48 protein-coding genes (1 of these 48 running past the window's edge) are annotated in these 57,671 nt (G+C 54.2%); 20 read left to right on the forward strand and 28 right to left on the reverse strand.

Annotation, left to right across the window (positions count from 1 at the left end):
• Both BL249_RS07615 and rimO read left to right on the forward strand, forming a co-directional pair.
• The coding region (locus tag BL249_RS07615; RefSeq protein ID WP_241898819.1) for an IS1 family transposase at positions 1–164 on the forward strand (164 nt) is incomplete at its 5' end.
• Positions 165–383: 219 nt separating this feature from the next.
• The gene (rimO, locus tag BL249_RS07620) at positions 384–1,691 is read left to right on the forward strand and encodes a 30S ribosomal protein S12 methylthiotransferase RimO (RefSeq protein WP_099707116.1); all 1,308 of its coding nucleotides are present in this window, start codon (positions 384–386) and stop codon (positions 1,689–1,691) included.
• Between the two features lie 119 nt (positions 1,692–1,810).
• Here the strand turns inward: rimO and gsiD are convergent, their stop codons facing one another.
• Genes gsiD through gsiA form a run of 4 tightly spaced genes read right to left on the reverse strand, consistent with a single transcriptional unit; the run spans position 1,811 to position 7,144 of the window.
• Entirely contained in the window at positions 1,811–2,716 is a 906-nt protein-coding gene (gsiD, locus tag BL249_RS07625) for a glutathione ABC transporter permease GsiD (RefSeq protein WP_099706946.1), read from the reverse strand.
• A gap of 9 nt (positions 2,717–2,725) precedes the next feature.
• The gene (gene gsiC / locus BL249_RS07630; protein ID WP_099706947.1) at positions 2,726–3,646 is read right to left on the reverse strand and encodes a glutathione ABC transporter permease GsiC; all 921 of its coding nucleotides are present in this window, start codon (positions 3,644–3,646) and stop codon (positions 2,726–2,728) included.
• Between the two features lie 51 nt (positions 3,647–3,697).
• A complete protein-coding gene (gsiB, locus tag BL249_RS07635; protein WP_099706948.1) occupies positions 3,698–5,233 on the reverse strand; it encodes a glutathione ABC transporter substrate-binding protein GsiB in 1,536 nt (511 codons plus the stop codon).
• A 48-nt stretch (positions 5,234–5,281) separates the two neighbouring features.
• Positions 5,282–7,144, reverse strand: a complete 1,863-nt coding sequence (gene gsiA, locus BL249_RS07640; RefSeq protein WP_446717715.1) for a glutathione ABC transporter ATP-binding protein GsiA — start codon at positions 7,142–7,144, stop codon at positions 5,282–5,284.
• 298 nt (positions 7,145–7,442) lie between these two features.
• On the opposite strand from gsiA, the gene moeA reads away from it, so the two are divergent.
• Positions 7,443–8,678, forward strand: a complete 1,236-nt coding sequence (gene moeA, locus BL249_RS07645; RefSeq protein ID WP_099706949.1) for a molybdopterin molybdotransferase MoeA — start codon at positions 7,443–7,445, stop codon at positions 8,676–8,678.
• Positions 8,679–9,434 carry a molybdopterin-synthase adenylyltransferase MoeB gene (moeB, locus tag BL249_RS07650; RefSeq protein ID WP_099706950.1) on the forward strand — a complete coding sequence of 252 codons (756 nt, stop codon included), beginning with the start codon at positions 8,679–8,681 and terminating at the stop codon, positions 9,432–9,434.
• Between the two features lie 177 nt (positions 9,435–9,611).
• Here the strand turns inward: moeB and BL249_RS07655 are convergent, their stop codons facing one another.
• The 3 genes from BL249_RS07655 to BL249_RS07665 all read right to left on the reverse strand — a co-directional run bounded on the left by BL249_RS07655 (position 9,612) and on the right by BL249_RS07665 (position 13,247).
• Positions 9,612–9,800, reverse strand: a complete 189-nt coding sequence (locus BL249_RS07655) for an FKBP-type peptidyl-prolyl cis-trans isomerase (protein WP_446717716.1) — start codon at positions 9,798–9,800, stop codon at positions 9,612–9,614.
• Positions 9,801–9,957: 157 nt separating this feature from the next.
• A complete protein-coding gene (locus tag BL249_RS07660) occupies positions 9,958–11,550 on the reverse strand; it encodes an ABC-F family ATPase (protein ID WP_099706952.1) in 1,593 nt (530 codons plus the stop codon).
• A 206-nt stretch (positions 11,551–11,756) separates the two neighbouring features.
• The gene (locus tag BL249_RS07665) at positions 11,757–13,247 is read right to left on the reverse strand and encodes a sugar porter family MFS transporter (protein ID WP_099706953.1); all 1,491 of its coding nucleotides are present in this window, start codon (positions 13,245–13,247) and stop codon (positions 11,757–11,759) included.
• Between the two features lie 378 nt (positions 13,248–13,625).
• Here BL249_RS07665 and BL249_RS07670 point away from each other — a divergent pair, with 378 nt between their 5' ends.
• Entirely contained in the window at positions 13,626–14,255 is a 630-nt protein-coding gene (locus BL249_RS07670) for a Crp/Fnr family transcriptional regulator (RefSeq protein ID WP_099706954.1), read from the forward strand.
• Here the strand turns inward: BL249_RS07670 and BL249_RS07675 are convergent.
• The 5 genes from BL249_RS07675 to mntR all read right to left on the reverse strand — a co-directional run bounded on the left by BL249_RS07675 (position 14,252) and on the right by mntR (position 20,246).
• The gene (locus BL249_RS07675; RefSeq protein ID WP_099706955.1) at positions 14,252–15,796 is read right to left on the reverse strand and encodes an efflux transporter outer membrane subunit; all 1,545 of its coding nucleotides are present in this window, start codon (positions 15,794–15,796) and stop codon (positions 14,252–14,254) included. The genes BL249_RS07670 and BL249_RS07675 overlap by 4 nt on opposite strands.
• 1 nt (position 15,797) lies before the next feature.
• Positions 15,798–17,366, reverse strand: coding sequence for a DHA2 family efflux MFS transporter permease subunit (locus BL249_RS07680; RefSeq protein WP_099706956.1), 1,569 nt, complete (start codon positions 17,364–17,366; stop codon positions 15,798–15,800).
• A complete protein-coding gene (locus tag BL249_RS07685) occupies positions 17,363–18,508 on the reverse strand; it encodes an HlyD family secretion protein (RefSeq protein WP_446717717.1) in 1,146 nt (381 codons plus the stop codon). The genes BL249_RS07680 and BL249_RS07685 overlap by 4 nt, the downstream gene beginning before the upstream one ends.
• A 132-nt stretch (positions 18,509–18,640) precedes the next feature.
• Positions 18,641–19,756 (reverse strand): SLC13 family permease, encoded by a 1,116-nt coding sequence (locus BL249_RS07690; protein ID WP_099706958.1) that lies wholly within the window; start codon positions 19,754–19,756, stop codon positions 18,641–18,643.
• 22 nt (positions 19,757–19,778) lie between these two features.
• Positions 19,779–20,246 carry a manganese-binding transcriptional regulator MntR gene (gene mntR, locus BL249_RS07695; protein WP_099706959.1) on the reverse strand — a complete coding sequence of 156 codons (468 nt, stop codon included), beginning with the start codon at positions 20,244–20,246 and terminating at the stop codon, positions 19,779–19,781.
• A gap of 306 nt (positions 20,247–20,552) precedes the next feature.
• Between mntR and BL249_RS19375 the strand changes: the two genes are divergently transcribed.
• Positions 20,553–20,675: a hypothetical protein gene (locus BL249_RS19375; protein ID WP_256385449.1), complete on the forward strand. Its 123-nt coding sequence runs from the start codon at positions 20,553–20,555 to the stop codon at positions 20,673–20,675.
• An 88-nt stretch (positions 20,676–20,763) separates the two neighbouring features.
• Here BL249_RS19375 and ompX read toward each other — a convergent pair whose 3' ends face one another.
• A complete protein-coding gene (gene ompX / locus BL249_RS07700; RefSeq protein WP_099706960.1) occupies positions 20,764–21,276 on the reverse strand; it encodes an outer membrane protein OmpX in 513 nt (170 codons plus the stop codon).
• Positions 21,277–21,632: 356 nt separating this feature from the next.
• On the opposite strand from ompX, the gene rhtA reads away from it, so the two are divergent.
• The 3 genes from rhtA to ybiO all read left to right on the forward strand — a co-directional run bounded on the left by rhtA (position 21,633) and on the right by ybiO (position 25,777).
• Complete coding sequence (gene rhtA, locus BL249_RS07705; protein ID WP_099706961.1) at positions 21,633–22,520, forward strand: threonine/homoserine exporter RhtA; 888 nt, start codon at positions 21,633–21,635, stop codon at positions 22,518–22,520.
• Between the two features lie 300 nt (positions 22,521–22,820).
• Entirely contained in the window at positions 22,821–23,324 is a 504-nt protein-coding gene (dps, locus tag BL249_RS07710; RefSeq protein ID WP_099706962.1) for a DNA starvation/stationary phase protection protein Dps, read from the forward strand.
• 173 nt (positions 23,325–23,497) lie between these two features.
• Positions 23,498–25,777 carry a mechanosensitive channel protein gene (gene ybiO / locus BL249_RS07715; RefSeq protein ID WP_099706963.1) on the forward strand — a complete coding sequence of 760 codons (2,280 nt, stop codon included), beginning with the start codon at positions 23,498–23,500 and terminating at the stop codon, positions 25,775–25,777.
• A 3-nt stretch (positions 25,778–25,780) separates the two neighbouring features.
• Here ybiO and rlmF read toward each other — a convergent pair whose 3' ends face one another.
• From rlmF to hutI, 3 genes are all read right to left on the reverse strand, one after another.
• The gene (gene rlmF / locus BL249_RS07720) at positions 25,781–26,674 is read right to left on the reverse strand and encodes a 23S rRNA (adenine(1618)-N(6))-methyltransferase RlmF (RefSeq protein ID WP_099706964.1); all 894 of its coding nucleotides are present in this window, start codon (positions 26,672–26,674) and stop codon (positions 25,781–25,783) included.
• A 371-nt stretch (positions 26,675–27,045) separates the two neighbouring features.
• On the reverse strand, positions 27,046–27,825 hold the full coding sequence (gene hutG / locus BL249_RS07725) for an N-formylglutamate deformylase (RefSeq protein ID WP_099707118.1): 780 nt from the start codon (positions 27,823–27,825) through the stop codon (positions 27,046–27,048).
• Positions 27,812–29,041, reverse strand: a complete 1,230-nt coding sequence (hutI, locus tag BL249_RS07730; RefSeq protein WP_099706965.1) for an imidazolonepropionase — start codon at positions 29,039–29,041, stop codon at positions 27,812–27,814. The genes hutG and hutI overlap by 14 nt, the downstream gene beginning before the upstream one ends.
• 80 nt (positions 29,042–29,121) lie before the next feature.
• Here hutI and BL249_RS07735 point away from each other — a divergent pair, with 80 nt between their 5' ends.
• Both BL249_RS07735 and BL249_RS07740 read left to right on the forward strand, forming a co-directional pair.
• Entirely contained in the window at positions 29,122–30,477 is a 1,356-nt protein-coding gene (locus BL249_RS07735) for a formimidoylglutamate deiminase (RefSeq protein WP_099706966.1), read from the forward strand.
• Positions 30,474–31,019, forward strand: a complete 546-nt coding sequence (locus BL249_RS07740; RefSeq protein ID WP_099706967.1) for a HutD/Ves family protein — start codon at positions 30,474–30,476, stop codon at positions 31,017–31,019. Before BL249_RS07735 ends, BL249_RS07740 begins: the two co-directional genes overlap by 4 nt.
• Before the next feature lie 18 nt (positions 31,020–31,037).
• Here the strand turns inward: BL249_RS07740 and hutC are convergent, their stop codons facing one another.
• A complete protein-coding gene (gene hutC, locus BL249_RS07745; protein WP_099706968.1) occupies positions 31,038–31,793 on the reverse strand; it encodes a histidine utilization repressor in 756 nt (251 codons plus the stop codon).
• A 348-nt stretch (positions 31,794–32,141) separates the two neighbouring features.
• Between hutC and hutH the strand changes: the two genes are divergently transcribed.
• The 3 genes from hutH (at position 32,142) to BL249_RS07760 (ending at position 36,700) form a co-directional block, all read left to right on the forward strand.
• A complete protein-coding gene (gene hutH / locus BL249_RS07750) occupies positions 32,142–33,713 on the forward strand; it encodes a histidine ammonia-lyase (RefSeq protein ID WP_099706970.1) in 1,572 nt (523 codons plus the stop codon).
• Complete coding sequence (gene hutU, locus BL249_RS07755) at positions 33,710–35,395, forward strand: urocanate hydratase (protein WP_099706971.1); 1,686 nt, start codon at positions 33,710–33,712, stop codon at positions 35,393–35,395. The genes hutH and hutU overlap by 4 nt, the downstream gene beginning before the upstream one ends.
• Before the next feature lie 144 nt (positions 35,396–35,539).
• Positions 35,540–36,700, forward strand: coding sequence for a M20 aminoacylase family protein (locus BL249_RS07760; RefSeq protein ID WP_099706972.1), 1,161 nt, complete (start codon positions 35,540–35,542; stop codon positions 36,698–36,700).
• Here the strand turns inward: BL249_RS07760 and ybiB are convergent.
• From ybiB to BL249_RS07780, 4 genes are all read right to left on the reverse strand, one after another.
• Positions 36,694–37,668, reverse strand: a complete 975-nt coding sequence (gene ybiB / locus BL249_RS07765) for a DNA-binding protein YbiB (RefSeq protein WP_099706973.1) — start codon at positions 37,666–37,668, stop codon at positions 36,694–36,696. The two genes, BL249_RS07760 and ybiB, sit on opposite strands and share 7 nt — an antisense overlap.
• Positions 37,669–37,678: 10 nt before the next feature.
• A complete protein-coding gene (gene dinG / locus BL249_RS07770) occupies positions 37,679–39,841 on the reverse strand; it encodes an ATP-dependent DNA helicase DinG (protein WP_099706974.1) in 2,163 nt (720 codons plus the stop codon).
• A gap of 73 nt (positions 39,842–39,914) precedes the next feature.
• Positions 39,915–40,439, reverse strand: coding sequence for a GNAT family N-acetyltransferase (locus BL249_RS07775; RefSeq protein WP_099706975.1), 525 nt, complete (start codon positions 40,437–40,439; stop codon positions 39,915–39,917).
• Positions 40,439–41,002, reverse strand: a complete 564-nt coding sequence (locus BL249_RS07780) for a helix-turn-helix domain-containing protein (RefSeq protein WP_099706976.1) — start codon at positions 41,000–41,002, stop codon at positions 40,439–40,441. The genes BL249_RS07775 and BL249_RS07780 overlap by 1 nt, the downstream gene beginning before the upstream one ends.
• 157 nt (positions 41,003–41,159) lie before the next feature.
• Here BL249_RS07780 and BL249_RS07785 point away from each other — a divergent pair, with 157 nt between their 5' ends.
• The 3 genes from BL249_RS07785 to BL249_RS07795 all read left to right on the forward strand — a co-directional run bounded on the left by BL249_RS07785 (position 41,160) and on the right by BL249_RS07795 (position 43,798).
• Positions 41,160–41,915: a MerR family transcriptional regulator gene (locus BL249_RS07785; protein ID WP_099706977.1), complete on the forward strand. Its 756-nt coding sequence runs from the start codon at positions 41,160–41,162 to the stop codon at positions 41,913–41,915.
• Positions 41,916–41,962: 47 nt separating this feature from the next.
• Positions 41,963–42,070, forward strand: a complete 108-nt coding sequence (locus tag BL249_RS07790; RefSeq protein WP_099706978.1) for a protein YohO — start codon at positions 41,963–41,965, stop codon at positions 42,068–42,070.
• A gap of 255 nt (positions 42,071–42,325) precedes the next feature.
• A complete protein-coding gene (locus BL249_RS07795; RefSeq protein WP_099706979.1) occupies positions 42,326–43,798 on the forward strand; it encodes an MFS transporter in 1,473 nt (490 codons plus the stop codon).
• Positions 43,799–43,819: 21 nt separating this feature from the next.
• On the opposite strand, the gene idi is transcribed toward BL249_RS07795, so the two are convergent.
• The 4 genes from idi to bglX form a co-directional block, all read right to left on the reverse strand.
• Complete coding sequence (idi, locus tag BL249_RS07800; protein ID WP_099706980.1) at positions 43,820–44,365, reverse strand: isopentenyl-diphosphate Delta-isomerase; 546 nt, start codon at positions 44,363–44,365, stop codon at positions 43,820–43,822.
• Positions 44,366–44,621: 256 nt separating this feature from the next.
• Positions 44,622–45,749, reverse strand: a complete 1,128-nt coding sequence (locus BL249_RS07805) for a suppressor of fused domain protein (protein ID WP_099707119.1) — start codon at positions 45,747–45,749, stop codon at positions 44,622–44,624.
• Between the two features lie 162 nt (positions 45,750–45,911).
• Complete coding sequence (locus BL249_RS07810) at positions 45,912–46,784, reverse strand: oxygenase MpaB family protein (protein ID WP_099706981.1); 873 nt, start codon at positions 46,782–46,784, stop codon at positions 45,912–45,914.
• Positions 46,785–46,862: 78 nt separating this feature from the next.
• On the reverse strand, positions 46,863–49,160 hold the full coding sequence (gene bglX / locus BL249_RS07815; protein WP_099706982.1) for a beta-glucosidase BglX: 2,298 nt from the start codon (positions 49,158–49,160) through the stop codon (positions 46,863–46,865).
• Between the two features lie 187 nt (positions 49,161–49,347).
• Here bglX and dld point away from each other — a divergent pair, with 187 nt between their 5' ends.
• A complete protein-coding gene (gene dld / locus BL249_RS07820; protein WP_099706983.1) occupies positions 49,348–51,054 on the forward strand; it encodes a D-lactate dehydrogenase in 1,707 nt (568 codons plus the stop codon).
• Between the two features lie 48 nt (positions 51,055–51,102).
• Here the strand turns inward: dld and BL249_RS07825 are convergent, their stop codons facing one another.
• From BL249_RS07825 to BL249_RS07835, 3 genes are all read right to left on the reverse strand, one after another.
• Positions 51,103–53,553, reverse strand: a complete 2,451-nt coding sequence (locus tag BL249_RS07825; RefSeq protein ID WP_099706984.1) for a DUF3772 domain-containing protein — start codon at positions 53,551–53,553, stop codon at positions 51,103–51,105.
• A gap of 403 nt (positions 53,554–53,956) precedes the next feature.
• Positions 53,957–54,907: a D-alanyl-D-alanine endopeptidase gene (pbpG, locus tag BL249_RS07830; RefSeq protein WP_099706985.1), complete on the reverse strand. Its 951-nt coding sequence runs from the start codon at positions 54,905–54,907 to the stop codon at positions 53,957–53,959.
• 164 nt (positions 54,908–55,071) lie between these two features.
• Positions 55,072–55,659, reverse strand: coding sequence for a Yip1 family protein (locus BL249_RS07835; protein WP_099706986.1), 588 nt, complete (start codon positions 55,657–55,659; stop codon positions 55,072–55,074).
• A 193-nt stretch (positions 55,660–55,852) separates the two neighbouring features.
• Between BL249_RS07835 and BL249_RS07840 the strand changes: the two genes are divergently transcribed.
• Both BL249_RS07840 and BL249_RS07845 read left to right on the forward strand, forming a co-directional pair.
• The gene (locus BL249_RS07840) at positions 55,853–56,437 is read left to right on the forward strand and encodes a DedA family protein (protein ID WP_099706987.1); all 585 of its coding nucleotides are present in this window, start codon (positions 55,853–55,855) and stop codon (positions 56,435–56,437) included.
• A 159-nt stretch (positions 56,438–56,596) separates the two neighbouring features.
• Positions 56,597–57,671, forward strand: partial view of a glycoside hydrolase family 15 protein gene (locus BL249_RS07845; RefSeq protein WP_099706988.1) — the 5' portion only. 740 nt of this gene lie beyond the right edge of the window; 1,075 of the gene's 1,815 nt are visible here — the first part of the coding sequence; the start codon lies at positions 56,597–56,599; its stop codon lies beyond the right edge, outside the window.

The following is a 57,671-nucleotide window of genomic DNA, read 5'->3' on the forward strand; positions in this document are numbered from 1 at the left end:
AGCATCTGACGGGCAAAATTTTCACCCAACGCATTGAACGTAATAACCTGACGCTCCGCACCCGCATTAAACGGTTGGCTCGTAAAACAATCTGCTTTTCGCGCTCAGTTGAGATCCACGAAAAAGTCATTGGAGCGTTTATCGAGAAACACATGTTCTACTAATTGGAGGCATCACCCAAATGTTTTCATTATTTCTTCCCTGATATTATTTCATCGGTTTAATCCATAAACGCCTGTGAAATCATAACAAAAAACGCTTTGATTGTATAAAATTGATAAAAATGTGTATGACTGTGTTTGCTGACCGGCATACAGGGGTGTGAATAAAGTTTAGCCGTGTTGTATACTCCGCGTTTTCCGAGCAATGTACAGTATAACGAAATGGCTAAGATTGGTTTTTTATCATTGGGTTGCCCAAAGAATCTGGTTGATTCTGAACGCATTCTCACCGAATTACGCAACGAAGGCTATCAGGTGGTGCCAAGTTATGATGACGCGGAACTGGTCATCGTTAACACCTGCGGCTTTATCGACAGCGCGGTCCAGGAATCGCTGGAAGCCATCGGCGAAGCGCTGAACGAAAATGGCAAAGTCATTGTCACCGGCTGTCTCGGCGCCAAAGAAAACCAGATTCGTGAAGTACATCCGAAAGTACTGGAGATAACCGGGCCGCACAGTTATGAACAAGTGCTGTCACACGTTCATCATTACGTGCCCAAACCCAAACATGACCCGTTTATCAGTCTGGTCCCTGAACAAGGGGTTAAGCTGACGCCACGCCACTACGCTTACCTGAAAATTTCGGAAGGCTGTAATCACCGCTGTACCTTCTGTATTATTCCCTCCATGCGTGGCGATCTCGATAGCCGGCCGGTTGGTAACGTACTTGATGAAGCCAGACGTCTGGTGGAATCCGGGGTAAAAGAGCTGCTGGTTATTTCTCAGGATACCTCTGCCTATGGCGTCGATGTCAAACATCGTACCGGTTTCTGGAACGGCGCACCGGTCAAAACCAGTATGGTCAGCCTGTGTGAACAGCTGGCAAAACTGGGGGTATGGGTACGTCTGCATTATGTCTATCCCTATCCCCACGTCGATGACGTCATTCCACTGATGGCACAAGGCAAAATCCTGCCTTATCTCGACATTCCGCTGCAGCACGCCAGCCCGCGAATACTAAAACTGATGAAGCGCCCAGGCGCCGTTGAACGGACCCTTGAGCGGATAAAGCGCTGGCGCGAAATCTGCCCGGAGCTGACGCTGCGTTCCACCTTTATCGTCGGCTTTCCTGGTGAAACCGAAGAAGACTTCCAGATGCTGCTCGATTTTCTCACAGCGGCACGTCTGGATCGGGTCGGCTGTTTTCGCTACAGCCCGGTGGAAGGCGCCAGTGCCAATCAGCTGCCCGACCCGGTGCCAGAAGAGGTCAAGCAGGCACGCTACGATCGGTTTATGCAGCTACAACAACAGATATCAGCAGAACGCCTGCAGGAAAAAGTGGGACGTGAAATTCTGGTTATCATTGATGAAGTGGATAACGATGGCGCCATTGGCCGCAGCATGGCTGACGCCCCGGAGATCGACGGCGCGGTTTACCTCAATGGCGAACGTAACGTAAAAGCCGGTGACATTGTGCGCGCTCGCGTCGAGCACGCCGACGAATACGACCTCTGGGCCAGCCGCTGTTAGGCTGACACAGCCTTAAGCGCATCAGCCGTATACTTGCGGATGCGCTTATTGCCCGTCGCATCAGCGCTAACGCCTGCCCGAACAGAATTTTTGGCTAATCCGGGTTTCCTCTGCCGGCCTTAGTTTTTCAGCTTAGGGTCCAGCGCGTCTCGCAAGCCGTCACCCAGCAGGTTAAACGCCAGGACCGTCAGAAAAATCGCCAGGCTGGGAAAAATCGCCACGTGCGGCGCCATCACCATATCGGCACGCGCTTCATTCAGCATGGTTCCCCACTCTGGCGTCGGCGGTTGTGCGCCAAGACCAAGAAAAGAGAGGCTGGCGGCGGAAATAATTGACGTACCAATCCGCATAGTGAAATAGACCACTATTGACGAAACGGTTCCCGGCAAAATATGCCGCCAGATAATCGTCATATCTGACGCGCCAATACTGCGTGCTGACTCAATATAAGTCATATATTTAAGTACTAAGGTATTACCACGCACCAGACGGGCAAAAGCCGGAACGCTAAAAATAGCCACGGCAACAATCACATTTGAGATACCGCTGCCCATCATCGCCACCACGGCGATAGCTAACAAAATGCCGGGAAAGGCAAACAGGACATCGCAGATACGCATAATAAGCCGATCCCACCAGCCTTCATAATAACCGGCCAGCAGCCCAAGAAAAATGCCGATTACCGCCCCGATAGCCACCGATAAAAAGCCGGCAATCAGCGAGATCCGCGTCCCCACCAGCACCCGACTGAAAATATCACGCCCCAGGGCGTCAACACCAAACCAGTGCAGCGCTGAAGGCCCCTGATTCAGACGATCATAATCAAAATAATTTTCAGCGTCGAACGGCGCCAGTGCCGGTGCAAACACTGCCAGCACAATCAGTACCAGCACAAACAAGCCGGCGGTGACAGCCAGCGGCTGCCGGCAAAAGCGCCGCCAGAATTCATGCCAGGGCGTGCGGACACGCGTAGCGGGTACCACAGGCATCGCCGAAAGCAGCGCGCGACGTCGCCAGTTTTTCATTATGCACCCTTACTCATAGCGAATAGCCGGATTAATCGCCGCATAAAGCATATCGACCAGCAGATTAATAAGAATAAATTCCAGCGAAAACAGCAGAATTTCGGCCTGAATCACCGGATAATCACGCATTTCGACGGAATCCACTAACAACCGTCCCAATCCCGGCCAGTTAAACACCACTTCCACCACAATCGAGCCACCCAGCAAAAAACCAAACTGCAGCCCCATCATGGTGACCACCGGGATCATGGCGTTACGCAATCCGTGTTTCAGCACCACCAGGCTTTCACGCACCCCTTTGGCTCGCGCGGTACGCATATAATCTTCCTGCATCACCTCCACAAAGGATGCGCGGGTAAAACGCGCCATTACCGCGGCTACCGCTGCGCCCAGAGTCAGCGAGGGTAAAATATAGTGCTGCCAGCTGTCAGCACCGACGGTGGGCAACCAGCCGAGTTGTACGGAAAAGACCTGCATCAGCAGCATGCCGAGGGCAAAAGCAGGAAAAGAGATGCCTGACACCGCCAGCGTCATCCCCAGCCGATCCGGCCAGCGGTTACGCCACACGGCAGAAATAATGCCAATTGCCATGCCAACGATCACCGACCAGACCATGCTGGACATCGTGAGCCAGAGCGTTGGCAGAAAACGTGAAGCGATTTCAACTGAAACCGGCCTTTTCGATACCATCGAATCACCAAAATCGCCCCGCAGCGCATGACTGATAAAATGCCAGAATTGCGTAGTCAGCGGCTGATCGAGTCCCAGCTGCTGACGCACCATTGCCACCACCGTTGCGTCTGCCTCCGGTCCGGCAATTAACCGCGCCGGGTCTCCCGGTAAAAAATGCACAAACAGGAATACCAGCACCGCCACAATCAGCAGCGTTGGGATCAGTCCGGCGAGGCGCTTGATAAAGTAATTAAACATGCGTCTATCCATGGCGCGCCGCCGTGGCGTTCAGCGGCGGCGCGTACTCGCTTATTTCACGTCGGCCTCATCAAAACTAAAGGCCGTGTCAGGCATAACATAAAAGCCGCTGAGCTTTTTACTTTTGGCCGACACCAGTTTTTCTACCACCAGCGGGATCCACGGATGGTCATTCCAGATGCGATCCTGGGCATCTTTATACAGCGCGGCCTTTTTATCGTTATCGGTGGTTTTCAGCGCCTCATCAAGGTCCTGATCCACCTGTTTGTTACTGTAAAACGCCGTATTAAAGATGGCCGGTGGCCAGGAAGCTGTCGCAAATAACGGTGCCAGCGCCCAGTTAGCTTCGCCGGTCGACGCTGACCAGCCAGTATAAAACATCCTGACCCCACTCTCTTTTTGCCCCTTACCTTCTACTTCCGCCGAACGCTGACCAGCATCCATCGCCCTGACCTGCACCTTAACCCCGACCTGAGCCAGCTGCTGCTGGGTAAACTGCAATACTTTCTGCGCCGTACTGTGATTATGTGACGACCAGAGGGTGGTGGTGAAACCCTCGGGGTAACCCGCTTGTTTTAACAATTCACGGGCTTTCGCCGGATTGTACTCATAGGCCGGATAAGTGCGGGAAAACTGGATAGCCGGTGGCAGAATACCGGTAGCCGGCGTGGCATAACCGGCAAACGCCACTTTGACCAGCGCCGGCCGATTAATGGCATACTCAAGCGCTTCACGAACCCTGGGGTTATCAAACGGCTTTTGCGTCACGTTAAGGCTGATATAACGCTGCATAATGGACGGCGTAGAGACCAGATCCACTTTGCTGCTTTTTTCCAGTAGCGGCGCCTGCTCATAAGGAATGGGAAATGCAAAGTCAGCCTCACCGGTCTGCAGCATGGCCGCACGGGTATTGTTATCAACCACCGGCCGCCAGGTAATGCTGTCCAGCTTCGGATAACCTTTATGCCAGTAACCAGGGAAACGGGTTACTTTGACAAAATCCGTCTGGTTCCACAGTGCGAACTGGTAAGGACCGGTGCCAACCGGATGAAAACCAATATCTTTACCATATTTTTTCAGCGCCGCCGGCGAAATCATCGCCGCCACCGGGCTGGCAAGCGTATTGATAAAAGCCGAAAACGGCTGTTTCAGCGTCACCTTCACGGTGTTGTCATCCACCACTTCCGTCTTATCGATGGCTTTAAACAAATTGTAGCGCTTAAGGTGATTGTCGGGATTGCTGGCTCTGTCGAGGTTCACTTTCACCGCACTGGCATTAAAGTCAGTGCCATCCTGAAACTTTACCCCAGGACGCAGCCTGATGGTGTAACTCAGGCCATCGGGACTGGCCTGATAACTCTGCGCCAGCACATTTTCCAGTTTCATGTCCTTATCAAAACCGAACAATCCTTCGTAGAACGATTTTGCCACCGCCTGCGACAGCGTGTCATTCGCGTCGTAGGGATCCAGGGTGGTAAAATTTGACCCGACGGCAACGGTAATGTCTTTTGCTGCCCAGGCAGGTGAGAGTGCAGCGGCGCTGACTAAGCCCAGCGCCAGCTGCCATTTGCGTGATGCTTTCATCATTGTACTTTTTCTCCTGTAATACCCTGTCTTATTAAACCCATGAATTTGCTAAAACCCGTCGCCAACGTGACGGGCAACAAAATGGTCCGGCGACACTTCACGCAACGGTATGCTTTCCGGCACATCGCCCGCAGCACGAATAGCACCGGGGATTTCATCAACCTGCAACAGCGCGTCCCGACGCCGTACCGTCGGGTCTGCCACCGGTACTGCCGACATCAGCTTGCGGGTATAGGGATGCTGCGGATGTTCAAACACCGCCTGACGCGGGCCTATTTCAACAATCTGTCCAAGATACATTACCGCCACCCGATGACTGATCCGCTCCACCACCGCCATATCATGTGAGATAAATAAAAACGCAATACCAAATTCCCGCTGCAGGTCCAGCATCAGATTGATAATCTGCGCCTGAATTGACACATCCAGCGCCGAAACCGCTTCGTCAGCGATAACCACTTTGGGATTAAGCGCCAGTGCGCGCGCGATACAGATACGCTGACGCTGACCACCTGAGAACTGGTGCGGATAACGCCAGGCATGCTGCGGCTGTAATCCTACCCGCTCAAGCAGCATCGCCACCCGCGCCTGGGCAGCCGCACCCCGTTCGATACCGTGCACCAGCAGCGGTTCCATAATGGAATATCCCACCGTTAGCCGTGGATCAAGGGAGGCGTAAGGATCCTGAAAAATAAACTGTATATCACGCCGCAGGTGGGCCAGCGCTGCCCCACGCAGATTGTCAATGCGCTGACCGTTAAAAGTGATGGTTCCCCCTTGACTTTTAACCAGCCGCAGTAGCGAACGCCCGGTGGTCGATTTTCCACAACCGGATTCACCCACCAGTGCCAGAGTTTCACCGGGCATTAAATCGAAACTGACATTTTCCACCGCATGCACCCGACGGGTAACGCGATTAAATAAGCCGCTGCGTAAATCAAACCTGGTGGTCAGATTACGAACCTGTAATACCGGCCCGCTGGCGCGATTAACGGTATCCTGTTCGCTGTCTGCGGGTGCCGTCGGCGAGGGTTCAGGCAGCGGAAACTTTTGTGGAAAGGCTTTACCCCGCATCGCACCCAGTTTAGGCACCGCCGCCAGCAGCGCGCGGGTATAAGCATGACCAGGCGCGCTAAAAATTTGTTTTACCGGACCTTGTTCCACTCGCTCACCGCGATACATCACCTGTACGCGGTCAGCCATTTCTGCCACCACGCCCATATCATGGGTAATAAAAATCACCCCCATTTCCATCTCTTTTTGCAGTAAGCGGATCAGCGACAGAATCTGTGCCTGTACCGTAACGTCCAGGGCGGTGGTTGGTTCATCGGCAATCAGCAACGCCGGACGGCAGGATAACGCCATGGCAATCATCACCCGCTGGCGCATGCCTCCGGAAAGCTGGTGAGGAAAACGATCGAGCAAATTACGCGCGTCGGGAATACGCACCCGATCCAACAGCTGTAAGGCTTCCCGTCTTGCCGCCTGATGGCTTTTTCCCTGATGTAAACGAATCGATTCGGCGATCTGCTCACCCACCGGAAAAACCGGATTAAGCGAGGTCATTGGCTCCTGAAAAATCATGGCCATATCTGCGCCGCGCACCCGACGTAGCAGGTGAGGCGACGCGCTGGCCAGATTCAACAGGCTGTTATCGCGCCGCCGCAGCCACATTTCTCCCTGGTCAATGATGCCGCCTCCCTGCTCAACCAGACGCATAAGGGCCAGTGAAGTCACCGACTTTCCCGAACCCGATTCGCCAACAATCGCCAGCGTTTCACCCCGTCTGACTGAAAGCGATATATTATTTACCGCCTGAATACGTTCGCCATCGCGCTGAAAGCTGACGCTGAGGTTGGTGACTGCCAGCACCTGATCGGCGGCCATCCCGGTTTGTGAATTTTCCGTCATACCTTCGCCCTGTCGCATTGCCGCCAGCGATGACGGCTAACAGACCTAAATCATTTTAAAAAACACCAGGTTAGATTATTTTACTTTATAGATCGTCTAATTTTTGACTATAGGTAGGCGACAGAAGGATGTAAAGAAGAAACGTTATCTGTTGATAATAACGCTTGGTTTTAACTTATAGCGTTTCGTGCGCCTGACGCATAAAAAAGCGGTTGTGCTTCATTCCGCTTACCGATTCAGGCGATAATAGGTTAACCAACTGCAACAGCACCATCCAGCGGATCAATCTGGAGAAATAATGGAGAACTTTACTGCCGGCCTCATTTCACTTGATGAGGCGCTCAACACCATGCAGGCAGACCTGACTCCGGTCACCACTCGCCAGCGGGTTGCCCTGCGCGGCGCGGCTCAGCATATTACTGCCGGGCCGGTGATATCACCGGTGAACGTCCCCCCCTTTGCCAATGCCGCCATGGATGGTTATGCCGTGCGGCTGGCCGACCTTACCCATGAGGATAGCCTCAGTGTGGCGGGTAAAGTCTTTGCCGGCAGCCCCTGGCAAGGAGAGTGGCCTGCAGGTAGCTGTATCCGTATTATGACTGGCGCTCCCCTGCCCCCTGGTACTGACGCTGTGGTTATGCAGGAAGAAACGGAAAGCCACGGCGATAAAATCCGCTTTACCACCCCGGTTAGCGCCGGGCAGCATATTCGCCTGGCCGGGGAAGATCTGCGTCAGGGTGATAAAGTACTGGAGGCCGGTGTACGTCTGGGTGCCGCCAGTTTACCGCTGCTGGCATCACTGGGAATTGCCGACGTCGAAGTATTACGTCCGCTAAAAGTGGCTCTGTTTTCCACCGGTGATGAACTCTGTCCCCCCGGCCAACCGCTGGCAGCAGGACAAATCTATGATACCAATCGCCTGACCGTCAGCCTGATGCTGGATAAACTTGGCTGTCAGGTCATCGATCTGGGAATTATTGCTGACGATCCCGATGCCTTACGTAGCGCCTTTCTGCAGGCTGACCGCGAAGCCGATGTGGTGATCAGCACCGGTGGCGTGTCGGTAGGTGAAGCCGATTACACCAAAGCCATTCTTGAGGAACTGGGCGAAATTACCTTCTGGAAACTGGCAATTAAACCGGGGAAACCCTTCGCGTTTGGCCGGCTGGCACACAGCTGGTTCTGCGGTCTGCCGGGCAATCCGGTCTCCGCCACCGTCACGTTTTATCAGCTGGTACAGCCGCTGCTGGCGAGACTCGGCGGCCAGCGGGATGCAATCTTTCCGCCGCGGCAGCGCGTACGCGCAGCCAGCCTGCTGAAAAAATCAGCCGGACGCCTTGATTTCCAGCGCGGCAGAGTTGAACGTAACGCCCAGGGCGAACTGGAAGTCCACAGCACCGGCCCGCAAGGTTCACATATTTTCAGTTCATTCAGTCAGGCTAACTGTTTTATTGTGCTTGAGCGCGAACGCGCCAACGTTCAGCCAGGAGAATGGGTGGAAATCGAGCCGTTTAATGCATTACTGGAGGACTGAATGGCCGAGCGGCTGAGCGATGACGAGATGCTGCGCTACAACCGGCAGATTATGCTACGCGGTTTTGACTTTGACGGACAGGAAGCGTTAAAGGCGGCCAGGGTACTGATCGTCGGTCTGGGTGGGCTAGGCTGCGCTGCCGCTCAGTATCTCGCCGGTGCCGGTATCGGCACCCTGACACTGCTTGATTTTGATCGCGTCTCACTGTCAAATCTGCAGCGTCAGGTACTGCACAGCCAGGCAACCATCGGTGAAGCGAAGGTGATTTCAGCCCGTCGCCGGCTGACCGAACTCAATCCGCTGATCGCCGTGGACGCAATTGATGCGCATTATGACGATCAGCAGCTGACACAATTACTGCAGCGCCAGCATCTGGTGCTCGACTGCAGCGATAACCTTAGCACACGCGAACAGCTCAACCGCCTGTGTTATGAACGGCGCCTGCCGCTGGTATCCGCCGCGGCCATTCGTATGGAAGGACAGATCAGCGTCTTTAGCGGGCAGCCGGACGCCCCCTGTTATCGCTGCATCAGCCGGCTGTTCGGTGAGCAAACGCTAAGTTGTGCTGAAACCGGCGTGATGGCGCCGCTGGTTGGCGTGATCGGTAGCCTGCAGGCAATGGAAGCAATTCGCCTGCTGACCGGCTACGGCAAAGCGGTAAGCGGCACCCTGTTGCTTTATGATGCTATGACCCTGCAATTTCGCCAGATGACGCTGCAAAAAGATCCCCACTGTGAAGTCTGCGGTCAGGCCTGAGGGGAACCGCAGGCCTGAATGATTTTACGCTTATTCATCGTGGGAAAATCAGCCCGGGCTTTATTATTTTCACCGCATGTTCGAAAACAGAGCAACGCTAAGAAAAATGTCTGACAAATAGCCATATAATCCACGGGTTACTGTCAGAATCAGTGATACAGCTGACAACGTTCCCTGTCAGTCATGCTCCGTCGACGCAGCCGGTGCAGAAGTACCATTGATATCGCGTATCCGCACGGTATAAACCATTGTTGCACCCGGAGGAATTTGGGGTGGATAACCTTCATCGCCATAGGCCAGCACCGGCGGAACCACCATAGTGAGGCTTCCATGGTTTTTAAGATGCAAATATGCAGTTATCTGCACCTCAACCAAACGCGTAAACCGAGGCAATACGGATATCGTCAGCCGGCACGACGAATTTCAGAAGGAAAACACAACCGCCATCAACACAAGGTAATATAAACCTGCCAGGCGGCTTTCACCGGACATCCTGACAGGCACATGCTTACACCGCAAACAATCAGCCTACGCCCTGGCTACGCAGATAATCTTCGTAGTTACCGCTGAAATCAATCACGCGGCCCGGCCGCAGTTCAATAATGCGGTTTGCCAGAGAGCTGACAAATTCACGGTCGTGCGAAACAAAAATCAACGTACCTTCAAACAGTTCAAGCGCCATATTCAGTGATTCGATGGATTCCATATCCAGGTGGTTGGTCGGTTCATCCATAATCAGAATATTAGGCCGCTGCATCATCAGTTTGCCAAACAGCATGCGACCTTTTTCGCCACCGGACAGCACCCTGGCCGGTTTTTTAATGTCATCCTGACCAAACAGCAGGCGGCCGAGGATACTGCGCACAGCCTGTTCATCATCACCAGGCTGTTTCCACTGGCTCATCCAGTCGAACACCGTCAGATCGCTGGCGAAATCGTCGGCGTGATCCTGGGCATAATAGCCAATCCGCGCGTTCTCAGACCATTTTATGCTGCCGCTGTCCGGTGTCAGATCGCCGACCAGCGTTTTTAGCAACGTGGTTTTACCAATACCGTTAGCGCCGAGCACCGCCAGCTTTTCGCCCACTTCCAGCAGCAGTTTTACCTCTTTAAACAGCGGCCCCTGATCAAAACCTTTACTGAGATTGTCAATTTCCAGCGCATTGCGGAACAGCTTTTTATCCTGTTCAAAACGGATAAACGGGTTCTGCCGGCTGGAAGCTTTTACTTCATCCAGCTTGATTTTATCCATCTGACGCGCACGCGATGTTGCCTGACGCGATTTAGAGGCGTTAGCACTAAAACGGCTGACAAATGACTGAAGCTCGGCAATTTGCGCTTTTTTCCTGGCGTTATCTGCCAGCAGACGTTCACGCGCCTGAGTGGCTGCCGTCATATACTCATCATAGTTACCGGGATAAACCCGCAGCTCGCCATAATCAAGGTCGGCCATGTGGGTACAAACCATATTCAGGAAATGGCGGTCATGCGAGATAATGATCATGGTGCTGTCACGCTCATTAAGCACGTTTTCCAACCAGCGAATAGTGTCGATGTCGAGGTTGTTGGTTGGTTCGTCCAGCAGCAGAATATCAGGATCGGAGAACAAGGCCTGCGCCAGCAGTACGCGCAGCTTCCAGCCCGGTGCCACTTCGCTCATCGGGCCATAGTGCTGCTCCAGCGGAATCCCCACACCAAGTAACAGCTCCCCGGCCCGGGCTTCAGCCGTATAACCGTCCATTTCGCCATACTTCACTTCAAGATCAGCGACCCGGTAACCATCTTCTTCGCTCATTTCCGCCAGCGCATAGATACCATCGCGTTCCTGCTTGACTTGCCACAGCTCCGCATGCCCCATAATCACCGTGTCCAGCACGCTGAAATGTTCAAAGGCAAACTGATCCTGGCGCAGTTTACCTATGCGCTCATTGGGATCGAGAGCAACATTACCGTTGGTCGGTTGCAGATCGCCACCAAGAATTTTCATAAAGGTGGACTTGCCACTGCCGTTAGCGCCAATCAGCCCATAGCGATTACCGCCGCCAAATTTAACCGAGATATTTTCAAACAGTGGTTTGCTGCCAAACTGCATGGTGACATTGTTGGAAACCAGCACGAAATTGCCTTCATTAGCGGATAGATGAATTTGGCCACATTATGCCACAGCCTGACATCAGGATCGCCTGAAGTTGTTACGCTTTTTCTGTTGCGCCGCTGTACTGCCTGACTGCAGCCGGCAATCAGTACCATAAGTCACACCCACGCCGGCCGGCCAATCTACTGAATAAGAGGTGCTAAGCACCTCCTGTCATTATCTGCTGTTTATATGCTGCTTCTGGCTTTACGCTCAGCCAGACGCTGCTGACGCGGCGGCGCAGCGTCACTCAGCCATTCGTGCAAATAATGTTCAATCTGTTCCAGCGAACGGTTGCGCGTTTCCGGGATACAGCGCAGCACGAAAAACGCGCCGCATATACCTACCAGGGTAAAGGTAAAGAACGCCCCCGCCAGACCGACGCTGGCAAGCAGCAGCGGGAAAGAGAGCGAAATAAGGAAGTTGGCGATCCACATGGCAAATACCGCCCCGCCCATAAAAATACCGCGCAGACGGGTCGGAAAGATTTCCGACAGCAGCAGCCAGGTCACCGGCGACAACGCCCCCTGCTGAAAACAGAGAAACATTAGCATGCCCAGCAGCACCATATAGCCCCGCAGCATATCCGGATGGGCATGGTTACCTTCCGGCATAAAATAACAAATGCAGCCAATAAACAGCAGACAGCAGGTGCAGCCAAACTGGCCAATCATCACCATTGGCCGGCGGCCGATGCGTCCCAGCAGCCAGATACCAACAAAGGTCATCAGCACCGAGATAACGCCATTCGCAATAGTAGCTACCAGTGCCGCATTGTCACTCATTCCGATACTGGTGAGCATGGTCGGTGCGTAATACATGATAGTGTTAACGCCGGAGGTCTGCTGAATCACCGCCACGCCGATACCAATCAGAAACAATTTAAACAGCCAGGGTTTTTTAAGTTCACGCAGCCGGGGTTTCCCCTGCAGTTCATCATCCTGCAAGGTTTCTTCGATTTCGGTCAGTTCCCACTCAACGTCATCGCGCGCGCGGGTGCGCTCCAGTACTTTACGTGCTTCGGCAAGGCGCCCTTTCATGGCGTACCAACGCGGGGAGTCCGGCATAAACAGCATGCCAATCCACAGCATTACGGCAGGCAGGGTTGCCACCGCCAGCATCCAGCGCCAGGTATCCGCCCCACCCCAGAGCGCATTAAAACCGGCATTGGACATATAAGCCAGCAGCTGTCCGGAGACAATCATAAACTCCTGCATTGTCACCAGCTGACCGCGCCGGTTAGCTGGCGCAATCTCTGCAATATAAACCGGTACCGTCGCCGATGCCCCGCCGACAGCCACCCCAAGCAGTAAGCGAAAGAAAACCATCCAGTGCACGTCGGGTGCCAGCGCCGTGCCAAGCGCCCCTACGGCAAAAATTACCGCCAGCAGCGTGATGATTTTTTTACGTCCGGCGGCCGCGGCAAAATAGCCGGAAAACAGCGAGCCAAAAGCGGCACCAAACAGCAGAGAGCTGGTCACCAGACCCATAGTAAAGGGGGTTAAATGCAGTTCAGGGCCCATAAATAACAGTGCACCTGAGATGACGCCGGTATCATAGCCGAACAGCAGGCCGCCGAGGGTAGCGATACAGGCAATCACTTTGACAAAGGGCTCCGTACGACTGTTACTGTTCGGGCCGGACGCTTTATTCAGTGTAAGGTACTGTTCTTTACTCATGACATATCCCGTCTGACAGATTAAACCACGGTTAAAGGCACTTGTTTTGATGCCAATCCCTGGCAGGATTCTAGAAAATAGATCATTTATTTCACTAACAGGCATAACTGAAATTAATTTTTGATAAGCCGATCGCACTTAGCCGGTTTTAATCGATAAAAATGAGAGGTAACACCGTATTTACTGGCTATTAACCTTCAGAAGTCAGGCAAATGACAGAACATTTATTTTGTTTACAATGAAAATACTGAAGATGATTTCAATCAGACAAAAAATTGTCACCATCCTATGACGCGGCCCGTAAGCCTTATGCCAGGAGTGCTTTGATTAACGACGTGATATGCTAATTTATCTCAGTAACAACCGGCGGAAATCAGCATGAAAATCAGTGCCAGCAGCGGAGAACTCAACGAAGACGGTGCGCCGCTGTTTGCGACCTTGCATAATTCACCCCATGCCACCCTTACCCGTTTTGACAACCTGCCGCGGCAGCATCATATCTACCCACAGCATAATGAAGCCGCTTCGTTTTATTATCTGCACAGCGGTCTGGTGGGGCTTTATCATTTACAGGAGAATGGCAAGGTCTGTCTGATGCGGCTGTTTACACCGGGCGACTTCTTCGGTTTTCGTAGCCTGTTTGGCGACATGTTTTATCACTGTTCTTCGCGGGTACAGCGTACAGCCAGCGTCACGCGCATTACCCCTTACCAGCCGGAAAGCTTTTTGCAAAAGTATCCGGCCCTCAACCGCTATCTCATTCAGCGACTGGCTCAGGATCTGGCCATGGCGGAAAAACGACTGGCCAGTATGGCGTATGAACGCTCACAGCAACGGGTCCTGACCAGCATCCGCACGCTGTACCAACGCTGGCCCGGTTATGAGTTTACCTGGCGGGAAATTGCTGAATATGCTGGCTGTGAAACCGAAACCGCGATGCGTCACAGCCGGACGCTACGCCAGCAGGGGCTGCTGCCACCGGCCTTTACCACACCGCACAATGATTAACCGCGAACTGCGGCACCAAACAGCGGAAATTCAGGTAGCTGAACGTGCTGATACGGCTCCCATCCACCGCCAAGTGCTTTGTAAAGTGCCACTAAATCAACGCTAGTCTGCATACGGGCAGAGACCAGCTGCTGACGGGTTTGTGCCAGCTGGCGTTGTGCATCCAGCACGCCGATAAAGTTGCTGAGCCCTTTGCTATAGCTGTCACGCGCCAGTTCAAACGCGCTCTGCTGTGCTGCCACCGTATCACTCAGACCCGCTACCCGCTGCTGATCGGCATGATAACTGACCAGCGCATTCTCCACATCCTGTAGCGCAGTCAGCACCGTCTGGCGATAGCCGAGCGCCGCCGCGGCCTGGTCGGCGCGAGCCAGCCTGACGCTGGACACCAGACGCCCGCCCTGGAAAAGTGGCAGACTGACTGCCGGACCAAAGCTGTAAAAATGGCTGCTCCAGTTATCCAGATAGCTGGCATCGGTATTACGTACGCCGAACTGGCCGCTCAGCGACAGGTCAGGAAACATCTGAGCCACCGACACGCCGATATTTGCCGTTGCGGCGTGCAGTCGGGCTTCAGCGGCGCGCACATCAGGACGCCGACGTGCCAGCGTGGCGGGAATGCCAACCGCCACGTGTGCCGGCAGCGCCGGCAGCGCTTTGTCGCTGGCCAGTTCAGCGTCCAGCATGCCCGGCATATTGCCCAGCAGTACCGCCAGACCGTTCATCGCCTGACGAACCTGGGACTGATACTGCGGCAGCTGAGCCTGCAGCGACCCTAACTGAGCGCGGGCATTTTCCACATCAGTCAGCGGTGACAGTCCGTTACGCTGCAGGCTTTGCGTTAATGCCAGCGTCTGGCGGGCAACCTCAATCTGCGTTTCAATGGTACGGGTTATCGCCTGGGCACCGCGCAGTTGCAGGTAAGTACGCGCAACTTCCGCTTCAAGCGACACCAGTGCATCGTTACGGTTTTCAATGTTCTGCTGTTGCTGCGCCTGTGCCATTTCAACCTGACGACGGACTTTACCCCATAAATCAAGCTCCCAGGAGGCATCAAAACTGCCCTGATAGAGGTTAACCGGTTTGGTCAGACTGTCGAGTGTCGAACGGTATTGCGGCGCGTTCTGCTCAACCTGGTCGTATACCCCGTTCGATTCCAGCTCACCTTTCAGTCCCGGCTGCTGGCGGGTCACCTGCAGATTACCGCTGGCACCGGGAAACCATGCTCCTCGTGCCTGGTTAACCTGCTGGCGTGACGCGGCAATGCGCATTACCGCCTGCTGCAGCGAAAGATTACCGGCGATGGCGCGGCTAATCAGGTTATCAAGCTGGGGATCGTTAAAGGTTTTCCACCACTGCGGATTAATGGCGCTGGCTTGCGGCGTTGAACCGGTATCGCTGGCCAGCGCATTAAAGTGACTGGCGCTTAGCGGTGCCGGCGCCTGATAATCCGGCCCCACCGAACAGGCTGACAGCGTGAGTACAACGGGTAACACCAGCGCCATTGGCCTGAGAAAAAAATCAGGAAATTTACTCTGCATCTCAGTGTGCTCCCGCACTGCCTTCGCTCTTCACGGGCGACAGCAGAAAACAAAAAGGTAATAGAATCAGGGCAAAAATACTTAATCCAATAAAAACATCAATGTAGGCCAGAATACGTGCCTGAGCGATCATCTCCTGATAAAGCTTACCGCTGGCGAGGGTCGTGGGATCGCCCACCAGAGAAGAAAAGTCTCTCACCGCTTGCGCCCAGCGAGCCAGGGTCTGATTAAACGACGCGTCTAACGGGGTCATATGCGCAGACAGACAGGCGCTGTGAGTTTGCTGGCGCTCCGTAATCGCTGCGGTACAGAGCGAAATACCCACCGAACCGGATACGTTCCTGAACATAGTAAACAACGCCGATGCGTCGGCATTCAGCCGCTGCGGTATGGTAATAAAAGCAATGGTGGTCAGCGGCACAAATAAAAAGCCCAGCCCGATAGTCTGGGCGCTACGCATCAGCATCAGCGTGGTAAAATCAATGTCCGGCGTCAGTCCGGCGCAGTATATAAATGACACCGCCAGGCAGACAAAACCAAAGGCGATAATCCAGCGTGTCTGCACCAGCGGCATTAATTTTAATACCAGGGGAATCGTCAGAATAATCAGTACGGCCCCGGGAGAAAGCACCAGACCCGACCAGGTTGCGGTATAACCTAAATCCTGCTGCGCCAGCTGCGGAATCACTACCGAACTGCCATACAGAATAGTGGCCATACCGGCCATCAGCAGGCCAGCAACCCAAAAGTTGCGATCTTTCATCACTGAGAGATCGACCACCGGTCGGCGGGCATAAAGCAGCCAGTAAACCGCCCCTACCAGACCAACAAGGGTCAGTACGGCGAACAACACAATAAAGCGTGAATTAAACCAGTCTTCATCCTCGCCCCGGTCAAGCATTACCTGCAGACAGCCCAGTCCGAGGGTAATCAGACTGATGCCAATATAGTCAATTTTCAGCTTCGAGGGTGCCCAGCGTTTTTCCCATGGCGGATCTTCCAGCAGCTGATAAATGGCGATAACGCAAAGGATCCCCACCGGAATATTAATAAAAAATACCCAGCGCCAGCTGTAATTATCGGTGATCCAGCCGCCCAGGGTCGGCCCCATTACCGGCGCGACAATCACCGCAATAGATGACAACCCAAAAGCTTTACCCCGATCTTCCGCTTTAAAATAGTCCAGCAAAACCGATTGCTGTACCGGCTGCAATCCGCCGCCGAAAAAACCTTGCAGCACGCGAAACAAAATAATCTGCCACAGTTCCGTAGCTATCCCGCACAGCAATGAGCAGACGGTAAACATGACAATACAAATCATAAAAAACATCTTGCGGCCAAATACCCGGCTAAGAAATGCCGAAATGGGCAGCACGATGCCGTTTGCTACCAGGTAGGAAGTCAGCACCCAGGTGGATTCGTCGTAACTGGAAGAGAGTGAACCGGCAATGTGTGGCAGAGCAACGTTGACAATAGTGGTGTCGAGGATTTCCATAAACACCGCCACCGTCACCACCATGGCAACCAGCCAGGGATTGCTGACAGGTTTCCAGCTTGTTGCCTGATTCATTTTACCGTCACCGTCGGCTCAACTGACAGACCCAGTGGCAGCGGTTTATTCGGATCCAGACCGTTATCAATCACGATTTTCACCGGCACACGCTGGACAATTTTCACATAATTACCGGTGGCATTCTCCGCAGGGAAAGCAGAAAAACGCGAGCCAGAACCCATCTGAATACTGTCAACATGGCCAGACAGTTTCAGTTGTGGCCAGCCATCAACGCTGATGTCCACCTTATCACCAGGATTCATGTGTTCGAGCTGGGATTCTTTAAAATTAGCAATCACCCATATATCGGGGGAGACCAGCGAAAACAGTGAGGAACCGGCTTGTACCAGCGTGCCCTGATTAACATTGCGCTTAGTTACAAATCCGTCATAAGGCGCCCGCACTTCGCTATAAGAGAGATTGAGCAAGGCAGTATTCAGCTGAGCTTTTGCCTGTTCTACCTGTTGCTGCCGCGCTTCAACATTGGTCTGCTGCTGGCGGATTTGCAGTTCAACCTGTGAAGCCACTTCCAGCTGCGCATTAGCACTGGCCAGCTGGGCTTTAGCGCTACGTAGCTGCGCGCTGGCGGCATCAATATTACGCTGTGAAGTAGCACGCGGATCAACGCCACGCTGACGACGGTAATCGGCCTGCGCGTTGATATAATTCGCTTCGGCCTGGGCCTGCTGAGCCAGCGCCTGATCGCGCTGGGCCGGATACTGCACGCGAGAAAGGTCGAGCTGGGCCTGGGCCTGATGCAACTGCGCTTCGGCCAGCCCCAGCTGGGCCTTTGCCTGATCGCGCTGCGCCTCGCTGTCACGCGGATCTATCTTTAGCAGCAAATCGCCTTTTTTCACCCGCTGATTATCGTTAACCGCCAGTTCGGTGACATAGCCGGATACTTTAGCCGCAATGGTCACCGCATTGCCTTCAGTAAAGGCATCGTCAGTGGTTTCCTGATTATGCGTCATTAGCCAGTAAATCAGCGCGACAATAATCATGATCAACACAATAATCGCCAGAATGATCAGCGGCTTTTTCCCCGGTCGTTTGCGGTCTGTACTGTCAGGCTGGTCATGACCAGCATGCTGCGGTGCAGCGCTTTGTCCGTCCCGATTGTTATCGTCCTCTCCGGACGCAGAGTAATGTTGATCAGCCATAGTTCCCATCAATAGTTAGCTGGCAGCAAAACCAGCCGTAAGCAGACAAATAAAACAGGTATGCTGAGTTTAACAATAGGAGAAAAAGTAACAAATTCCACTGCCTGCGTGTTAAACCAGAAAACCCTGAGCTTAAATCACACCAATTAACAAAAATAGTAACCAGCCGGCAAGGCAGGCAAACAGCAAAAACGGCATAGAATAAAGGTGAAACTGCCACCAGATGCGGCGATCGCGCGCCATACGCAGCGCAATCAGATTGGCCAGCGAACCGGGTAGCAAGCCAAAACCGCCAATATTAACCGCCCAGCTTAGCAACGTTGAAGCCGGCAAAATATTCAGCAGCAATAGGGTGGCAGGTACATTGCTGATAAACTGAGATAAACCAATCGCCAGCAGATAACGTGCGCCAGCAGCCCAGTGTGTCAGCTGCTGAAAAACCGCTGCCAGCAGCGGCAAATGGGTCAGAAAAAAAACATCAATAAACATCAGAATAAAAACAACCAGCAGGCTCCAGTCCAGCTGTAACAGCAACTGCGGCGTTCGCCAGAGAAAAAATAGCGCGATAATCAGCAAAGCAAAACCTGCCAGATTAAATTCAAGTGCGATAATAAACAGCAGATACAGTACGGCACACTGTATCAACAATCCACGCTGCCACAGCAAAGGGGGCTGCTCTGCCTGCAACTGAATTGCCTTTTTGCCAAAACTACAGGCCGTCAGGACTAACAACGCCGCCATCAGCAGCAGCGCCAGCGGCAGCATCTGACCGATAAACTGCAAAAAGCTCTGGCCGCTTTTATTCCATAATAAAATGTTTTGCGGGTTGCCAATGGGGGTTAATAACGAACCGGCATTCACCGCCAGCGCTTCAAAGATAATCAGCCGGTTTAACGGTATCAGGGTAAACCGTCGCAGGGTTAAGGTCAGCGGCACGGTAATAAACAGCGCCACATCATTGGTAAGAAAGGTGGAAAGCAGGGCCGACGCCGCCACCATAAATAACGCCAGTGAACGCTGGTCGCAAAAGCGTTGAATCAGCCGCTGGCCAAGGAAAGCAAAATAACCGCTGGATTCAATTCCTTTGGTTAACAGCAGCAGCCCGGCCAGGGTCAGGATTGTGTGCCAGTCGACGGCATCGGCCAGCTGGCGAGAGTGAAAATCGGCCAGTGCGCCGGTTATCAGACCAATCAGCAACAGGATCTGTAATAAACGGTCATCTATCAACGTACGTAGCAACGCACTCATCGTAAGCGACCAGAAAAGAAAATCAGGTTTTTTGCTGGCCGTGACTGAATTGCTGAAACACCGCCAGGGTTTCATCACTGACATGGTGTTCAATCCCTTCAGCATCACGCCGGGCAATGTCCGGACTGATGCCTAATGCCAGCAAAAAGGTTTCAACGATATGGTGACGCGCCCGACTCTCTTCAGCCAGTTTTTCACCTTCGCCGGTGAGAAAGACCCCACGATAAGGCACCTGCTCGACCAGCCCTGCCGTGGCAAGGCGTTTTAACATTTTTGCCACCGTCGGCTGTGAAACCCCAAGACGCGCAGCCATGTCTACCTGTCGCGCTTCACCAAACTGGCGGATTAAATCCGATATCAGCTCGACATAGTCGTCAATCAGTTCACGGCGATGCGCTTCACGCACCTGGCGGAAGCCCTCGACGTGCTCTTCAATATCTTTTAACTGGCCATTCAGCAGCGGCGCAGCGTCTTTAACGCGACGACTCATTTAGCTTCCTTCTTGTTATACATGACGGACCTGCTGTAATTCTCTCAGCCTGTCGGGCTGCTATTGTAAACCAAGCGTCAGGAACCTCAAATATTCCGCAAAAGAGCACTGGCTAACTGATATAGCCCGTGCTATAAGTGTTGTTATTATGTTCACTTGTTAAAAGTAAGGAAATAGCAATGGATGCCGTGCATCTCCTGTTGTCACTGTTCCTTGCTTTTAGCGGCGGTCTTTTCCTGGGTTTAACTGCCCACAAACGCCGTCAGTAAACACACTATTACCTGGCCAGAGAATAAGGAGGATAAAATGAAAAAAGCGCGTTTAACGTTACCGCTGTTTTGTCGTTCGCCCTTTACCCTGCGCCTGATGCTGCTGGAAATGCTGACTTCCGGCCATATTCTGCCGCGCGCCAGCGTCCCAAAGACCTGAGGCAACCTGAACAGGTTGCCTGCAAAAAAAATCCGCCATAACGGCGGATTTTTTGTTTTCTCAGCGTCACATTTCGCGGCACTGCAAATCAGAAGCTGTAGCCTACACCAACGATCCAGGTACCAATGTCAACGCTGCGGATGCGGCTCTGCTCATAACCGGTATCGATTGCAACATTCTCAATCGGGTTAAACTGCAGGCCAGCACCGTATGAGAAACCGACGTCGCTAAGGCTGTAAACATCGCGCTCGTTGGTGCCGTTCTGGTTGAATTTACCGTAGCCCAGACCAATAACGCCATAGATGCTGGCCCAGTCATTGATGCGATAAGCCGGGCCACCGGTGAAGCCGTAATACTGGCCTTTGAGGTTAAAACCGTTATCATTGTAGTTCTTCGTGGTGTAAGTAAAAGAACCAATCCAACCCAGCGGGTTGTTTTCATCTTCCCAACGATATTTCAGGTTGAAACCATTCGCTTTGTTAACAATACCCTGCATATCACCTTGGGCGTAACCCAGTGAAACAGTACTCTTTGCCATTGCGGAACCAGCAGAGACTGCCAGTACACAAGCCAGGGCTGAAAGACATGCAATTTTTTTCATAACCACCTCAAATGTGAAAATACTTCTCTCCTGACAACACTGGAAATATAACAAAAGTTAGCTGGAAACTCTGCCCGCAAATGGTTGTCTAATGGATAGTTTCGTGTAACAAAAAGTTAATGAAACTTTATAAGGTATTAAAATTACTAAAAAAATATTGTGACATTTTGGTGTCTCTGAGCGGGGTAAAATGCACCAGATAAAGAAAGTTCTTATCAAAAGCTGACACTTACTGACAGTTTTGACATCTCAGCACCCCCTCCAGATTGACTTTTTTTCACTGCCACTCGGCTTTTTTCACCGCCTCAATTACACTGGTTGTTCAGGTTTCGTTTAGGGACACAAAAGGTCACAGGATGTATCTCAGCCGATTCAAATCTTCAGTCTGGTTTCCGGTGGTGGTATTGCTGATTGCAATGACATCAATCCAGGGCGGTGCCGCACTGGCAAAAACACTGTTTTCACAGGTCGGGGCCCCGGGCATTACCGCATTACGCCTCGGGCTGGGTACGCTGATTCTGTTACTCATCTTCAAGCCCTGGCGCCTGCACTTCAGTAAAGCACAGCGTCTGCCTTTACTGCTTTATGGCCTGGCACTCGGCGCAATGAACTACAGTTTTTATCTTGCAATTCGTACCGTTCCTCTGGGCATTGCCGTTGGCCTGGAATTTTGCGGGCCGCTGGCGCTTGCCCTCGCATCGTCACGGCGGCTTAGCGACTTTATCTGGGTATTTCTTGCTCTGTCAGGCCTGTGGCTGCTGTTACCACTGGGTAATGCGATGGGCAACGTTGATACCAGAGGCGCCCTGCTGGCACTGCTGGCTGGCGGTTTCTGGGTAGTTTATATCCTGACCGGCGCCCGTGCCGGCGTCGGTAACGGACCAGCCACCGTGGCAATGGGATCATTAATCGGCGCCCTGGTTTTCGTACCACTCGGGCTTAGCTTTGCCGGCAGTGGTTTGTGGTATCCCGGCATTATTCTGCCTGGCATTGCGATTGCCCTGCTTTCCAGCGCATTACCTTACTCACTGGAAATGCTGGCCCTGACCCGGCTGCCTGCACGGGTTTTTGGCACGCTGATGAGCCTGGAACCGGCGATGGCGGCGTTATCAGGCATGATTTTTCTGAGCGAGAGGTTAAGCGGCATGCAATGGCTGGGCCTGCTGGCAATTATCAGCGCGTCAATCGGTTCGGCACTCAGCGCGCCACGAAAAAAAATCCGCCTTGAAACAGTCAGCGAATAAACCGCTGGCTGAAAACAAAGCGTAATAATATTCCGTTTCATTGCTGACATTATTTACACCTTGCAATGCTTTTATTCCTTCACCGGCAATCAGGTACGCTGTCACCAAAAAACCGGTTGAACATAAATTGATTTAAATCAATTAAATCAATCAGTCAGCCGCAAAAACTCATAATAGCAATCGTTTTCACCCTGTTTTAAACTATTTAAGCAATCAGTTATTTACTGACCCACAGAAATAAAAATCGCTGCTATAATTAGTGCCGAAGTTCAGGATTAACAAATAAAGAGGATATTAATGATGAGTACCGCTAAACTGGTAAAAACTAAATCTTCTGACCTGATTTACACCCGTAATGACGTGGCTGATAGTGAGAAGAAGGCTACAATCGAGGTGCTCAATCGTCTGGTTGTTGAATACATTGATCTTTCCCTGATCACCAAACAGGCGCACTGGAACATGCGCGGGGCAAATTTTATTGCGGTCCATGAAATGCTGGACGGTTTCCGTACCGCAATTATCGATCACCAGGACACCATCGCCGAGCGGGTGGTTCAGCTGGGCGGCATTGCACTGGGTACTACTCAGGTTGTTAACGATAAAACGCCGCTGAAAAGCTACCCGCTGAATATTCATAGCGTTCAGGAACATCTGAAAGCGCTGGCGGATCGTTATGCCGTGGTTGCCAACCACACCCGTAAAGCGATCAGTGAAGTGAGCGACGAAGACAGTGCGGATATTCTTACCGCTGCATCCCGTGATCTTGATAAGTTCCTGTGGTTTATCGAATCTAACATTGAGTAACACGCTGCATCCGGGTTGAGATGCGCGTTTACATAACAGAGCACCCAAGGCAGAGGCTGGCCCCTCTGCCTTTTTTCCCGCCAAAGGCTGAAAATTGCCGCTGAAATTTCTGCTGTCGTACTGCCCACTATACTTATTTATCAGCAATCGGTTTGACTACAGGAGAGCAGGTAATGACGGGCAATACTCCGGTCAGCAACATTCTGATGGCAGGATGGTTAGTATTCATCATTCTCTTTGGCCTGACGCCGTGCGCCCAGGCGGTTTCGCCGGCGGTGGCAGTGGCGGTGTCGCAACAACAATCCCCCTCCGTCAACGCCAGTGACGATAACAGTAAGCCGACACAGGACCAGCAGAAAGCAGCCTACGCTGCCCTGGCCACCCTTTTACAAAACGATCGTACCCGTCAGGCGTTAATCAATCAGTTGCGCCAGGCATCGGCGCCCTCACCTGCCGACGCCGTTCCGGCACTGGTTCCCTCGGTGGCAGCTGCACAGGATAACACCGTACTGGATAACGTGACCGGGGTCAGTCGCCGTTACGCCGGCGAGTTCAGCGCCAAAATTAAGCAATTAAGTGATACGGTTTTTCACTCACCGCATAAGGCCTTCAACCCACAAACCTTTTTCACTGCGCTGAACCATTTTCTGATGCTAGCCGTGTCCCTTTTCGGCTTTTATTTGCTGATATGCCGGCTGGCCAGCCCACTCTACCGCTTAGCTGGCCGCTGGGGTCGGCAAAAAAAAGCGGACCATACCAGCTGGCTACAGCTCCCTGTGGCTATTCTCGGCGCGTTTATTATCGATCTGTTACTGCTGGCGCTGGCGCTCCTTGTTGGCCAGTTCCTCAGCAATGCACTTAACGCCGGTAATCGCACCATCATGCATCAGCAAGGATTATTTCTGAACGCATTTGCCCTGATTGAATTTTTCAAGGCAGTGTTACGGCTGATTTTCTGCCCACGCTTTCCCGATTTACGCCCTTTCCATCTGCCCGATACCCGTGCCCGCTACTGGAATACACATCTAAGCTGGCTCAGCGGACTGATCGGCTACGGCCTGCTGGTGGTGGTGCCAATTATTGCTAACCAGATTAATCAGCAGGCGGCTGTCCTTGCCAATGTGGTGATTATGAGTGTGATTACGCTGTGGGCAATCTGGTTAATTTTACATAACCGGCGCAATATTCAGCGGGAGTTAAACCAACTGGCCGACCGCTCGATGCGCTTTTTTGCATTTTTTATCCGGGCATTTGCATTTGTCTGGCACTGGCTGGCCTGTATCTATTTTGTCACCCTGTTTTTCCTGTCACTGTTTAATCCTGGCAACAGCCTGCAATTTATGGTGGCAGCGACGGTTCGCACCCTGGTCACCATCTTTATCGGCGCCCTGGTTGCCGGTATTCTTACCCGCTGGATGGGTAAAAACATCGTGCTGTCTGCAGAATTGCAGCGTCATTATCCTGAACTACAAAAAAGGGTGAATGGCTGGCTAAAAATGATGTTGAAACTGGCTCGTACGCTGACGGTTTTTTCAGTCATTCTGCTGTTGCTGAACGCCTGGCAGGTGTTTGATTTGTGGCACTGGCTGTCTGCCGGTCCGGGAGAACGGCTGGTCGACGTGACTATTCGCATCGTATTGATTCTGTTTCTCTCCGCCGCTGGCTGGACGCTACTGGCCAGTCTGATCGAAAACCGGCTGGCTTCAGATTCTTACGGCCGGCCAATGCCTGGCGCACGCACCCGGACGCTGCTGACGCTATTTCGCAATGCGCTGGCGGTGATCATCAGCACCATTACCATTATGATTCTGCTGTCGGAAATTGGCGTTAATATTGCGCCACTACTGGCAGGTGCCGGCGCACTGGGACTGGCAATAAGTTTCGGTTCGCAAACGCTGGTAAAAGATATTATCACCGGCGTATTTATTCAGTTCGAAAACGGTATGAATACCGGCGATCTGGTGACTATTGGTGCCATAACCGGCACCGTTGAACGCATGTCAATTCGCTCAGTTGGCGTACGTCAGGACACCGGGGCATACCATATTATTCCCTGGTCATCGATCACTACCTTCGCCAACTTTGTGCGCGGCATTGGCTCTTTTGTCGCCAACTATGATGTCGATCGAGGCGAGGATGTTGAACGTGTTAACCAGACGCTACAGGCTGCGGTTTCTGAACTGATGGAAAACCAGGAAATCCGTGCCATGGTGATAGGACAGCCTGCATTTGCCGGCCTGGTAGGACTGAGCGACCGGGCATTTACCGTGCGTGTTTCCTTTACCACTCAGCCGCTAAAACAATGGACCGTCCGCTTTGCGCTGGATGGCATGGTAAAAAAACATTTCGATGCCGCCGATATTCAGGCGCCCCATCAAACCGTACAGGTTATGCAAACCGGCAGTGACGCGTCCTTTAATGCAGCTGGTGCCGTGCTGCCGGCAGCCGAATAGCACTCAGAACCGCCAGGCAATAAACCGGCTCTGTTTTTGCCCCTGGGCCATAGCAACCGTTCTGACCTCATGAGCGCCTGCCGCCTTTAGCCGGGCGTATAACGGCGGCAAATTCTCTTTGCGGGAAACCAGGCAGGTAAACCAGCCGCACTGCCGGGCAAAATCGACGCTTTCGCTAATCATACGGCCAATAAAACCCGCTTCACCGCCTTCGCACCATAATTCCTGCGCCTGGCCGGCGAAATTAAGCGGGGCATCCGGCGCCAGCCCCAGCTGACGCTGTTTTCGCTGGCTACCGGCCTGTGCCATTGCGGCAGAAGCATGGAAAGGGGGATTACACAAGGTAGCCGCATAGTACTCGTTTTTATGAATAATACCGCGGAACAGTGCCAGAGGATCTTTTTGCCGGCGCAGGCGAATTTTACGGTTAAGACCCGGATTGCCGGCAATAATGGTGCTGGCGGATTTTATCGCTGCCTCATTCACTTCTGAGCCAGTAAAACGCCAGCCATACTCATGTTGTCCAATCAGCGGATAGATCAGATTAGCGCCACAGCCAATATCAAGAATTGCAACCTCATCCGCCGGCTGGCGGCGGGGTTGTTCAGCCAGCAGATCGGCCAGGCAATGAATATAATCGGCCCTGCCCGGCACCGGCGGACAGAGAAAGCCGGTTGGTAGCTGCCAGAACTGAATCGCGTAATGATGCTTGAGCAGCGCCTGATTGAGCGCCCGTACAGCCAGCGGATCGGCAAAATCTATGCTTTTTTCAGCCCCCGGCGTAACGCGGATAAAAGCAGCAAGCGGCGCATGCGCCTGGCACAGTGCGGTCATATCATAGCGATCGCGATGGCGATTACGGGGATGTAAGGGGGATTGCTGGCGGACCGTCATCATTACTCTCCTGAGGCAGGCGCGTAAGATAACCGGCCTCTGCACATTTTGCCATGGAAATACTATCCGCCCGCTCGCCGCACCGGCTACGTTTTCCCCCAGACGGCGCCTGATAGCCGTCACCAGCGCGCAACGGATTTGCCTCCGCTGTTATTCAGACTTTCTGAAAAACATGTTCAGCGATATCTGATATCTTTGCTACACCAGCCATTTAAAATGGCACTGAAGATTATCGCATGCCCGGCGCACCGCTGGCCCTGGTCAACTCTGCCGGCAGTGGGATAATCGTTAGCCTGCGGTTACAGGTTCATTCATCACCCAATACAACTGTGTCTTATTCAGCCAGAAGCGCAAGCCTCTGGCTTTTTTTGATATCAGCTGCTGAGCAAGGCCTCAATCAGTTTTTTCAGCAGCGGTCGAAGACGCTGCGCCCGATCATCACACCATAAGAAAGGGGGAGCCTCATCCATATAATTACACTGTGCCAGTTCAAGCTGTAGTGCCTGTACGCCATTGGCCGGCTGCCCGTAAGCGCGGGTGATATAGCCACCTTTAAAGCGGCCATTTATCACCCAGCTGAAATCACTTTGTGCCGCACAGACAGCTTCCAGCTTTGCCGTCATATCAGGATGGCAGCTGGCGCCATCGTTAGTGCCCAGATTGAGATCCGGCAGTTTTCCTTCAAACAGCCGCGGGATCTGCGACGCAATAGAGTGCGCATCAAACAACAGCGCATAGCCAAAGCGGGATTTAAGCCGCGCCAGCTCCTGCTGCAGCTGTTGATGATAAGGATGCCAGAGGGTCTCAAGGTAACTGCGGCGCTGCGCGGCGTCAGGGGTCATACCCGCGTTGAAGGTCGGGGTACCGTCAAACAGCGTTTCCGGGTAGAGCCCGGTTGTCGCCGTAGCATACAGCGGCTGGTTATCTGCCGGGCGATTAAGATCAATGACAAAACGCGAGTAATTACCGATCAGTACGCTGGCCCCCATTTCAGCGACAAAATGGTACAGCTGTGGAATATGCCAGTCGGTATCACATAATCCCTGGGCTGCCGGACTGAGCCCCCGTGCCACTTCCGGCGTCAATGCGGTACCGGCATGCGGAATACTCAGCAGCAAAGGGAGATTACCCGGCGTAAAGTCAAACGGTTTTATCACGCAATTTTCCTCGGTAGATGGTTTCGCATGGCAGGGTACCGCCAAGCCAGTAAACCAGCTCAGCGGGATCTGTCAGCGGCCAGTGTACAAAATCAGCACGTTTACCGACTTCCAGACTACCCAGCCAGCTGGCACAGCCCAGCGCCTTCGCCGCGTGCAACGTAACGCCGCTTAACGCCTCTTCCGGCGTCATAGCAAACAGAGTGCAGCCCATATTAAGCATCAGACGCAGCGATAACGCCGGAGAGGTTCCCGGATTGGCGTCGCTGGCCAGCGCCATCGCCACCCCATGTTTGCGGAAAAGCGCAACCGGTGGACGCTGGGTTTCACGCAGCAGGTAAAAGGCGCCTGGCAGCAACACGGCGACGGTGCCACTGGCCGCCATCGCCACCACATCTTCTTCAGCAATATACTCCAGATGGTCGGCAGACAGGGCGTTAAAACCGGCAGCCAGCCGCGCACTGGGCAGCGGAGAAAGCTGACCGGCATGAATTTTCACCGGCAAACCCAGTGCCCTGGCTGCCGTAAACACCTCGCTAACCTGCTCAGGGGAAAATGCCAGATGCTCACAAAAGGCATCCACCGCATCCGCCAGATTTTCCTTAACCACCTGTGGCAGCAGCTGCTGGCATATCTGCTGAATCCAGCCCTGCGGATTATCACGAAATTCAGGAGGAATCGCATGCGCGGCCAGACAGGTCGCTTTCACATCAACGGGCATATCGGCTGCCAGCTGGCGAATAGCGCGCAGCATACGCAGTTCACTCTCCACCCCCAGTCCGTAACCTGATTTAATTTCCACCGTGGTGACACCTTCATCCAGCAGGTGTTGCAGGCGGGGACGCGCACTGTCAACCAGCGCCTGCTGGCTGGCTTCACGCGTCGCGCGCACCGTTGAAAGGATACCGCCTCCGCCGGCGGCAATATCAGCATAACTGACGCCATTCAGACGTTGTTCAAACTCCCGGCTGCGGTTACCGGCAAACAATAAATGGGTATGGCAGTCAATCAGCCCGGGCGTAATCAGGCCACCGCAAAAATGGTGGCGCTCGGCGCAAACTATTGTCTTTGCCTGTTCGCGCTTGCCCAGCCAAACAATACGCTCATCCTGAACAGCAATGGCACCGTCTTTAATCAGACTGTAGCGTCCGTTCTGCATTGTCGCAATATCTGCCCCCATCCAGAGGCTGTCACACATCAGTTCAGCTGGCATTGCTGCTCCTGTCTGAGTACTTTACTGCTGGCCTGTAAGTATGTATATGTATATACAAGCCCAGTCAGCAGGAATCAACAATGTCACGATTTTTTGCTCCGCGCGCCCTGCTTCCACAGGGCTGGTGTCACGATGTGATTATCGAGGTTGATGACCAGGGAACAATACGTAAGCTCACCCCCGGCAGTCCCCAGCTGGATGCACAACGGCTTCATGGGGCGGTGGTCCCTTCCCTTGCCAATCTTCACTCCCACGCCTTCCAGCGCGCAATGGCCGGGCTGGCGGAAGTTGCTGGCGATCCGCAGGACAGTTTCTGGACCTGGCGCGATCTGATGTACCGTATGGTGCAGAGCCTGACGCCGGAAGCCGTCGGCGCCATCGCCACTCAGCTTTATATTGAAATGCTAAAAGGCGGCTATACCCAGGTAGCGGAATTTCACTATTTACACCACGATACCAGCGGGCAGCCTTACCAGGATGATGCCATGCTACAGCAGCTGATGCAGGCCGCACAGCAGAGTGGCATTGGTCAGACGCTGTTACCGGTACTCTACAGTTACGCGGGTTTTGGCGCCCAGCCCGCCCAGTCGGGCCAACGGCGCTTTATTCAGCAAACCTCAGATTACCTTAAACAACAACAGCGGCTGCAAAGCTGGTGCGCACAACATCCGTTGATTAACTATGGCTTGTGTTTTCACTCGCTGCGGGCCGTCAGTGAAACACAAATACGCGAAGTACTGGCCGCCGCCGCACCGCACCTGCCGGTTCATATTCACATTGCTGAGCAGGAAAAAGAGGTCGCCGATTGTCTGGCATGGAGCAACGAACGTCCGTTGAGCTGGCTGTACAAACGGTTTAATCCTGACTCGCGCTGGTGCCTGATTCATGCCACACATCTTGATGACGATGAGCTCAGACAGCTGGCTGCCAGCAGTGCCGTTGCCGGGATCTGCCCGACCACCGAAGCCAATCTTGGCGACGGCATTTTTCGTGGTAGCGACTATCTGGCGCTGAATGGTCGCTGGGGAATCGGCTCTGACAGCCATGTCTCCCTCGATATCGTGGAAGAATTACGCTGGTTTGAATATGGCCAGCGCCTGCGAGACCGCCGCCGCAATCGCCTGGTACAGCGCGAACAGCCTTCGGTGGGCGATCTGCTGTTTGCCGGCGCAAGACAGGGCGGTGCCCAGGCCTGCGGGCTGTCAATAGGCGCACTGGCAAGCGATTATCGCGCTGACTGGCTGGTACTGGAAGAGGATGCGCTGCTAGGGCCAACTGGCGACAGCGCGCTGATTAACCGCTGGCTGTTTGCCGGTCATCGTGGTCAAATCCGCGATGTGTTCGTTGCCGGGCGTCAGGTGATACACCAGGGGCAGCATCAGTACCAGGAGCAGGCCGCCCGGCTTTTCCGCCAGGTCATTGCCGGGCTGACATGAAACACTTTTTTGCCGCTGACAAACTGCCGGTTTCCCCGTGGCGCAACGGTGGTGGGGAAACCCGCGAAATTATGGTCTGGCCACCAGACTCGGCGGATTTCAGCTGGCGGCTTAGTATCGCCACCCTTTCACAGGACGGGGTATTTTCTTCTTTTCCCGGCGTCGACAGAATCATTACCCTCGTGAGCGGCGCGGACGTTACCCTGAGCAGCCCGCACTGGCAACATCATCTGCAAAAAGGCCAGCCGTTTGCCTTTGCCGGAGAAGAGCAGGTTTTTGCCCGGCTGAACGGCGGCGTCAGTCAGGATTTTAATCTTATGACCCGGCGCGCCAGCCATCAGGCAACGATGATACTGACTGACAGCGCGCAGCAGGCACCCGCCGGATCAAGCGGCGTGGTCTACGTACTGGCCGGTAGCTGGCAGGTCGGCGGGAGGGTCTTACAGCAGAGTCAGGGCCTCTGGTGGCATCAGCATCGTCCTGATTTCACCCCACAACACAGCGGATCGCTTTTGTTGTATGCCATCATCCGTTGCCGTTAATCCGACAAAATACTGGCGTTAACTGAGTCCTTTAAATCGCCCCACCAGTTTGTAACGTGACCCAGGATAAAGCAGTCTGGCATAGGTAACGATGCGGGTATCACTCCAGGTCTGGCGACGAATCAGCAGACAGGGTTCATCCTGCTCCAGCATCAGCAAGGCACACTGTCTGGCATCTGGCAACACGGCTTCAACCACATGCTCGCCGGCGGTCAGTGGAGCAACCCGCATCAGGTAAGTATAGGGCGTCATCTGATGATAATCCTGTTGCAGATAGCCTGGCACCACCTGCGGATTGACCAGACGATCTTCCAGCTGTACCGGTAGATCGTTTTCATAATGGACAATCAGCGACTGAAAAACGTCCTGACCGGTGGTAAGTCCCAGCACCGCCGCCTGCTCAGGCCCGGCCTTCACGGTGCGCAGTCGCAGAATATTACAGCTGTGCTGATGACCACGCTGGGCGATTTCCTCAGCGATATTATGCACTTCCAGCATCGCCGTGTAGCCTTTGTTTTCCGCTACAAAGGTACCCACCCCCTGCATACGAATCAGATAGCCTTCACTGGTCAGTTCACGTAGCGCCCGGTTAATGGTCATGCGACTGACACCCAGCTCATTCACCAGTTCACTTTCCGAAGGAACACGCTGCCGGGCTTTCCAGCGCCCTGCAACAATCTGATGAATAATAGCCTGTTTCACCCGCTGATAAATCGGTGCGGGCGTATCGCTCATCGCCGCTGACAGCTGAGAAATAGCGCTCTGTTCGAGCATAATTACGTCCTTTACTGTGATAATAAACTCAGTGTAATAACACGCAGCTGAAATGTATATACAGGTCGTATTATCCGGCATACCTCTGCCGATTCGACTACGCGTCCATCCCGTTATAAACCAGGCGTTTCTTTCGGCTGCTGACAGCAATAATTCCGCCGTTGTTCCTGCCTAAACGGCCCCTGACTGCCGTTTTTGTGAAGGTACTGTCAGCGTCACATTCAATTGTATAGACAAGAATAGACATTTCTGTTTCACTGATTTTCGTCAGCCCGGAGACTGCATTGCAGATACCCTCCCGGGGGTGACAACCGCTAATCACTTTCATTGTACAGACAGGAGCAGACTATGGCAGCGACCGCGTCCCACCGTGTGCTGTCGCCAGGGGATGTTGATCTGGCAACGCTAAAAGCCATTTACCGCGGCGGGATCACGCTGGCGCTGGATGATCAGGCCCGTTCTGCGGTACATCAGGCGGCGGACACCGTCAGCCGTATCGTAGACGCCGGCACCGTCACTTATGGCATCAATACCGGTTTTGGTAAGCTGGCAACCACCACCATTCCTGCCGCTCGCCTCGCTGAATTACAGCGTAATCTGGTGCTCTCCCATAGCGTCGGACTGGGAGATCTGCTGCCCGACGACGTTACACGCCTGGTAATGGCAACCAAAATTATTAGTCTCGGCCGTGGTCATTCCGGCATTCGTCTGGCGCTGATTGAGGCGTTGATCGCTCTGTTCAATGCCGGTGTGATGCCCTGTATACCGGAAAAAGGCTCAGTGGGTGCCTCAGGCGATCTGGCACCACTGGCACATCTGTCTCTGATGTTGCTCGGCGAAGGTAACGTCCGGGTACAGGGCGCGCTAATTCCGGCGGTCGAAGGACTGAAGCTTGCCGGGCTGCAACCCTTCGTACTCGGCCCGAAAGAGGGCCTGGCGCTGCTTAATGGCACCCAGGTTTCAACTGCGCTGGCACTACGCGGTCTGTTTGAAGGGGAAAATGTATTTGCCGCCGGGCTGATTGCCGGCGCGCTGTCACTGGAGGCAATAAAAGGGTCGCTCAAACCACTGGACAGTCGCATCCACCTGGTGCGGGGGCAGCAAGGGCAGATAAGCGTGGCCGCCGCGCTGCTGACGCTGTTGGAAGGCAGCCAGATCGTTGACTCTCACGCCACCTGTTCCCGGGTTCAGGACCCCTACTCCATCCGCTGCGTACCGCAGGTAATGGGGGCCTGTCTTGATAATTTGCATCACGCAGCGCGCATTTTACAAATTGAAGCCAATGCAGCATCCGATAATCCCCTGGTTTTCAGCGATAACGGCGACGTGATCTCCGGCGGCAATTTTCATGCCGAACCGGTCGCTTTTGCCGCCGATATTATCGCTCTCGCGCTGGCTGAGATCGGCGCTATTTCTGAACGCCGGCTGGCGTTATTGCTGGACAGCGCGCTGTCCGGCCTGCCGCCGTTCCTGGTCAATGATGGCGGGGTGAACTCCGGCTTTATGATAGCGCAGGTCACAGCCGCCGCGTTGGCCTCAGAAAATAAATCGCTGGCCCATCCTGGCAGCGTCGACAGCCTGCCAACCTCGGCTAACCAGGAAGATCACGTCTCGATGGCCACCTATGCTGCCCGACGGCTTGGCGCGATGAGTTTTAACAGCGCCGCTATCATCGGAATTGAAGCCATGGCGGCAGCACAAGGCATGGAATTTCATCGTCCGTTGCAAAGTTCACCGTCGATAGAAAATGAATTTAAGCACATTCGTCAGCAGGTGAGCTGGGTTGATCAGGACCGCCTGCTGGCACCGGATATTGAACAGATGCGCCGGTGGGCTGGCCGCGATTGCTGGCCTGCTGCCGTCGCCGCACTGTTACCCAGCCACCGCCATTCCCATCATGAACAGGAGCATACCCGATGAGCGAAACCGTCAGTAAAGCCGTGAGCCGGGCAGTGCGTGCACCCCATGGCAGCGAACTGCACTGTGCCAACTGGCTGATTGAAGCCGCTTACCGCATGATTCAGAATAACCTTGATGCGGAAGTGGCAGAGCGTCCCGATGACCTGGTAGTTTATGGCGGAATTGGCAAAGCCGCGCGCAACTGGGAATGCTTTGAACAGATTTTGCGCTCACTGCAAGCGTTACAACCTGATGAAACGCTGCTGATCCAGTCCGGCAAGCCGGTGGGTATTTTCCGTACCCATGCCGATGCGCCGCGGGTTCTGCTGGCAAATTCCAACCTGGTGCCGCACTGGGCCAACTGGGATCACTTCCACCAACTCGATAAAGCGGGACTGATGATGTATGGCCAGATGACCGCCGGATCGTGGATCTATATTGGTGCACAGGGCATCGTGCAGGGCACCTTTGAAACCTTCGTCGAAGCTGGCCGTCAGCATTACAACAATGACCTGAGCGGCCGGTGGATCCTCACCGCCGGCCTGGGAGGCATGGGCGGCGCTCAGCCGCTGGCCGGAGTGCTGGCCGGCGCCTGCGTACTGGCCATTGAATGCCAGCAATCGCGTATCGATTTCCGTCTGCGTACGCGCTACCTTGATTATAAGTCACACAATCTGGATGAAGCCCTCAGGCTGATAACCGATGCCATCGCAGCAAAAAAAGCCATTTCCGTCGGACTACTGGGCAATGCCGCTGAAATCATGCCGCAACTGGTAAAACGTGCCAAAGCGGGAGGCATACGGCCTGATATTGTCACTGATCAAACCTCAGCCCACGATCCGCTTAACGGTTATCTGCCGGCCGGATGGTCAGTTGAACACTGGCATCAGCAACGTCGCAACAATCCAAAAGCAGTAGAAGAAGCCGCACGGGCCTCCATGGCCCGCCACGTTCTGGCCATGCTTGAGTTCCATCATATGGGCATACCAACGGTTGACTACGGTAACAATATTCGCCAGGTAGCCTTTGACCAGGGCGTGGCGCAGGCTTTTGACTTTCCTGGCTTTGTTCCCGCCTATATCCGACCGCTGTTCTGCGAAGGTAAAGGGCCGTTTCGCTGGGTGGCGCTGTCCGGCGATCCGCAGGATATCTACAAAACCGATGCTAAGCTTAAGGCGTTATTTCCGCAGCACAAAAACCTGCACCGCTGGCTGGATATGGCGCAGGAACGTATTGCCTTTCAGGGCCTGCCCGCGCGTATTTGCTGGCTTGGCCTTGGTGAACGCCACATCGCCGGCCTGGCCTTTAATGACATGGTCCGCAAAGGAGAGCTGAAAGCGCCGGTCGTTATTGGTCGCGACCATCTGGACTGCGGTTCCGTGGCCTCCCCTAATCGCGAAACTGAAGCGATGAAAGATGGATCAGATGCCGTTTCCGACTGGCCGCTGCTCAACGCGTTACTGAATACTGCCGGCGGAGCAACCTGGGTAAGTTTGCATCATGGTGGCGGTGTCGGTATGGGCTTTTCTCAGCATGCCGGCGTGGTGATTGTCTGTGATGGCAGCGAGGCGGCGGATGCCCGCATCGCCCGCGTGCTGTGGAACGATCCGGCAACTGGCGTCATGCGCCATGCCGATGCCGGCTACGCGCTGGCGCGTCAGTGCGCCCGACAGCATGATCTTAACCTGCCCATGCAACCCTAATCCTTCCCCGCCTGTCCGGGCGGGGCATTTTCTTATACTCTTTTAGTCGCCGTTATAACGGAAAAATTGGACGATCGTGCCAGCAACCGGCGGGATTTATGGTAGCTTTGATAAGCGGAAATCAGACTGTCAGGGAGATGTTTCATGATGTTACCCCCCGCGCTTATTAAGCGAGCTATCGCATGGCGCCACCAGCTACATGCTTATCCCGAACTGGGTTATCAGGAACATCACACTGCAGCGCTGGTCGTCAGTGAACTACGCGACTGTGGTCTGCAGGTGCATACCGGTCTGGCCGGTACCGGGGTAATCGGCACGCTGGAAAACGGACCAGGTCCGGTTATTGGCCTGCGCGCGGATATGGATGCCTTACCGGTCAGCGAGCAGGGTGAGAACCCGTGGCGTTCAAAAAATGACGGCGTAATGCATGCCTGCGGTCATGATGGTCATACCGCGATGCTGCTGGCAGCAGCACACTATCTGAGCCAGCAGCGCAATTTCAGCGGCACGGTACACATGATATTTCAGCCGGCGGAAGAGAATCTCGGCGGCGCCCGTAAAATGGTCAATGACGGCCTGTTCAGCCGTTTTCCGATGGACGCCATATACGGTATGCACAACTGGCCAGGACTGCCGCTGGGCCATATTGCGATCAATCCTGGCGCAATGATGGCCTCACTTGATACCTTTATCATTACCCTCGACGGCAAAAGCTGCCACGCCGCAATGCCAGAAAACGGTGCCGATCCCATTGTCGCCGCCGCACAGCTGATTACCGCGTTGCAAACCATTCCCTCTCGCCGTCTTTCCCCCCTCGCGTCGGCGGTGATCAGCGTCACGCAGATCCACGGCGGTGAAGCCATTAACGTCATCCCTGACCGGGTAACGCTGCGCGGCACGCTGCGTTGTCTGCAAGACGAGGTACGTCAGCAGGTAAAAACGCTGATGGCGTCGTTCGTCAGCAGCCTGACTGCACCGATGAATATAACCAGCTCGCTTACTTTTGCCAGTGATTACCCGGTGACCCGCAACGATGCGCAGGCTGCCAGCCAGGTACGGGCATGCGCGCAGGCCTTATTGCCGGCAGATCAGGTTCACTGGGACGTTAATCCGTCAATGGCTTCTGAAGATTTCGCCTGTATGCTGGAACAATGCCCGGGGGCTTACTTCTGGATAGGTGCCGACGGCGACACGCCTTCCGCCGCGTTACATAACGCCCGCTATGACTTTAACGATGCCGTCTTACCACACGGCATCGCATTCTGGATTGCTCTGGTGAACCACCTTTGCCCGCCTCATCAGTAACCGGCAGCGGCCAGTTGTTGTAACCCGTCGTCAACGCTGGCGGCACCACCGGCAGCCAGCAAACAGCAGGCAACCTGTAATTTTAATGATTCAGGCACCGGCAGCTGATGCGTCAGACAACCGGTTATCCATGCTGCCGTGTCTTCTGCACTTCGTGAGGCCGGCAAAACCTCAGCCGGCAGCGTCAGCTCCGGCTGTCGTGCAACCAGCTGCTGCGGCTCACCGCCGCGATGTATAAAGGTTATCGCCGGGCAACGCTGCGGATTGGCATATACCTCCCCTTCGCTGCCATTCAGCAACAGCGCGCTGGCGCCACACTGCTGAAAAAAATCAGCGACCCGTGGCACATATTCAGGATGAGAAACGCTGGAGAGACGCAGCGTCTCCTGCTCACCAAAAGGAGAAAGCAGTTTAGCCAGCGTATGGGCGCTGTTACGCACCCCGAGCTGCCAGCGCAAAGCCAGCTGCTCAGCCAGCGGCGGGCAAAGCGTGTCAATGCTGATAAACACCAGCTCTCCGCTATCCAGTGCCTGCTGTGCCTGAGCCACGCTGCCCGCCGGCTGAATACCCAGAGCGGCAAAAACCTGTTCACTGGTCACCCGGGTTTCATCGTCGCGCACACCGTGTACCAGCACCGGGAAACCTAGCTTACTGAGTAACAGTGCCAGCAATGGCGTCAGATTAGCCTGCCGGCGCGCGCCGTTGTAACTGGGAATGGTCACCGGCAGCGGCCGGCCAGCCGGCGCTTTCAGCCGCGCAACCTGTTCCTGCATCGCCTGATAAAATCCCGGCATCTCTTCCGGCCCTTCGCCCTTTATCCGCAACGCGATCAGTATCGCCCCCAGCGCCAGTGGCGGCACGCAGCCAGCCAGCATCTGCCGGTAAAGCGCACAGGCGGTTTGACGATCGAGATGGCGCGCATGATTTTTCCCGCGGCCAATCTCTTTAATAATGTGATTAAATTCCATTGCTTCCCTCTCAATGGCGGCGCCAGCGGCGCGGCGGTTTCTTTTTCTCAACAGGCGGGGCCTGCGGTAATGTACCTTCCGGCAGAGCGGGTTGTTCAAGAGGAAAAACCGGCAACGCTGCCAGCAGACGCTTACCGTAGCTTTTTGTCAGTAACCGCCGATCGTAAATAATGATCTCACCCCGGCATTCATGACTGCGGATCAGCCGGCCCACCTGCTGAATCAGGTTAAAACAGGCGCCGGGCAAACTTTGTACCTCAAAGGGATAGCGTTTGAGGCTTTTCAGCCATTCACCTTCGGTCAAAATAACCGGGCTGTCGACCGGTGGAAAAGCAATTTTATGAATATGCACCTGTGTCAGTAGTACCCCTTTTAAATCCAGGCCTTCAGCAAACGACTGTAACCCCACCAGGATACTGGTTTCTCCCGCCGCCACCCGCTGACGGTGCAACGTAATTAGCGCCGGGCGTGGTTTGTCACCCTGAACCAACATCGACAAGCGCAGTTCGGGTAACAAAGCAATAAAATGCTGCATTGCCCGGTTACTGGCAAACAACACCAGCACGCCGGTATGCTGCTGCCGGCACATTTGCTGACGAAAGAAATGGGCCATCTCTGCCAGATGTTGTGCTTCGTCACTCAGAGTGGGGAGGTGAGTCAGCTGCGGGATCAGCAAACGCCCCTGCTCAACATGATTAAACGGTGAACTCAGGGTGACAAAGCGATCGCCCACCCGTTCTGTCAGGCCGGTCATTTCCTGCAAACGGCCAAAACTGTTAAGCGACCGTAAGGTAGCTGAGGTTAATACCACGTGCGGTACGCCGCGCCACAGCTGCTTTTCCAGCTGCTCACTGACCCGAATACCGGCACAGTGTAATTGCAGCAACTGCTGGCCATCACGGCTGTCGCGCGTGACCCATTTACTGATCGGTGCACCGGAGGCTTCAGCCATTGCCGCCAGCCGCCATAGTTTGCTGGTAGCTTCAAACCAGCCCAGCGCCCGGCTCATTTGCAACTGACTACGGTGTAATTTAACAATGTCATGCTTAGCAGTTTTTTCGCTGAGGTCATTGAGCAGCGTTTCCGCCAGACCACGCAGGCCTTCACTCAGCTTAGCCAGCCTGACGCATAGCGCCATGACTTCATCCGGGAGTTGCCCCATGGCAAAGCGATATTCTCCTGGCTGGCCTTCTGCGGGCAGCCACAACGCCAGCATATGTGCCAGGCTTTGTAAATGATCGCGCATCTCGTCACAATGCTGTGCCAGACGCGCGGAATCCGCCAGGCCTGGCGGAGAGACCGGACGAAATTGTGTCATGCAAAGTGCCACCAGACGCTGGAAAAGATCGAGCTGAAGGGTACTCCAGCCTGGAGTAATCTCTCCGCTCATTTCCAGCGCATCCCGTGCCACATCCGGCAAATGATGGCCTTCATCAATCACTAACAGCAAATCTTTCGCCGGCGGCAGCACCGAGTCACTTTCCAGTGCCGCCATCACCAGCGCATGATTGCTGACAATAACATCGGCATTGTCCATTTCGCGGCGAGCAAGGAAAAAAGGGCAGTGTTTAAACCAGTGACAATTGTTACGCAGACAGCTGGCTTTATCGGTGCTGAGCCGCCGCCATAAACTGTCGCTGATACTCTCATCATAGCGGTCGCGCAATCCGTCCCACTGGCGACCTTCCAGCGACTGTTGTAACCGCAGCGCCTGGGCCTGCTCTTCCTGACTGGCGCTGACACTCTCTTCCTGCAGATACATCAGCAGGTCCTGAGCCGGCTGCGGGTTTACCAGCGCCGCCAGATTACGCGGGCAGAGATAACGACCACGGCCATAAGCAGCGGTAAAACGCAGATCGGGGATCAGTTTTTGTAGTAGCGGCAGATCTTTTGTCACAATCTGATCCTGCAAAGCTACGTTTGCGGTACTGACCACCAGCGGCTTTTCTTCTGCACGGCCAATAGCAATGCCGGGAATCAGATATGCCAGCGTTTTGCCAACACCTGTCGGCGCTTCAATAGCCAGATGACGTCCGGCCTCTCCGGCCAGGGTTTTCGCCACTTCAGCAATCATCTGACGCTGGGAAGAACGGGGGATAAAATCAGGGATCTGTTGCTGCAGCGCTTTATACCACTGCGCAATTTGCGTTTTCAACGCTGCTGTTAACGCCATGATCGCCCCTTTACGACAAACTGACGGCTATTGTCCCACAGCAGGCGTTATTCGTCAGCCATCAGCGATGAAATCATGCCTTGTCCAGCCGTTTATACATCACCGTTGTCGCCTCCAGCACGCCTTGCGTTGAGCAGGCATACCCAGGAATCTGGCCGGCAACCTGCCAGCCAAGGGAGAGATACAGTGCCTGAGCAAAGTCGTCGCTGCGGGTATCCAGTACCAGCAACGTTCGTCCCGCCTTGCGGGCGTAACTTTCTGCCATCACCATCAGGGCTCTGGCAATGCCCTGACGACGGGCATCGGGATGTACCAGCAGTTTGCAGATCTCTGCCCGATGCCTGCCATTTACCGGCATCGCCAGCACCACCATCAGGGTAGCAACGATCTCGCCGTTTTGTCTGGCAACCGCCAGCGCCTTTTCTCCTTGTGCCACAGCCATACTTGCTGACTGCCAGAAACGACGTATTGTCATGCTATCAGTTGCATCGGTAAAGCCGACGCTGGCACCTCCGGCCACGCAGGCTGTCAGTACCCGGCTCAGGGCATCCAGCTGCTGCTGCGCCTGTTCACCGTTTAACCATATATAGTTAATCATCAGCGAGTCACCACCAGTAAATAATGCGCACCCTCAGCGTCAGGAGCATAAAAGGTACCAGGCCCTTGTAAATGAAAACGCAGGCTGTCGCCAGCCTGCAGACGCCATTGCCGCTGCTCAACGGTTAACAGCAACACCCCCGCCAGCATCCAGATATGCTGTTCAATCCCCGGCAATGGCGGCTGGTCATATTCGATATAAGCCCCACTACGCAACAGGCCTTCTATCAGTTCGGCCTTAAAACCGGCGGCAGGTGGCGAAACGTTACGCCGGGTAAAGCCACTGGTTTTATCCTGCCACAGGGGTTGCTGCTCCTGAGATAAATGGGCGTTGTCCGGGGTTTCAACTTCACTGAGCAGACGCGACATGGTCAAGCCATAAACCCGGCAAAGCTGATTAAGCTGGCTGGCGGTGGGGCTGGTTTCGCTGCGCTCAATGCGTGACAAGGTTGCCCGACTGATGGCACAGGCGTCTGCCAGCTTCTCCAGCGACCAGCCCTTCTCCTGACGTAACGTTACCAGACGCTGCGCCAGCCGGATTTCCGTCGATAAGGCAGAAGGCATACAGCCTCTCATTTATGAGATAATATCTTTTAATTGAGAAAAGGTAGCACGAATATTATTGCATTTAAATTGTACATATAAAAAAAGGTTGTACAGATTAGTGCTATTCGATAAGTTTATTGCGCAGTCGTTTCAAAGTCAGTGTTCGAGGAAGGTCATGGCTATTTACAGTATTGGCGATGTCGCTGAACGTTGCGGCATTAATCCGGTGACACTCCGTGCCTGGCAACGTCGCTACGGGTTACTGAAGCCAAAACGCACGGAAGGAGGCCATCGTCAGTTTGATGACGAGGACATCCAGCGTATTGAAGAGATCAAACGCTGGATTGAAAGCGGCGTGCCGGTTGGAAAAGTCAAAGCGCTACTGGAAGACACCAGTGTTGAAGTCCATGATGGCTGGACCGCCTTGCAGGAAGAGATGATGACCGTACTGCGCCAGGTGCGCCCTGCCGCGCTTCGCGCCAGAATCATGTCGGTCGGTCGCGAACATCCGGTTGACGCCCTGATAGACCACGTTTTTGTTCCGGTCCGCCAGCGGCTGGCACTCGATCAAAACACTGCCCGCACGCTGTGCAGTTTGCTGGATGGCGCACTAATTGATTATGTGGTGTTTTGCCTTAGCAGCGCCCGTAAAAAAGCCGGTAAAGATGCGTTATTAATTGGCTGGGGTAATGAAGATCGCACCCGGCTGTGGCTGGAGGCCTGGCGATTATCGCAACATGGCTGGCGTATCGACGTACTGGCTGAACCGCTCGACCAACCCCGTCCCGAGCTGTTTCCTGGACAGCATCTTTTTGTTTATACTGGAAAAAACCTTACCCATCGCCAGCAGGAACAGCTGACTCACTGGCAGGAACAGGGCTATATGGTAAGTGCTCACGGTATTCACAGTGCCCCGCTCCGGGTAACATAATAAAAAAGGGCGTATACTACGCCTTTTCTGCCCAACAGAGTTTTGATATGAACTGGCAAAAAATTGCGGTGACTTTACTGTTTTTATTGATGGCTATTGGCGGCGTAGGCGGCGTCATGCTGGTCGGCTATTCCGTTATCCTCCACGCCAGATAACCTGAACAACGTTTAAGCGCTGGCCTCCCTGCCTGCATCGCTTTCCCCTGAGTTATGCCAGCAGTCATCACCGGCAAAGCATCATGGCGATCCGCCACGCAGCAACCCGGCAGCATTGCCCATTGCCGCGTGGTGCTCCCTCATCAGCGCTGACACCCACGCATTCGGTACTATCTTATAACCAGCCGGAATTTAACAGCTGGCCGGCAACCGGTATGCTCTTTGCTCCACTATAATCAAAAAGCAAACACCACTATGTCCGATCTCACTTCGTTAACACAGGTTGCGCTGGCAGACGACACGCCAGAGGGGAAAGCGGTTTATATCCGTCAGCCAGGCGACGTTGCCAGGCTGGTTAATCACAGCAACCATGCCCGCAACAATGCGCGGATTATCATGGCGATTGCGCTGGGCGGGGTGTTTCTCGATGCCTATGACCTTGGCGCGCTGGCATTTGGTATTAAAGACGTTGCGCGTGAATTTCACCTGACGCCGACCTGGACCGGGATCGTTGCTTCAGCGATTACCTTTGGTGCCATCGTCGGCGCCCTGGTCGGCGGATATCTCACTGATAAAATTGGCCGCTATCGGGTGTTTATGGCCGATATGTTTTTCTTCGTATTTGCGGCACTGGCCTGTGCCCTGGCGCCCAATGAATATATTCTGGCCGCTGCCCGCTTTATCATGGGACTGGGCGTCGGCATTGATCTACCGGTAGCCATGGCTTTTCTGGCCGAGTTCTCACGACTGCGTGGCCGTGGCAACAAAGCTGCCAGCATCTCACTCTGGTGTCCAACCTGGTATGCAGCAATTTCAATCTCATACCTGCTGGTGCTGATGCTCTATGCCGTGCTGCCGGAAAGTCATACCGACTGGTTATGGCGGCTGATTTTAGGTTTTGGCGCGGTACCGGCAATCGTCATTATTGCTATCCGCAGTCGTTACATGAGCGAATCACCGGTGTGGGCAGCTAATCAGGGCGATCTCGACGGTGCAGCACAGATTCTGCGCCGTGCCTGGGGAATTAATGCACAGGTTGCCAGCGATGCCGATCGCCAGCCAGTACGGCCGGTACGTCGGGCCGGCTGGGCGAATTACGGCACGCTGCTCAAAGGGGTCTATCTCAAACGTACCCTGCTGGCAACCGTGATTGCCGTCGCCTCATCCTTTGCTTATAACGCGGTGGCCTTTGGCTTACCCATCATCATTTCCAGCTTCCTTGCTCAGTCAATGCTGACCACGATTCTGGTTTCACTGGCGCTTAATCTGCTGTTTGCTTTCACCGGCGGCTTGCTGGCGGTACGCCTGGTGCCCCGTTTTGGCGCCTGGAAAATGACTACCCTGGGGTATATTTTGCAGTTCATTGCCTTACTGAGCCTGGCACTGATTGGCCGACCGGCTGACGGACAGCAGGCGGCGCTGGCGATTGCGATGCTGGCGTTGTTCCTGTTTGGCCAGGGCGTTGGACCCGGTTCCCACAGCATGACCTTCGCATCGCTGAGTTATCCCACCTCACTGCGCGGTGTCGGCGTCGGTTTCAATCAGACACTGATGCGCGCCAGTTCAACCGTCTCGCTGTTTCTTTTCCCATTATTGTCAGTGTCGCTGGACACCGGGGTGTTCTGGGTGATTGGCCTGGCGCCGTTTGCCGGTCTGCTGGCCCTGCTGCTGATTCGCTGGGAACCCTCAGGCTACGACATTGATGCCGAAGACTTCTCCGCTAAATAAGATTGCTTAACCGCGTCCTGGTTATACCGGCGCGGTTCTGTTCGCCAGAAACGCCGCCGCCTGTTGCGGAATGCGCGGAAAAGTATGCAAAAACCAGGGGGTAAACTGCTGCGGCTGGTGCGTCATCGCTTGTGCAATATCAGGTAAGGCCGCATAGCGCCAGGCGTCGGCTTCCTGCGGATTCAGACGCGGTTGCGTATCGCTACAGGCAAAGAATACGTGACCATATTCATGTTCTGACATGCCGCTTCCCACCGGCAGGTTATAGTACAGTGTGAATACCGGCGTCAGCGACAGCGCCAGCCCCATTTCCTGTGCAAGTCGCCGCTTAGCAGCATCCGGCGTTGCTTCACCAGGTAACGGATGGCCGCAGGTGGTATTACTCCACAGACCGGCACAGTGATATTTGTCGCCAGCACGACGCTGTAACAATAACTCCCCCTGCGAATTAAACACATAAATAGTGATAGCCCGATGCAATAACCCACGGATATGCGCTTCACCTTTTGCCATTTTTCCTAGCGGGCGATCGGCGGTATCCACCAGGATAACTTCAACTTCAGGCATGCAAACTCCTTCCGGCGGCTGGAACGTCACCGTGTCCGCGCTGGATTAATCGAAATAAAGGGAAATCACGCTATAGCGCCGGCACTGCACGACCTGGAGTGGCCATCGCCATCCGGCGCTGACCGCTGATTCTACGGGTAAGCCGCCTGCAGAAAAAGCATGTTTCGCAATGTGAGGCTTATTTTGTTAAATCGGCTGGCTGTGGACAGTCTGGTGCACGATGAGCGACAAACAATCGCGGCAACCGCCACCCGGTTTACTCACCCGGGTGTTGCGACGGGCGAAGCTCTGTCACCGACTTTCTCGGGCGGAAAACGTGGCCGATACCGGCCTGAACCAGACGTGAAATCAGCTGTTCCCCCCCGTTATCATCGGCCTGTACCAGGCCACGTTCGGCGCTGGTGACCGGCACGGTCCACAGCAGATTCACTTTTTCCCCCTCGCGCGGCGGTAACATAAACCGAGCCTGTTCATCCGCCAGCGTAGCGGAAAGAATAAATCCTTCAAATCCAGGCGGCGCCACGTCAGAGAGAAGAGTATGCCCCTCACCCAGCCAGTCAATCTGTTGCCAGGGGAAAGGCGCAAAGCGGGCCAGCGCACTGGCCATATGCACCGCATTCTCTTCAGTCATTACCTGAGCATCAATGGCCATTGCCAGTTCGCAACGCCGGTAGTCTGGCGCTAAGTCCTGATAGAGAAAGTCAACCCATGGCATCGGACGGATGCTCATACCGAGTGTAAGAAATATCCAGTTGCCCTGATGAAAATGCTGGGAAATGGCCATCGGCGGCCAGTCATCCTGATGGATAGCATAGTAACGCAGCGATTCACCAAACTGCTGTTCGTAACACTGCAGCAGCGTGCGTTGTACCGAATCCCATAAATGGTCATCGCGCCAATCACGCCAGAATAGCCGATGACGTTCCGCCCTGGCGTAGTAATCATTGGTAGACGCCGAACCCAGCGGGGCAGTCAGGCGGTTTTCCCGGATACAACCGGCGGAGAAACTCACCTGCTGTTGCTGATATAAACTCCAGCCGGGGATCACCGCCAGCAGCTGTCCCTGATACCACAACGCGGCACCATCGCCAGCCGGTTCCCAGATAACCTGCAACCCTGCCGCATCAAGCGGTGGCTCTGCTCCCAGCGTCCGGCAATCGGCGGCACTCAGTAACGGTGGGATCCCTTGTTCAATCGCCTGCAGATCCTCCTGCAGCGGTGCCGGTAACAGGTTGCGTAGCCAGCAGCCACGTACGGCGAACCGGCTACGCAAAGATTGCGCTGGCCAGAGGTAGAAATACGCGGTACGTTGGTCCTGTTCAACCACGGCAATCAGCGTTTGCTGCGGGTTTGTCACCTCTAACAGAGGGGGGGAACCTGTCATATAACCTCGACCATCGCTGGGGACATGCTCATTACGGCGCCAGGCGCAGAATGCGTCAGATTGCCGGCAGCCGACAACGGGAAATATCCCAAAAGACAGCATAGCGCGCAAAAAATCGTCGTGACGCAGCTAATCAGCCCGGTTATATGGCAAAAAACGCGCTTACCGGGCGCGTCCCATGCGCGCCATAGCACGCTGGCAAGCGCCCTGGCGAATCGACTGGCGCAACACCGTGCTAATTAAGCGCATGTTTAGCGCCAGCCAGCGACGTCTGACGGGCCCCATGCTGACCCCCAGCTGTTGCTGCGCCCATAGCGGTAATAAGCCGATACCGGCCTGCAGCATAATTTTCATCGCCGGGCGGGCCTGCCAGCTGGGCGACGGTGCGTTCATCAGAATATTAAACACCGCCCTGGTGCGCTCGTCACAACGCAGCGCCGGCCGCATCTGTGCCAGATAATGATCCACCGCCGCAACCGACTCCGGCACCCCACCGGCACCCAGAGCCCTGGCGACCCGTGCCGCTTCACGATAATACTCATCCTGATGCTTCACGCTTAGCTGAGGGTTTTTATAACGCAAATGGGCAGCCAGGAAACGGCTGGTTTCCGCAACATGAACCCAGGTAAGCAGCGCCGGATCGCTGGCGGCGTAAGGCTGCCCCTGTGCATCATGCCCGCTGACCTGTAAATGGATGCGTTTTACCCGTTCAATCAGCGTTGAGGCATCATTGCTGTTACCAAAAGTGGTGACCGCAATAAACTGACTGGTACGACGCAGACGCCCCAGCATATCTTCGCGAAAACGTGAATGGTCCCATACTCCAGCCAGTGCCGAAGGGTGCAGCATCTGCATTAGCAGCGCGCTGATACCGCCGCACAACATAGATGGAAAATCACCATGTACCTGCCAGATCACGCTATCTGGCCCATAGAGCCCGGGGTCACCGGCAGGCTGGCTAAGGTCAAATTCATTAAGGGACAGGCCGTTAAGTCGAAAGACCTGCTGTTGAATGCGGTCACGAAAACCAGTCATAGCGATACCCGTACTCAGCCTCCCGACCATGATGACCGCCGCCGGCAGAACACGCGCCAGCGGGGTTTCATCACGGGCCTACAGCAGCGTAAATGTGCCCTTGCGGGTACGCGCGGAATCCAGGCCAATCAGCACGTCAAAGCGGCCAGGCTCAGCAACATACTGCATTCGGGCATTCCAGAACTTCAATGCATTAACATCTATCGGGAAAGTAACGGTCTGCGTTTCCCCCGCCTTAAGGAAAATCCGTTTAAAGCTTTTCAGTTCTTCCACCGGACGGCTGAGGCTGGCTGTCTGATCGTGCAGATAAAGCTGCACCACGGTTGCCCCGTCGCGTTTACCGCTGTTAGTGACGGTGACGCTGGCATTAAGGCTACCGTTGCGGGGCAGCGTTTTAGCGGAAAGTCGCACCTCTGACAGGGTAAAGCGGGTGTAGCTTAAACCATAGCCGAACGGATAAAGCGGGCCGTTGGCAGCATCATAGTAATGCGACGTGTACTTATTCGGATGCTCGAAGTCGTAAGGGCGCCCGGTTTGCAGATGATTGTAATAAACCGGGATCTGACCAACTGAACGCGGAAACGACATCGGCAACTTACCGGACGGGTTGTAATCACCAAACAGCACGTCAGCGATAGCATTCCCCCCTTCGGTCCCGCTAAACCAGGTCTCCAGCATTGCATCGGCCTGGCTGTCCTCTTTGACCAGCGCCAGCGGTCGGCCATTCATCAGCACGATCACCAGTGGTTTACCGGTGGTTTTCAGCGCATCCAGCAGTTTCAGCTGACTGGACGGGATAGTAATATCGCTGCGACTGGACGCCTCATGAGCCATCCCCTGCGATTCCCCCACCACAGCCACGACCACATCTGCTTTTTTCGCCACCGCCAGCGCGTCATCAATCATCACCTGTGGCGAACGCCGGTCAACGCTGACCGCTGCTTCATACTGATTAAGGAAATCCTGAATGCCTTTATTATCGGTGACGTTGGCACCTTTGCTGAATAACACAACGGCTTTACCCGCCAGCGCGTTGCGGATACCCTGCAATACCGTCACCGATTGCCCGCTCACGCCGGCAGCAGACCAGCTGCCCATCATGTCGCGCTGACTGTCCGCCAGCGGTCCAACCACAGCAATGGCGCCGGATTTTTTCAGCGGCAAAGTTTCCAGCCGATTCTTCAGTAGCACCAGGCTCTTACGCGCGACATCACGCGCCTCGACACGATGAAGCCGGCTTTCAGCATTGGTATCACGGGGATCGCTGCCCGCCGGACCAAGGTGGCTGTAGGGATCGTTAAATAACCCCATATCGTACTTCACATTCAGCACATGACGCACCGCATCATCAATTTCTGCTTCGCTCACCGCGCCGCTTTTCACCAGACCGGGCAGATACTTACTGTAATACTCATCGCTCATACTCATATTAACGCCGGAGGTAATCGCAATGCGGACCGCATCCTGAGGGTCACTGGCAACGCCGTGTTTCATCAGTTCTTTAATGGCGCCGTGATCGCTGATAGTGATCCCTTTAAATCCCCATTTATCACGCAAAATGTCTTTTAACAGCCAGCTGTCAGCGGTGGCGGGCACACCGTTAAGAGAATTCAGCGCCACCATGACACCACCGCTGCCGGCATCAAGGGCGGTTTTATAACCCGGCAGATAATCCTGAAACAGCCGCTGCTGGCTCATATCCACGGTGTTGTAATCACGTCCGCCTTCCACCGCGCCATAGGCGGCAAAGTGTTTCACGCTGGTCATGACATTAAAGCGATCGGCCGGGCTTTTGCCCTGCATGGCACGCACCATCGTGCGTCCCATCTGAGAGGTCAGGTAGGTATCTTCGCCAAACCCTTCCGAAACACGCCCCCAGCGTGGATCGCGGGTGATATCCACCATCGGTGCCCAGGTCATATTCAGGCCGTCATCGGCCGCTTCATAGGCGGAAATGCGTCCAACGGTATTCACTGCATCAAGATCCCAGCTGGAAGCAAGTCCTAAGGTAATCGGGAAAATGGTGCGCTGACCGTGGATGACATCATAAGCAAAAAAAAGCGGGATCTTCAGGCGACTCAACTGCATTACCTGATCCTGCATCGCACGAATATCGGGCCGGGTAACGGTATTAAATATCGCGCCAACCTGCCCTTTTTTAATCATCTCGCGGATGACTGTTTTGGGATTATCCGGCCCCACGCTGATAAGACGCAGCTGGCCAATTTTTTCATCCAGCGTCATTTTATCCAGCAGCTGAGCGACAAAAGCATCGCGAGCCTGCTGGGTCAGCGGGTGAGTACCAAAAGGCGATTCTGCCATGACCGGCTGCACAATCAGCGTCGCCGCCAATCCTAAACCACACATCCATTTCATCAAAAATGCTCTCTCAACGCATTGCCTAACAAGGGGTTTTTGGCTCAAGCTTACAGCTTAGCGCAGTTTGCCATAACATGGCATAGACGCCCAGCGCTATCACATCAGGCTGAGAGGCCGCTAGCAGATCCCTCGGTCACAGGCAGACGGCTAAACTATAAAAAACGTATGTTTATAAGGACATCTCATGGAATCAACCATCACGCCCGACATCCACACCCTGCTGACCAGGATGTCACAGATCGTTGGCAAAGGGCATCTGCTCACCGATCCGCGTAAAACCGAACGTTACCGTAAAGGCTTTCGCTCCGGCTGCGGTGAAGCGCTGGCAGTGGTGTTTCCCGGCTCGTTGCTGGAACAGTGGCGCCTGCTGCAAGCCTGCGTTGATGCCGGTGTTATCGTTATTATGCAAGCGGCCAATACCGGGTTGACTGAGGGATCGACCCCCAGCGGCAACGACTATGATCGTCCGCTGGTAATTATCAGTACCCGGCGTCTGGACCGGATCCAGCTGCTGGACGGAGGTAAACAAGTGCTGGCATTACCGGGCAGCACGCTTTATCAGCTGGAAAAAATCCTCAAACCACTGGGTCGTGAACCGCATTCGGTGATCGGTTCTTCCTGTATCGGTGCCTCAGTGGTAGGCGGCGTGTGTAATAACTCCGGCGGTGCCCTGATAAAACGCGGGCCGGCATGGACCGAAATGGCGCTCTATGCCCGTATTGACGAACAGGGAACGCTGCAGCTGGTTAATCATCTCGGCATCGCGCTGGGTGAAACCCCGGAACAAATTCTCACGCGCCTTGATGATGAAACCTGGCGTCCACAGGACGTTCAACACGACCAGCGTCACGCCTCTGATAACGAATACGCCAGCCGGGTCCGCGATGTTGATGCCGACACCCCTTCACGCTTCAATGCTGACGCCCGCCGTCTGTATGAAGCTTCTGGCTGTGCTGGCAAACTAGCAGTTTTTGCCGTCCGGCTGGATACGTTTATTGCCGAACCAGAACAGCAGGTTTTTTATATTGGTACCAATAATACGGCAATGCTGACCCGCCTGCGGCGTGAAATTTTGACACATTTCACGCATCTGCCGGTTGCCGGCGAATATCTGCATCGCGATATGTTTGATATTGCAGAAAAATATGGCAAAGATACCTTTCTGATGATTGATAAACTTGGCACCGATCGCATGCCACTGTTTTTCACTCTGAAAGGCCGTGTCGATGCCCTGCTGAACCGGCTGCCTTTTATTGCTCCTCACTTTACTGACCGACTGTTGCAACGGGTAAGTAGCTGGTTTCCTTCCCATTTACCGCCGCGTATTGTCCAGTACCGCCAGCGCTTTGCCCATCATCTTATGCTGAAAATGTCCGGTGATGGCGTAGAAGAAGCCCGACGCTTCCTGTCGCATTTTTTTGCTGAAGGTGACGGTGAGTTTTTTTCCTGTACTGCAGAAGAAGGTCGCAAAGCCTTTCTGCATCGCTTTGCCGCCGCCGGCGCGGCGGTCCGTTATCAGGCGGTACATCATCAGGAAGTCAGTGAAATTCTGGCGCTGGATATCGCTCTGCGTCGTAATGATCATGACTGGTATGAACAGCTGCCGGCTGAATTTGACTCCATGCTGTTACACCGGCTCTACTATGGCCATTTCTTTTGCCACGTGTTTCACCAGGATTATATTCTGCCCAAAGGGGTCGATGTCCATGCGCTGAAAGAGAAGATGCTGGCATTGCTGCGTCAGCGCGGTGCGCAGTACCCTGCTGAACACAATGTTGGCCATTTATATGAAGCTCAGCCGCAGCTGGCTGCGTTTTATCAACAGCTCGATCCGACCAACAGCTTTAATCCGGGGATTGGAAAAACCAGTAAATGCCGCCACTGGCACTGAATACTGCTGGCAACAGCGTCATCGCACGCTGTTGCCAGCACTCTGCAATTAGCTTCCTTTCTCCGCTTCCTGCACCATCAGGCTACCATCGCGGCGTTCAATAATCATGGTCTGTGGCACGGATAACACAATGCCTTCTTTACGCAACCGGGTCAGAATATCAAACAGCAGATCGCTTTTTGCACCGCTGACCAGGCGCGGTGTTGACACATTACCCGTCACGCTGAGAGTAATACCGGACGGTGCCAGCTCCTTAAAGGAAACCGACGGTTCCGGCGTTTCCAGAATGCGCTCATTCTCGCTGTACACATCCAGCAGCAGCTGACGGACCTGTGCCGGGTCGATATCCAGCGGGAAGGTCAGCGTAATGGTAACCACGCCCTGGGCGTTTCCCATGGTGGCATTACGTACGTTCTGGGAAATAAGCTGCGAATTTGGCACAATCACCGTCGATTTATCGGTCAGCTGAATCTCGGTGGCGCGCACGTTAATCCGCCGGATATCGCCCTCAATTCCGCTGATACTCACCAGATCACCCACTTTTACCGGCCGTTCTGTCAGCAGGATCAGACCGGAAATAAAGTTTTTTACGATTTCCTGTAAACCAAAACCAATACCAACCGACAGCGCACTGACAATCCATGCCAGCTTGTTCCACTGTAATCCCATAATTGACAGCGTCAGTAAAATAACCAGTACGTAACCGATATTAGACAGCAAGGTAATTAACGACACCCGCATGCCAACATCCAGCGAGGTTTTAGGCAGGAAATCATATTCCAGCCAGCGGCGCAGTGAACGCAGCGCGTAAATCCCGACCACCAGACAAATCAGGGCATTCACCACATGAGCCGGCACGATATCCAGCGATTCCAGCCCCTTGCCTCCCCAGAACTCAATGGCTTTTTGCACCAGCTCAATGGGCGTCGAACTGCTGAAGGTGCCATTAAGCACCGCCATTGCCGCCATAAGAACCAGCAGGGTTTTACCCACGCCGGAGAGCAGCGACGCCGCCTGACCAAGATAGCGTTCATCAATATTCAACGACGCCTGAATACGTTTACCACTGGGGTTATGCGTAGAAAACAGGCTTTCACAGCCATCCACCAGCAGCTGGCTAAGAATGTAAAACGAACCAAATACAATACCAAACCACACCAGTTCATAACTGAGAAAGCGTGCCAGGGTGACATAGCCAATCACCAGCGTCACCAGAATCGCCACCCCCACCAGGGTAATTGCCATCTGGATCAGACCGACCAGGGTTGAGCACGCTTCCGGCGTCTCCCCCTGCTGCACCATCTGCCGGCGTACGCGGTTAGTCCGGAAACTGATAGCCAGCGCGGTCCAGCCAATCAGCAGTGCGGTCAGACCGTTGGCCAGCACCGTGGTATTAATGCTGGCGTTAGCGCTGATATTAAAACTTTCAACGGTCTGGAAGACAAAAACCAGTGCGGCGGTAAAGGGCGGAAACGGTTTTAATGCCAGTGCCACCGGATTCGAAATGGAAGGCAGGCGCCAGGAGGGACGACGGGTGGACAAAAATGCCCGTCCCAGTCCGGCAATCAGGCCGCAAAGAATACTAAGATGCACCAGCCGCTCGGCAAAATCCCGCACGCCATCGGCCACCTCATCACGTCGGATAAAGGCCATTTCAAAACAGCTGAAAGCAACAACCAGAGTTGCCAGGGTCGTCAGGGCGATAGCTGCCGCCAGGAAACTACGCCGCAGCCGCCCTTCCGGCAGCTTATGAATGCCAACCCAGGCGAGAAATTGCTCCGTATAACGGCGACCAAATGAGGCCACCAGCAGGCCAGCCACCAGCCACAGCAGGGTGCCCAGCCGCCAGCCCGGTTCCCAGGAAAGCGCGGCTGTTGCCTTAAGATCATCAACAAAATCGCTGATTTTACTGCTGTCTTCCTGCTGGGTATTAAACAAGGGCGCCCAGAATCTGGCGCCGAAGATACTGCCTGCATTCAGCGCCAGCTGAGTTTTTAACGCATTACGGCGCAGGTTAACAATTTGTGTCGACAGATTAATCGCCCCCACCCGGATAGCTTCGGCCTGTTTAATCTGATCGTCGAGTTGCTGCATCTGAGCGGCCAGCTTTTTACGTTTACTGGTAACCTCGGCGGTTTCTTTTACCCCGCTGTCGGGTTTCGGTGCCGGCCCCAGCACGCTAAGCTGGGTTTGCAGCTGGGCTTTTTGCGGCTGCAAAGCCTGGGCCAGGGTATCAGCATCGGTGGAGAGTTGCAGCGTCAGATCATTCAGGTCGCTGAGTTTACTTTCACTGTTTTCCTCAGCGTTTTCCGTTGACACTTGTTGCTTAATTTTATCCAGCACTTTTTGCATTTTAGGCAGCTCAACCGCGGGGTTGACCTTAACCGCCTGTTTGCTACTTTGCGCGACGCTGTCACCGTCATCAGCCAGCGTTATCAGCGGCGTCAGCGTCAGCAGCGCCAGCAAAGATACCCGAAGAAAACCTAACCACCAGGACATAGCGTTATTTTCCCATTGCTTAAATCAGCAGACTGACCAGGTCTGTATTAGCCTGAATTTTTCGCGCTAGTTTATGCCGCCGCGGCGGTCAGTGCTATAAGAATTGCTAATGAAATGCCGCGACGCGATCGCCATATTTCGCCGTGCCACATTAAATGAAAAGAGTCCGCTCCACCACCACCAACTGCACACCACGCCCGGCAATTCGCCGCCTGCTGCAGGCGAAACTGACCGGCGGATAATGGGGGTTACCCGCCCGCTATCTGGCGCGAAAATCACCCCGGAAATAATAAGCAGTGGACGTAATTCCCGCTCAGCGTAAGGCCGCTGACGTCAGGCAGGCGCAGCATTAATCTATTCCTGAGCCGGCGGCAGAGTTATCCTCTGTCGCCGGAGATAAAGCTTACTCAACCGCCAGCGCACCTGCACGTCGGTTACTGACCACCTCCGCGGCTTTTGCTTTGCGATAGTTCAGCGCCGCCGCCGGCACCGGTGCCGCTTTTCCGGTCTCCATCCAGTCACGAATGCGGTTAGCATCGGCAAAGTGGGTATACTTACCGAACGCATCCAGCACCACCAGCGCTACCGGTTTATGGTTCATCACCGTCCGCATTGCCAGGCAGTGACCGGCTTCATTGGTAAAGCCGGTTTTGGTCAGCTCAATTGTCCATTTTTGGTTATAAATTAAATGATTGGTATTGCGAAATGGCAGCTGATAAGCCGGATGCGTAAATAGCGCTGTCTCTTCATGAGTGGTACTGAGCTGACCGATTAACGGGTAATTTTTTGTCGCCAGCAGCAGCTTAATCAAATCACGCGCGGTGGACACATTGTCAAGCGACAACCCGGTAGGCTCAACATAATGGGTATGACGCATCCCCAGCGCCTGCGCTTTGGCATTCATCGCACGGATAAAAGCCTGATAACCACCAGGATAGTGCGCCGCAAGGCTGGCTGCAGCGCGGTTTTCCGATGACATCAGCGCCAGCAGCAGCATGGTTCGGCGACTGATCTGGCTGTTAAGTTTTACCCGGGAAAAAACCCCGCGCATTTCCGGTGTATTGCTGATATCAACCGTCAGCATCTGGTCCAGCGGCTGATGAGCATCCAGCACCACCATCGCCGTCATCAGTTTTGTCAGTGAGGCAATCGGACGAACGCGGTCGGGATGACTTTCAAACAAGACCTTGCCACTACGGGTATCAATCACCATCGCACTGCCGGAAGCAATTTGCGGTTGTGCCAGCGGGGCAATATCTTCAAGTTGAGTACGGGCAAGGGTGGAGCTGGAGAAAACAGGCGTTGCAAATAACAGCGCCAGAGCAAGCAGCGAAAAACGTTTTTTTGCAGGCATGACAGTAACCGGTTAGCATCAATTAGGATATCAGACAGGCTCAGCCTTTCCCTTCCAGGCAAAGGCTGGCAACGCATCATACTCCTTTCTGCTGCGGTTTTCCTACCACGTAATGATCCTGATAAGCCTGCAGGCAGGCCAGCGCCCGACGGTGACCTGCTGAATTACATCAGTAAATAGCCGTAACCCCAGATAACAACGGTCAGCGCCAGCAACACTTCCAGCACCAGCACGCCAATTGCCAGGGTCGAACCGGAAAAACGCAGGCTCTCCTCGCGATCAAGATTCAGAAACAGCGGGATGCCGACAAACAGCAAATAACCGGTATAAATCAGTGCCAGCGCGCCCACCAACACACACAGCCATACCAACGGGTAAAGGGCGACAATACCGCTGATAAACAATGGCGTCGCGGTATAGCCAGCAAACACCGTACAGCGATCGAGCGCTGGCCGCTGTGGGTAATCACGCGCCATCCAGTAAATCACCCGTCCCATCACCGCGACCCCGGCAAGAATCAGCAGATAAAACAGCACGGCCAGCGCCAGCGCATTCAGCACCTCCAGCCGCACTTTTGTCGGCGCGCCCAAATCCCATCCCAGCTGTGTCGTGCCGATAAATGCACAGATAACCGGCACCGCGGCCAGCAGCAGAACATGATGAATATAATGGTGTGAAACGCTTTCGTTTTCCTGCTGGATATTGCGCATCTCACGGCCTGGATGCGCCAGCAAACCCCAGACATGGTTCATAGCATCACTCCTTACAGGCTAAAAGCGGACTGCGTTTTGTGCCATCGGCAACACGATGGGAACGCTTTAAGTATAATGGTGTGAAGAGATTAGGTGTCTGTCTGGTTGTTTTTTGTGCTAAGTCATTAAAATAAAGGAATAAAAAACCGAACGGCCGCAACGACTTTCTGACAGCAGAACGAACGGAGGATGGATGCACTTCAATATCAGCCAGCTTATTGAACAATATGGTTATCTGGCGCTGTTTCTCGGCTGTATCGCCGAAGGTGAAACCTTCACACTGCTTGGTGGCGTAGCCGCACATGAAGGGTTATTAGATTACGGCTGGACGGTACTGGTGGCGATTACTGGCGGGATTATTGGTGATACCGCACTCTACTTTGTCGGACGTCATTACGGCGAGCGCATTCTGCGACGCTTTAAAAAACATCAGCCGCAAATACGTAAAGCGCAACGGCTGATCCATAAATACCCTACCTGGTTTGTCATTGGCGTACGCTTTATGTATGGCTTACGCATCGTTGGGCCAATCATTATTGGTGCCAGCCATCTTAAACTCAGGCGCTTCCTGCCCCTTAACGTACTTGGCGCCATTATCTGGGCGCTCCTGTTCGTCTCACTCGGTTATCTGGGTGGCGAAGTCATTGGCCCGTGGTTACATAAATTCGACCGGCAGCTGAAGTACCTTTTCTGGCTGGTTCTGGTGATTATTATCGCGCTAATTTTACGCTGGTTATGGCGCGACCACCGTAAAAATAATGCGCAGGACAGCGACTGATCGCATCTGGCATAGCCCTGCTACTGACGGCCAATACCCGACGTAAGCCGGACTGATGAACCTCCCCGAAGCTAAAAGCCACTTTTAGCCTGTCACCCGCATATCAGCTGGCTATAGTTAATGGAGAGATATCCGTTGTAATGCAGTAAGGGGCATGGAATGAATGAGGTTAAACGCCATATTGGCGATCACGGAGTGATTGGCGATTTACGGACCTGCGCGCTGGTTGCCAGCGATGGCACCATTGATTATCTTTGCTGGCCGGATCTGGACAGCCCGTCGGTTTTCAGCGCACTACTCGATAGCGACAACGCCGGGTTGTTCAGCATCAGCCCGACCTGGGAAAATGCACGGCAGCAGCAAATTTATCTGCCGGACAGCAATATTCTTCAGACCCGCTGGCTGGGGGAAAAAGGCGTGGCAGAACTCACCGATTATATGCCGCTCTGTCAGCAGGAAAATCACCTGCCCCGTATCATCCGGCGTATTAAAGCGGTTAAAGGCGAAGTGACTATTGCACTGCGTTGTGCGCCGGTTCATGATTATGCCCGTGCGCCAACAACCCTCAACCTGAAACCCGGTTTTGCCGATTTTTCCGCTCCGCAGCAGACAACCTTACGTCTGCGCTCGCCGGTTAAGCTCAGCCAGGATGGCCAGCTCGCCACCGCCCGTTTTACCCTGAAAGCCGGCGAAAGCGCCGAATTTATCTTTGGTGCCGCCGACGATCCGGCGCTGGCTCAGGACAACGGCGATCGCTGTTTTCATGACACGCTGCGGGCCTGGCAACGCTGGAGTCAGCAAAGCACCTATCAGGGTCGCTGGCGTGAAGCGGTCAATCGCTCGGCGCTGGTACTGAAACTGCTGACTTCGTGGCAGCATGGTTCTATCGCCGCCGCCGCCACCTTCGGGCTGCCGGAGGAGCCTGGCGGTGAACGTAACTGGGATTATCGTGCCTCCTGGATCCGTGATGCTTCTTTTAGCATGTATGCCCTGATGCGCCTCGGCTATGTCGATGAAGCCAGGCATTTCACTGGCTGGGTGGCCCGTTGCGTTGAAAACAGTCATCAGCAGATGGAAAAACTGCAGGTGATGTACCGGCTGGATAGCGGCACCGAACTTAAGGAAACGACCCTGGATAATCTCACCGGCTACGCCGGATCGCGGCCGGTACGTATTGGTAACGATGCCTGGCGCCAGTCTCAGCTGGATATTTACGGTGAGCTGATGGATGCCA

Origin of the sequence: Erwinia sp. OLFS4 (assembly GCF_002752165.1) — a bacterium.
Taxonomy (GTDB): Bacteria; Pseudomonadota; Gammaproteobacteria; order Enterobacterales; family Enterobacteriaceae; genus Izhakiella.

Bases quoted from the DNA above. Each gene is read 5' to 3' on its own strand.
- BL249_RS07775 (WP_099706975.1), bottom strand. From the start codon at position 40,439: ATGATTAACTATATATGGTTAAACGGTGAACAGGCGCAGCAGCAGCTG.
- BL249_RS07835 (WP_099706986.1), bottom strand. From the start codon at position 55,659: ATGAACCATGTCTGGGGTTTGCTGGCGCATCCAGGCCGTGAGATGCGC.
- BL249_RS07685 (WP_446717717.1), bottom strand. From the start codon at position 18,508: ATGGCTGATCAACATTACTCTGCGTCCGGAGAGGACGATAACAATCGG.
- BL249_RS07740 (WP_099706967.1), top strand. From the start codon at position 30,474: ATGAAACACTTTTTTGCCGCTGACAAACTGCCGGTTTCCCCGTGGCGC.
- BL249_RS07760 (WP_099706972.1), top strand. From the start codon at position 35,540: ATGATGTTACCCCCCGCGCTTATTAAGCGAGCTATCGCATGGCGCCAC.
- rlmF (WP_099706964.1), bottom strand. From the start codon at position 26,674: ATGATGACGGTCCGCCAGCAATCCCCCTTACATCCCCGTAATCGCCAT.
- bglX (WP_099706982.1), bottom strand. From the start codon at position 49,160: ATGAAATGGATGTGTGGTTTAGGATTGGCGGCGACGCTGATTGTGCAG.
- ybiB (WP_099706973.1), bottom strand. From the start codon at position 37,668: ATGGAATTTAATCACATTATTAAAGAGATTGGCCGCGGGAAAAATCAT.
- BL249_RS07825 (WP_099706984.1), bottom strand. From the start codon at position 53,553: ATGTCCTGGTGGTTAGGTTTTCTTCGGGTATCTTTGCTGGCGCTGCTG.
- dinG (WP_099706974.1), bottom strand. From the start codon at position 39,841: ATGGCGTTAACAGCAGCGTTGAAAACGCAAATTGCGCAGTGGTATAAA.
- gsiD (WP_099706946.1), bottom strand. From the start codon at position 2,716: ATGAAAAACTGGCGACGTCGCGCGCTGCTTTCGGCGATGCCTGTGGTA.
- idi (WP_099706980.1), bottom strand. From the start codon at position 44,365: ATGCCTGAAGTTGAAGTTATCCTGGTGGATACCGCCGATCGCCCGCTA.
- ybiO (WP_099706963.1), top strand. From the start codon at position 23,498: ATGACGGGCAATACTCCGGTCAGCAACATTCTGATGGCAGGATGGTTA.
- moeB (WP_099706950.1), top strand. From the start codon at position 8,679: ATGGCCGAGCGGCTGAGCGATGACGAGATGCTGCGCTACAACCGGCAG.
- ompX (WP_099706960.1), bottom strand. From the start codon at position 21,276: ATGAAAAAAATTGCATGTCTTTCAGCCCTGGCTTGTGTACTGGCAGTC.
- gsiA (WP_446717715.1), bottom strand. From the start codon at position 7,144: ATGACGGAAAATTCACAAACCGGGATGGCCGCCGATCAGGTGCTGGCA.
- BL249_RS07795 (WP_099706979.1), top strand. From the start codon at position 42,326: ATGTCCGATCTCACTTCGTTAACACAGGTTGCGCTGGCAGACGACACG.
- hutC (WP_099706968.1), bottom strand. From the start codon at position 31,793: ATGCTCGAACAGAGCGCTATTTCTCAGCTGTCAGCGGCGATGAGCGAT.
- BL249_RS07840 (WP_099706987.1), top strand. From the start codon at position 55,853: ATGCACTTCAATATCAGCCAGCTTATTGAACAATATGGTTATCTGGCG.
- dld (WP_099706983.1), top strand. From the start codon at position 49,348: ATGGAATCAACCATCACGCCCGACATCCACACCCTGCTGACCAGGATG.
- BL249_RS07675 (WP_099706955.1), bottom strand. From the start codon at position 15,796: ATGCAGAGTAAATTTCCTGATTTTTTTCTCAGGCCAATGGCGCTGGTG.
- BL249_RS07665 (WP_099706953.1), bottom strand. From the start codon at position 13,247: ATGAGTAAAGAACAGTACCTTACACTGAATAAAGCGTCCGGCCCGAAC.
- mntR (WP_099706959.1), bottom strand. From the start codon at position 20,246: ATGAGTCGTCGCGTTAAAGACGCTGCGCCGCTGCTGAATGGCCAGTTA.
- BL249_RS07690 (WP_099706958.1), bottom strand. From the start codon at position 19,756: ATGAGTGCGTTGCTACGTACGTTGATAGATGACCGTTTATTACAGATC.
- hutU (WP_099706971.1), top strand. From the start codon at position 33,710: ATGAGCGAAACCGTCAGTAAAGCCGTGAGCCGGGCAGTGCGTGCACCC.
- BL249_RS19375 (WP_256385449.1), top strand. From the start codon at position 20,553: ATGAAAAAAGCGCGTTTAACGTTACCGCTGTTTTGTCGTTCGCCCTTT.
- rimO (WP_099707116.1), top strand. From the start codon at position 384: ATGGCTAAGATTGGTTTTTTATCATTGGGTTGCCCAAAGAATCTGGTT.
- BL249_RS07785 (WP_099706977.1), top strand. From the start codon at position 41,160: ATGGCTATTTACAGTATTGGCGATGTCGCTGAACGTTGCGGCATTAAT.
- moeA (WP_099706949.1), top strand. From the start codon at position 7,443: ATGGAGAACTTTACTGCCGGCCTCATTTCACTTGATGAGGCGCTCAAC.
- BL249_RS07735 (WP_099706966.1), top strand. From the start codon at position 29,122: ATGTCACGATTTTTTGCTCCGCGCGCCCTGCTTCCACAGGGCTGGTGT.
- gsiB (WP_099706948.1), bottom strand. From the start codon at position 5,233: ATGATGAAAGCATCACGCAAATGGCAGCTGGCGCTGGGCTTAGTCAGC.
- BL249_RS07780 (WP_099706976.1), bottom strand. From the start codon at position 41,002: ATGCCTTCTGCCTTATCGACGGAAATCCGGCTGGCGCAGCGTCTGGTA.
- rhtA (WP_099706961.1), top strand. From the start codon at position 21,633: ATGTATCTCAGCCGATTCAAATCTTCAGTCTGGTTTCCGGTGGTGGTA.
- BL249_RS07670 (WP_099706954.1), top strand. From the start codon at position 13,626: ATGAAAATCAGTGCCAGCAGCGGAGAACTCAACGAAGACGGTGCGCCG.
- hutH (WP_099706970.1), top strand. From the start codon at position 32,142: ATGGCAGCGACCGCGTCCCACCGTGTGCTGTCGCCAGGGGATGTTGAT.
- gsiC (WP_099706947.1), bottom strand. From the start codon at position 3,646: ATGTTTAATTACTTTATCAAGCGCCTCGCCGGACTGATCCCAACGCTG.
- BL249_RS07790 (WP_099706978.1), top strand. From the start codon at position 41,963: ATGAACTGGCAAAAAATTGCGGTGACTTTACTGTTTTTATTGATGGCT.
- BL249_RS07810 (WP_099706981.1), bottom strand. From the start codon at position 46,784: ATGACTGGTTTTCGTGACCGCATTCAACAGCAGGTCTTTCGACTTAAC.
- pbpG (WP_099706985.1), bottom strand. From the start codon at position 54,907: ATGCCTGCAAAAAAACGTTTTTCGCTGCTTGCTCTGGCGCTGTTATTT.
- BL249_RS07680 (WP_099706956.1), bottom strand. From the start codon at position 17,366: ATGAATCAGGCAACAAGCTGGAAACCTGTCAGCAATCCCTGGCTGGTT.
- BL249_RS07805 (WP_099707119.1), bottom strand. From the start codon at position 45,749: ATGACAGGTTCCCCCCCTCTGTTAGAGGTGACAAACCCGCAGCAAACG.
- dps (WP_099706962.1), top strand. From the start codon at position 22,821: ATGAGTACCGCTAAACTGGTAAAAACTAAATCTTCTGACCTGATTTAC.
- hutI (WP_099706965.1), bottom strand. From the start codon at position 29,041: ATGCCAGCTGAACTGATGTGTGACAGCCTCTGGATGGGGGCAGATATT.